40 protein-coding genes and 1 riboswitch are annotated in these 47720 nt (G+C 43.4%); of the genes, 8 read left to right on the top strand and 32 right to left on the bottom strand.

All coding sequences use genetic code 11. From position 1 onward, the window contains the following. The 5 genes from ACX0G7_RS23635 to ACX0G7_RS23615 all read right to left on the bottom strand — a co-directional run. Positions 1-220: efflux RND transporter permease subunit (locus ACX0G7_RS23635; protein ID WP_458926002.1), on the bottom strand; the 220-nt coding region annotated here is incomplete at its 3' end. Between the two features lie 107 nt (positions 221-327). After that, positions 328-1440: an efflux RND transporter periplasmic adaptor subunit gene (locus tag ACX0G7_RS23630; protein ID WP_458926001.1), complete on the bottom strand. Its 1113-nt coding sequence runs from the start codon at positions 1438-1440 to the stop codon at positions 328-330. Positions 1441-1627: 187 nt separating this feature from the next. Further along, a complete protein-coding gene (locus ACX0G7_RS23625) occupies positions 1628-2185 on the bottom strand; it encodes a hypothetical protein (protein WP_458926000.1) in 558 nt (185 codons plus the stop codon). A 274-nt stretch (positions 2186-2459) separates the two neighbouring features. Beyond that, a complete protein-coding gene (locus tag ACX0G7_RS23620) occupies positions 2460-3632 on the bottom strand; it encodes a trans-sulfuration enzyme family protein (protein ID WP_458925999.1) in 1173 nt (390 codons plus the stop codon). Between the two features lie 121 nt (positions 3633-3753). Further along, positions 3754-4197 (bottom strand): OsmC family protein, encoded by a 444-nt coding sequence (locus ACX0G7_RS23615; RefSeq protein ID WP_458925998.1) that lies wholly within the window; start codon positions 4195-4197, stop codon positions 3754-3756. Positions 4198-4261: 64 nt separating this feature from the next. Here ACX0G7_RS23615 and ACX0G7_RS23610 point away from each other — a divergent pair, with 64 nt between their 5' ends. Continuing rightward, complete coding sequence (locus ACX0G7_RS23610; protein WP_458925997.1) at positions 4262-5296, top strand: homoserine O-acetyltransferase family protein; 1035 nt, start codon at positions 4262-4264, stop codon at positions 5294-5296. 138 nt (positions 5297-5434) lie between these two features. Here the strand turns inward: ACX0G7_RS23610 and ACX0G7_RS23605 are convergent, their stop codons facing one another. From ACX0G7_RS23605 to ACX0G7_RS23560, 10 genes are all read right to left on the bottom strand, one after another. Then, positions 5435-6940: a TSUP family transporter gene (locus tag ACX0G7_RS23605; protein ID WP_458925996.1), complete on the bottom strand. Its 1506-nt coding sequence runs from the start codon at positions 6938-6940 to the stop codon at positions 5435-5437. 121 nt (positions 6941-7061) lie between these two features. Further along, the gene (locus ACX0G7_RS23600; RefSeq protein WP_458925995.1) at positions 7062-8516 is read right to left on the bottom strand and encodes a hypothetical protein; all 1455 of its coding nucleotides are present in this window, start codon (positions 8514-8516) and stop codon (positions 7062-7064) included. A gap of 30 nt (positions 8517-8546) precedes the next feature. Continuing rightward, entirely contained in the window at positions 8547-10232 is a 1686-nt protein-coding gene (locus tag ACX0G7_RS23595; protein ID WP_458925994.1) for an NADPH-dependent assimilatory sulfite reductase hemoprotein subunit, read from the bottom strand. A 150-nt stretch (positions 10233-10382) separates the two neighbouring features. Then, on the bottom strand, positions 10383-12110 hold the full coding sequence (locus ACX0G7_RS23590) for a diflavin oxidoreductase (RefSeq protein WP_458925993.1): 1728 nt from the start codon (positions 12108-12110) through the stop codon (positions 10383-10385). Further along, on the bottom strand, positions 12094-12951 hold the full coding sequence (gene cobA, locus ACX0G7_RS23585) for a uroporphyrinogen-III C-methyltransferase (protein ID WP_458925992.1): 858 nt from the start codon (positions 12949-12951) through the stop codon (positions 12094-12096). Before cobA ends, ACX0G7_RS23590 begins: the two co-directional genes overlap by 17 nt. An 18-nt stretch (positions 12952-12969) precedes the next feature. Next, complete coding sequence (locus ACX0G7_RS23580) at positions 12970-13800, bottom strand: serine O-acetyltransferase (protein ID WP_458925991.1); 831 nt, start codon at positions 13798-13800, stop codon at positions 12970-12972. 54 nt (positions 13801-13854) lie between these two features. Further along, positions 13855-15096, bottom strand: a complete 1242-nt coding sequence (locus ACX0G7_RS23575) for a sulfate adenylyltransferase subunit 1 (RefSeq protein ID WP_458925990.1) — start codon at positions 15094-15096, stop codon at positions 13855-13857. A 23-nt stretch (positions 15097-15119) separates the two neighbouring features. Beyond that, the gene (gene cysD / locus ACX0G7_RS23570) at positions 15120-16028 is read right to left on the bottom strand and encodes a sulfate adenylyltransferase subunit CysD (RefSeq protein ID WP_458925989.1); all 909 of its coding nucleotides are present in this window, start codon (positions 16026-16028) and stop codon (positions 15120-15122) included. Positions 16029-16114: 86 nt separating this feature from the next. Next, on the bottom strand, positions 16115-16840 hold the full coding sequence (locus ACX0G7_RS23565; RefSeq protein WP_458925988.1) for a phosphoadenylyl-sulfate reductase: 726 nt from the start codon (positions 16838-16840) through the stop codon (positions 16115-16117). 1443 nt (positions 16841-18283) lie between these two features. Beyond that, positions 18284-19531, bottom strand: coding sequence for a cation:proton antiporter (locus ACX0G7_RS23560; RefSeq protein ID WP_458925987.1), 1248 nt, complete (start codon positions 19529-19531; stop codon positions 18284-18286). Between the two features lie 177 nt (positions 19532-19708). On the opposite strand from ACX0G7_RS23560, the gene ACX0G7_RS23555 reads away from it, so the two are divergent. Together ACX0G7_RS23555 and ACX0G7_RS23550 are read left to right on the top strand one after the other, a co-directional pair. Further along, a complete protein-coding gene (locus tag ACX0G7_RS23555) occupies positions 19709-20923 on the top strand; it encodes an FAD-dependent oxidoreductase (protein WP_458925986.1) in 1215 nt (404 codons plus the stop codon). Continuing rightward, positions 20920-21768, top strand: a complete 849-nt coding sequence (locus ACX0G7_RS23550) for a glycosyltransferase family A protein (RefSeq protein ID WP_458925985.1) — start codon at positions 20920-20922, stop codon at positions 21766-21768. The genes ACX0G7_RS23555 and ACX0G7_RS23550 overlap by 4 nt, the downstream gene beginning before the upstream one ends. Positions 21769-21866: 98 nt before the next feature. Here ACX0G7_RS23550 and ACX0G7_RS23545 read toward each other — a convergent pair whose 3' ends face one another. From ACX0G7_RS23545 to ACX0G7_RS23530, 4 genes are all read right to left on the bottom strand, one after another. Further along, on the bottom strand, positions 21867-23237 hold the full coding sequence (locus ACX0G7_RS23545) for a Gfo/Idh/MocA family protein (protein ID WP_458925984.1): 1371 nt from the start codon (positions 23235-23237) through the stop codon (positions 21867-21869). A 382-nt stretch (positions 23238-23619) separates the two neighbouring features. Next, complete coding sequence (locus ACX0G7_RS23540) at positions 23620-24177, bottom strand: alpha/beta hydrolase (protein ID WP_458925983.1); 558 nt, start codon at positions 24175-24177, stop codon at positions 23620-23622. Between the two features lie 303 nt (positions 24178-24480). After that, the gene (locus ACX0G7_RS23535; protein WP_458925982.1) at positions 24481-25017 is read right to left on the bottom strand and encodes an SRPBCC family protein; all 537 of its coding nucleotides are present in this window, start codon (positions 25015-25017) and stop codon (positions 24481-24483) included. 98 nt (positions 25018-25115) lie between these two features. Next, a complete protein-coding gene (locus ACX0G7_RS23530) occupies positions 25116-26375 on the bottom strand; it encodes a voltage-gated chloride channel family protein (protein ID WP_458925981.1) in 1260 nt (419 codons plus the stop codon). Between the two features lie 36 nt (positions 26376-26411). Continuing rightward, positions 26412-26478, bottom strand: a riboswitch (Fluoride riboswitch). A gap of 150 nt (positions 26479-26628) precedes the next feature. On the opposite strand from ACX0G7_RS23530, the gene ACX0G7_RS23525 reads away from it, so the two are divergent. From ACX0G7_RS23525 to ACX0G7_RS23515, 3 genes are all read left to right on the top strand, one after another. Continuing rightward, entirely contained in the window at positions 26629-27327 is a 699-nt protein-coding gene (locus tag ACX0G7_RS23525) for an SDR family NAD(P)-dependent oxidoreductase (RefSeq protein WP_458925980.1), read from the top strand. A 135-nt stretch (positions 27328-27462) separates the two neighbouring features. Further along, positions 27463-27651, top strand: a complete 189-nt coding sequence (locus tag ACX0G7_RS23520) for a DUF2256 domain-containing protein (protein ID WP_458925979.1) — start codon at positions 27463-27465, stop codon at positions 27649-27651. Next, positions 27641-29125 (top strand): cryptochrome/photolyase family protein, encoded by a 1485-nt coding sequence (locus tag ACX0G7_RS23515; RefSeq protein WP_458925978.1) that lies wholly within the window; start codon positions 27641-27643, stop codon positions 29123-29125. Before ACX0G7_RS23520 ends, ACX0G7_RS23515 begins: the two co-directional genes overlap by 11 nt. 6 nt (positions 29126-29131) lie before the next feature. Here ACX0G7_RS23515 and ACX0G7_RS23510 read toward each other — a convergent pair whose 3' ends face one another. The 12 genes from ACX0G7_RS23510 to ACX0G7_RS23455 all read right to left on the bottom strand — a co-directional run bounded on the left by ACX0G7_RS23510 (position 29132) and on the right by ACX0G7_RS23455 (position 43553). Continuing rightward, complete coding sequence (locus tag ACX0G7_RS23510) at positions 29132-30016, bottom strand: glycosyltransferase family 2 protein (RefSeq protein WP_458925977.1); 885 nt, start codon at positions 30014-30016, stop codon at positions 29132-29134. A gap of 239 nt (positions 30017-30255) precedes the next feature. Then, positions 30256-31575, bottom strand: a complete 1320-nt coding sequence (locus tag ACX0G7_RS23505; protein ID WP_458925976.1) for a WcaI family glycosyltransferase — start codon at positions 31573-31575, stop codon at positions 30256-30258. 187 nt (positions 31576-31762) lie between these two features. Next, positions 31763-32551, bottom strand: a complete 789-nt coding sequence (locus tag ACX0G7_RS23500; protein WP_458925975.1) for a hypothetical protein — start codon at positions 32549-32551, stop codon at positions 31763-31765. After that, positions 32541-33464, bottom strand: a complete 924-nt coding sequence (locus ACX0G7_RS23495; protein ID WP_458925974.1) for a glycosyltransferase family 2 protein — start codon at positions 33462-33464, stop codon at positions 32541-32543. The genes ACX0G7_RS23500 and ACX0G7_RS23495 overlap by 11 nt, the downstream gene beginning before the upstream one ends. A gap of 8 nt (positions 33465-33472) precedes the next feature. Continuing rightward, a complete protein-coding gene (locus ACX0G7_RS23490) occupies positions 33473-34042 on the bottom strand; it encodes a WcaF family extracellular polysaccharide biosynthesis acetyltransferase (RefSeq protein WP_458925973.1) in 570 nt (189 codons plus the stop codon). Between the two features lie 55 nt (positions 34043-34097). Next, on the bottom strand, positions 34098-35315 hold the full coding sequence (locus ACX0G7_RS23485; protein WP_458925972.1) for a glycosyltransferase: 1218 nt from the start codon (positions 35313-35315) through the stop codon (positions 34098-34100). A 10-nt stretch (positions 35316-35325) separates the two neighbouring features. Continuing rightward, entirely contained in the window at positions 35326-35856 is a 531-nt protein-coding gene (locus ACX0G7_RS23480) for an acyltransferase (protein ID WP_458925971.1), read from the bottom strand. Positions 35857-35984: 128 nt separating this feature from the next. Continuing rightward, positions 35985-37142, bottom strand: a complete 1158-nt coding sequence (locus ACX0G7_RS23475) for a glycosyltransferase family 4 protein (protein WP_458925970.1) — start codon at positions 37140-37142, stop codon at positions 35985-35987. After that, positions 37139-38830: a hypothetical protein gene (locus ACX0G7_RS23470; RefSeq protein ID WP_458925969.1), complete on the bottom strand. Its 1692-nt coding sequence runs from the start codon at positions 38828-38830 to the stop codon at positions 37139-37141. Before ACX0G7_RS23470 ends, ACX0G7_RS23475 begins: the two co-directional genes overlap by 4 nt. A gap of 2 nt (positions 38831-38832) precedes the next feature. Continuing rightward, positions 38833-40365: a lipopolysaccharide biosynthesis protein gene (locus ACX0G7_RS23465; protein ID WP_458925968.1), complete on the bottom strand. Its 1533-nt coding sequence runs from the start codon at positions 40363-40365 to the stop codon at positions 38833-38835. 37 nt (positions 40366-40402) lie between these two features. Then, complete coding sequence (locus ACX0G7_RS23460; RefSeq protein ID WP_458925967.1) at positions 40403-42745, bottom strand: GumC family protein; 2343 nt, start codon at positions 42743-42745, stop codon at positions 40403-40405. A gap of 10 nt (positions 42746-42755) precedes the next feature. Beyond that, positions 42756-43553 carry a polysaccharide biosynthesis/export family protein gene (locus tag ACX0G7_RS23455; RefSeq protein ID WP_458925966.1) on the bottom strand — a complete coding sequence of 266 codons (798 nt, stop codon included), beginning with the start codon at positions 43551-43553 and terminating at the stop codon, positions 42756-42758. 1124 nt (positions 43554-44677) lie between these two features. Here ACX0G7_RS23455 and ACX0G7_RS23450 point away from each other — a divergent pair. Next, positions 44678-45223: a UpxY family transcription antiterminator gene (locus tag ACX0G7_RS23450; protein ID WP_458925965.1), complete on the top strand. Its 546-nt coding sequence runs from the start codon at positions 44678-44680 to the stop codon at positions 45221-45223. Between the two features lie 238 nt (positions 45224-45461). Next, positions 45462-46853 (top strand): undecaprenyl-phosphate glucose phosphotransferase, encoded by a 1392-nt coding sequence (locus tag ACX0G7_RS23445; RefSeq protein WP_458925964.1) that lies wholly within the window; start codon positions 45462-45464, stop codon positions 46851-46853. A 539-nt stretch (positions 46854-47392) separates the two neighbouring features. Here ACX0G7_RS23445 and ACX0G7_RS23440 read toward each other — a convergent pair. Continuing rightward, positions 47393-47720, bottom strand: a 328-nt coding sequence (locus tag ACX0G7_RS23440; RefSeq protein ID WP_458925963.1) for a hypothetical protein, incomplete at its 5' end; no start/stop codon positions are given.

The raw sequence follows: 47720 nt of genomic DNA, 5'->3' as shown, positions 1-47720 counted from the left end.
CCGGCACCCCATTGATGGCACGTTCAAGGGGTATTGTTACTGCTTTGGCAGAAACATCAGCATTGGCACCGTTATAGTTTGCGCTTACCACTACAGACGGGGGAACAATATCGGGGAACTGCGTTACGGGCAACAAAAACAATGCAAGCAAGCCAAGGAGCGCTATGATCAATGATATTACGAGGGACAGAACCGGTCTTCGTATAAATTTTTCAACCATTATTTGAGTTTTAATCTTTATCCCCTGATGCCGGAAAGACACAAAAATGCAGGGCTATGAATTTCAGGCATAGCAGGAGCTTAAACAATAAGAATTTGACTAACCGCTTACCTGGACAAAAGGGTATCGGATGTTACCATCCTGGGATCTATTTTTGTTCCGTGTCGGAGGTTCTGGGCGCCTTCAAGCACAATCTTATCACCGGCAGTTAATCCGGATTTCACCGCATAGGATTGAGCAACTTTTGCAGCCGGCACAAAACTCTGCATCGTCACACTGCTATCCTTGTTTAACAGAAAAACATAGTTTTTATCCTGCACCTCAAATACAGCACGCTGTGGTACAAGCACCACTTTGTCCATATCTGTTGTAATGTTCACTTTTCCTGATGCACCATGTTTTAAGATATGCCCGGGATTTGGAAACCTTGCCCGGAAAGCAATGGATCCTGTGCTTTTATCTATTTCACCTTCGATGGTTTCAATCTTGCCAGGATAAGGATACCTGCTTCCGTCTGCCAGTTGTAAAGTGACGTCGCTGTATTTTGACCCGCTTTTTTCTTTGGTCTTTACATAGTGGAGGTATTCGATTTCGGAGACATCAAAATAAGTATACACTTCCTCGAGGTCAGATACAGTTGTGAGCAATTCTCCCTCACTTACAAAACTTCCGCGTTTCAGTGGAATCCGGTTTATTACCCCGTCAAAAGGGGCACGGATCGTGGTAAATTGAAGTCTGATTTTTGCCTTTTCTTCTTCTGCGGCCGCTTCCTTGATCATTGCCCGCGCAGCACCGAGCTTCGCTTGTGCAAGGTCCAGTTCTGACTGTGAAATAATTTTTTTGTCAACCAGTAATTTCACCCGGTTCACCTCCAGCTCCGCCATATGAGCTTCGGCTTTTATTTTGTCAAGATTTGCCCTCGCTCGTTCCAACTCAACAGCAAACACCTGCTTATTTAATTCGAACATTGCCTGGCCCTTCTTCACAAATCTTCCTTCATCAACCAAAATCTTTTCCAGTGATCCCCCAATCTTTGTCCTGACTTCAACATTCCTTATGGCCTGCACTGTTGCAACATAATTGGTATTGAGAATCGTATCTTCTGCCTGCAATGTTATAACGGGTATATTTGGACGTTCTTCTTTTTTTACCGACTGACTATCTGTTGCAAAACATCCTGAAAGCAGTAATACAATTGACCCAAGTAAAAGTATTCGCATGTGATTTAGTGTTTGAGATAACAAAAAAAGCCTTGTGGATAGTACATATGTGTACATGGAACCATGGATAAGATATTCCGGGAAATTAACCAGGTAACATGCTCATCAACAATTCAGCGTTCACATTCAAATCAAACATTGTTTCATGGATCATTTCAGCGGAAACAATGTCAGCAGTTGGCTTTGATCAAAACGGTTTCAAACGAAACAAATAACTATGAAAATCTGTAGACGAAAAATGATATGATGCGGAGACGTGAAAGGTGGTTGCATCATTTTTAAGTGGAGAAAAAACCGGTTGGCGTGCACCAGGCTGAAACAGCCTGTTGTTAGCGCTTATCCTCGATCTGCCGAGGTCACTATTTAATGGGATTATAATTTCCTGGTACAATTCATCAGAACTAAGTTGATGAATCCTGAATTGAAGGAAAATGCTTTTACTATAATCGGCAGCATTCGTTATATAATCCGTTGCATTCCCGATATCATTCGTAGCAAACACGATGTAATCTGTAGCATAGGCGATAAGATCCTTAGCATCCGCTGTATGATCCGTAAGATCCGCTATATTATCCGTAAGATCTGCTACACTCGCTCTATGGCTTTTTGCGTTTGCGAACGATGTGTTGACTTGTATAGTTGCGGGGTCAGCGTCTGAGTGGACCGTAACAGACTGCAAGGGTGCCGCAACAAGACTCGTACAAATCAATTGCACAATCAGAGAAAATATGCGGTACTTGTTCATATTCAGAATGAATTTCTAACGAGATTTAGGATAATTCACCTGGCTTACAGCCAACTAAACAAATACAAAATTATTTTTAATATCGCCAGCCATCCGATGTTCAGCCTTAAAAAGATATTAAAATAGAAAGGGCATCATGTAGATCTATACAGAACACAGGATACACATCTAAAATAATCATACCAACCGGGCATATAGATAACGTCCGCTTATGTGTTGGGGATGACAGGAACGATATTAAGTTGAGGTGATTAGCTTTATCTTAAGAGTTGATCTATAATTTATCCAGGGCTTGTTTTACATCATGAATAATATCGTCAATGTATTCAAGTCCTACGGATATTCGTATGAGCCCCGGCGTTATATTGACTTCAAGTCTTTCTGCGTCACTTAGTTTGGCATGAGTGGTACTGGCCGGATGCGATGCGATACTCCGGGTATCCCCAAGGTTTGCGGTCATGGATAACATCTCGAGATTATTGAGAAACGTCCTTCCAGCTTCCAGGCCGCCTTTCAATTCAAAACAGACAATAGCGCCGCCGGTGCTCATCTGTTTTTTTGCAATCTCATATTGGGGATGGGATGGCAGATGGGGGTATTTCAGCCAGCTTATTTTTTCATTTTTCTCCAGAGCCAGCGCTAATTTCAGCGCATTAGATGCATGTCGCTCCATACGCACATCCAATGTCTCCAGGCTTCTGCTCAGCACCCAGGCATTAAAGGGTGACAAAGCCGGTCCGGTACTTCTACAGAAGAGATATAATTCTTTGATCAGCTCTTTTTTACCTACTACAACTCCTCCCAACACCCTGCCCTGGCCATCCATCCACTTGGTGGCGGAATGCAATACGATGTCAGCACCATAATCAATGGGCCGCTGGCAGACGGGTGTTGCAAAGCAGTTATCAACGTTAAAGATCAGCTTGTGTTCTTTGGCTATTTTGCCAACCATTTCAAGGTCAACGATATCAAGACCAGGATTCGTGGGAGTTTCAAGATAGATCATCTTTGTATTTGGTCTCACTGATGCCTGCCATTCTTCGGCACTGGCCGTAGTAGGAACATAAGTGTATTCAATACCATAACGCGACAGGTATTTTGTAATAACCGTATGCGTACTTCCAAAGATCGCGTTGCAGGATAACAGGTGGTCGCCCTGTTTAAGAAAAGCCATAAAAGTGGCAAACACTGCGCTCATGCCGGAAGCGGTTGCATGACCTGCCTCGGCACCCTCCAAAGCACAGACCCGGTCCACAAACTCTTTCACACTGGGGTTACTGAAACGGCTGTATATATTGTCATCCGTTTCATCTGCAAAAGCCGCCCGCATTTCTTCCGCATTGTCGAACACAAAACTACTGGTCAGGAACAAAGGGCTCGAATGTTCCATTTCATTGGTTCTTTCTGTCTGGGTTCTTATAGCTGTAGTGATCGGGTGCTGCTTCATTTATAAAGAAATTTTAAGGCAAAACACAGATAATATCCGGATTCCGGACATACCGCGTGGCCTGCAATGATTCATTTGAATTTCGATGGATCCAGGTGGGTGAGTTTATACCGCGTGTGATTTACCGGGCCTGTTGTTCCTGCCCCTGGTTTACACGTACCTCCCACTTCATCTCGCAACCGGCGAGCCTGAGTGTTTCAGCGACAGAGCAATATTTTCTCATGGAAAGTTCACACGCTCTTTTGGCCTTTTCCAGGTCTATGGTGCCCTTAAGATTAAACACGAGATTCACATGTTGCCATAACGAAGGTTCTACACCTGCCTGGCGATTGCCCTCAATGTGAGCACTGAATCCCTGCACATCCTGCCTCTGCTTACGCAGAATTGAAATTATATCGATACCACTACATCCGCCCAGGGCAATGAGCAGCAATTGCATCGGCCGGTTACCAAAATTTTCACCACCGGTTTCGGGGCTGGTATCCATGCGTACAATATGACCATTGCTGTCACGCGCCTCAAAACCATAATCGCCATTTACCCGCTCAATATCAATTTTAATCATCTCGAAAATTTTTACAAATGTAATTCATGCAGACGTTTACTTTGCATTTGAAAAATTTTAGCTTTTGTCGACGCAATACTTTCATTATGACCGGCCCTTCCCGCTTGAATGTGGGGAAACATTACCGGCTATCACTATAGCTTATCATACATATGGAAATCCAAATACCGATGGAAGCAACACCGTATGGGTATGCCATGCACTCACAGCTAATTCCAACGCCTCAGAATGGTGGCCCGGTGTGATCGGTGAACACGGAATCATTAATCCTGCAGATTATTTCATTATTTGCGCAAATATCTTAGGTTCCTGTTATGGCACGACGGGTCCGGCGAGCATAAATCCTGCTAACGGGCAACCCTGGTACGATGATTTTCCGTTGATCACCATAAGGGATATGGTGAGGGCACACATCCTACTCCGGCAACATCTTGGTATTGAAAGAATTCACCTGCTGATGGGAGGAAGTATGGGTGGTTACCAGGCCCTGGAATGGTGCGTTATGGAAAGCGCAAGGATTGAAAACCTCTTTCTGCTTGCCACCTCACCTGCAGAGAGCGCCTGGGGAATCGCTATTCATGCCGCACAAAGGCTGGCGATCGAGGCAGATATATCATGGAAAGAACATAAGCCGAAAGCTGGTCATAAGGGAATGAAGGCCGCACGGGCGATTGGGATGCTTACATACCGCAACTATGGAATAATGGTCGCCAAGCAATCAGATTCAGATCCGGATAAACTTGACCATTACCGGGCTGCCTCCTATATTGAATACCAGGGAGAGAAGCTGGCCAACCGGTTTCACGCCTATACTTACTGGTTACTTACAAAGGCCATGGACACCCATCATCTTGCCCGGGACAGAGGGGGTGACCTGGTGAGTGTTTTAAAGGGCATCAGCCAGCGTACACTCATAGTCGGTATAACCAGTGATATTCTTTGCCCGATGCATGAACAGATCTTCCTTGACCAGCACATACCCGGATCGGTAATGGTTGAAATAGACTCAGCTTACGGACACGATGGTTTTATGGTAGAGGCTGATAAGATCGGGGCGGTGTTAAAAACCTGGTTGCCGATCAAGCGGTCAAGGAGTTGAGAGTTGAGAGTCATGAGTGATGAGTTTGGAGGTGGGAGTGGGTTTACCGTTAAAAGTAAGAAAGCTGGTTAGACAATAGAGGTACGAGGGGATTGGCAGGTGCAGTAAAGATTCACATAATTTTCAGGCTCCGGACTTTTAAAACAAACTCCAGATTATTTTCAGGCTCCAGATAATTACCAGTACACCCACCAGGATAAAGGACGTTTTTCTTGGCAGTTTACCAGTCAGTTTTGCGGCAAGTGGAGCGGCAAGTAAACCTCCGACAATCAGGGCCACAATTACCTGCCAGTGTGATACACCAAGCAAGGTAAAAAATGTAAAAGCGCTTGCAAGCGTCACAAAAAATTCTGTGATACTCACCGTGCCTATCACGAATCTTGGACTGCGTCCCTTTGTGATGAGGGTAGTTGTTACGATCGGCCCCCAGCCGCCGCCGCCAAACGAATCCAGGAATCCGCCAACGCCAGCCAGCAGTCCATGACGTTTGAATTTTTTTTGCGCTTTCTGGGCACGAAACGCATTGACCAATATCCGGATACCAAGAAACAAAGTATATACCGCCATGATTGGTCGCAGGTATTGCGCATGCGTTGATCCAAACTTACTCAGCAAAATGGCGCCCAGAACAGCACCAACAACGCCCGGGATGATCAATGCTTTGAAAAGTTTCTTATTGACATTTCCGAACTTATAATGGCTATAACCCGATGCACCACTGGCAAACATTTCTGCTGTATGAATGCTACCACTTATAGAGGCAAGGTTCACCCCGGCAGATAAAAGTATTGTTGCAGAAGTTACACCGTAACCCATTCCAAGCGCACCATCAACCAGCTGGGCAAGGAAACCCGCCAGCACCATCCAATGGAAATTCTTATCCAGTGTCTTGTAATAATTCGTGGCATCATCTGCCATGGTCTGGAGGGGAAGATAAGAGAAAATAAAATGTCCGATCAGCATAAGCGCGAAGCCAAGCAACGAATATGTAGCTATTTTGCGCCAGCGGTTTGATTTATCAGAGACATCTTTATCAACAAGCCCTTGTGTAAGTTCATTGAGCTTTTTAACCTTGTATTCAAAATTGCCATTCAGTTTATTCCTGATGGCATGCAGGTTATCAATTACCGCATCCAGCTGATCAGGCAGCGCCTGTTGTAAGACTTCTTTAATTCGTTTGGCAGCCGTAGGTGATTTGCCATTTGTCGAGATGGCGATTTTCAGGTTTCCTTTCTGCACAATGGAACCAAGGTAAAAGTCACAGAGATCAGGTGTATCTGCAACATTCACCAGCAACTTCTGTTCTTTAGCAAGATTACGTATCTGTGAGCTGACCAGTTTATCATTGATGGCAACAACTACAAGATCGGCACCTTCAAGATCAGCATCTTCAAAAGCCTTCTCGAAAAGGGTAACCGATTCATGTGAAGCAGCGAGTGCGCGGACTTCATCAGAGATATGAATGGCGACAAGCCGGATCTTTGTTGCCGGCGCATTCGCGAGCAACGCCTGCAATTTTTCAAGTCCCACTTTACCCCCACCTACCAGCAGGAGATTCAATTGTTCCAACTTAAGAAACACCGGGAAAAGCGGATTCTTTTCCTGCCCTGATGGCTTCTCCAATGTTTCTGTTTTGTTTTGCATGACAATTGATCTTTCTATTAATACCAACCGGGTGTTAACCGGAACCGCGGCAAAAGTAAGGCATTCCCTACTCTATTAGTAGACTATACCCTATATATTTTTTGTAGTTGTTAATGGTTTGTTATACACTGCTTAAAATCGGTTTTTCGGTTATCTGACCTTTCTCGCGATACCAGTTAAATGCCCGGATCGAGGGGAAAACAATAAGGTTCCCAATACCATCTTTCTTCAACAACGAAGCCGTTTTTCCGGCCGGTGATGCATGTAATAAATTCGGGTTTAAGAATTCCCGGCAGGCCTGGTATTGCTGATAACTCGTCCAGAAAACAACTTCGGCTTCTTTCAGACCTTCCATAATGCCCGGTGTTATCGCTGGAATCAAATCATAGGTGCCGGTGGCTGACCAACCATCGGTTATCCATTGGCCGGCGCTTTCCGTATTTGTCAGAATATTTACCGATTGCCTGTCGATAGTTATAAACTTACCGGACCAGGTATCGGCGAGTGCCTCCAGTCCCAGGCCATCAGCGCAGCCTTCAACCCATATCCCTTTTTTTGCCAGTTCGAACCAGGTCTTCGTCCCTGCTGCCCAAACACGGGTACCGGTCAGCTTCGCCGTGATTTTTTCATTATGTACGGATTTATGACTGGCTATGAAACTTACCTTTTTATCCGGAATTTTTTCAACATCAGGATAACCGTATTCAAAAAAATCCTTCATAAAATCGGTAGTCGAAAATAGTTTTTTACCGGCCGGCAGTGCGGCATCCATTTTCCATGCTTCCACGGTTTTCTTCAGCTCGGGACGTGCGAGGTAGGTAAATGTGCAAAAAGGCAATTGCTGCCTGAACACTCCGTGTGATGCCGAAGCATTTTCTGAGAGCAAAGAAGCTTCAGCCAAAAAATTCTCTATTGACTTACCGTCCGATTCCTGTCTGATTAGCTCCCTGGGTAAATTGCTACCGGCCCTGGTAATTAAACCCGTCGTGGCCTGGTAAATATTTGGGGGGCATTCGAACAATGGCAAAACCATATGCTTTAGTTTGCCCGTGTTGATATGTCTGGATTGATTAAGAGCGTCGAGGGTCACAACAGCGATGTCAATCCGACCGTCTGATAAGGCAACTAAACGTTCGTCAAATTCATGATCATCACCCACACTAAGAAACTGATACGGAACCGGCCGCGATGGCAGGGCACGGGCTAAAAAGTTGGCTGCCATCTGTGCCTGCCACACCAGGTCAGCAGCTACAGTGAGTGGATATGCTTCTGAATTTTTTTTGTTCAGGAGAAGGGAATCGAGCGAGGCACTGAACAAAGCCACGAGACGCCTTTCGTGTTGCTTTGAAATAAGCACTTCGAACCCCTTTTTTGTAAGCTCATGAAAATCTTCCCGGCCTGATATAAGGATGGCGTCCGCTTCTCCGCGCTGCAACTGCTCATAACCGTTAGTGGACGAAGTTTGCAGCAGCCACTTGATCTCAAGGCCGATGTTTGATGACAGTGTGTTATAGAAGCTGATGTTATTTCGCGCAGGTGTTGAATCCTCGTATAATATCGTTACTGCCTGCGCCATTGTTTTGTCGGAATTATCTTTTCATGTTAATCAAACCCAGGACTTCCGCATCGTAAAATCACCGAATGATTCATCAGCTAACCTTTCGTCACGAAATATTCCGAATAATGTATCAAGCTCGGATAATATTGCCGGTTCATCAAGGCTTTCTTTGTAGATCTTATTCAGTCGCTGTCCCTGGTTATCGCCGCCAAGAAGGAGATTGTATCTTCCGGGAGCGGTACCTACAAAACCAACCTCGGCATTGTATGGTCTTGCGCAACCATTCGGGCAGCCGGTCATCCTGATGATGATATCCTGCCCGTGAATGTCATACTTTTCTAAAATAGGTTCTATTTTCGAAATTAATGATGGTAAATATCGCTGGCCTTCGGCTAAAGCCAATGGGCAGGTAGGCAGGGCCACACATGCTATAGCATTCTTGCGCACGTTGGAACTTTCTTCGGTATACTTAATGACACCGAACTGCGTAAGTATTTCGTTGATCTCTGCTTTATCTTCTTCCTTAACATCACTCACGATCAGGTTCTGGTTTGAGGTGAAACGGAAACTGACCTTACCCGTCTTTGCTACCGCAAGCATTGCCGTTTTGGTAGAAGTTGTTTCATCATCGAGTACCCGGCCATTTTCGACCAGCAGCGTATAATACCACAGCCCCTGGTGGTTTTTCTGCCAGCCATACAAATCCTTACGGTGCGTAAATTGATAAGGCTTCGGTTCACCAAGTTTAAACCCTGTTCTTTTTTCAAGCTCTTGCCTGAACCCATCAACACCAAGCTTGTCGATGGTATATTTCACCCTCGCCAGTTTGCGGTCGCTACGGTTCCCGAAATCACGTTGTACCGTCAATACTTCATAAACAGCTTTCAGTGTTTTCTCTTCAGTATCGGTAAAACCAAGCACAGTTCCCAGACGCGCATATGTTTCAGGGTTACCATGTGTAGTGGAGAGTCCTCCTCCTACTGCTATGTTAAAACCTATTAATTCATCATTCTCGATAATTGCAATAAGACCAAGATCATTAGCCAGCACATCAACATCATTATTGGGAGGAATTGCCAGTCCAATCTTAAACTTCCTCGGCAGATACCTGTCCTGGTACAGTGGATCTTCCTCATCTTTTTTATCGATTATCTTTTCTTCATCCAGCCATACCTCGTAATATGCCCTTGTTTTTGGCATCAGCATAGTGCTGATCTTATCAGCATAGTCAAAGACCTGTTTATGAATAGGCGACTCCTGGGGATGTGATGTACAAACCACATTCCGGTTGATGTCACCACAGGTAGCAATCGAGTCGAGTTTTGCTTTGCTGAAAGCCTGTATCGTTGGTCTCACCCTGGATTTTATGACACCGTGCAATTGCAGGGTCTGACGAGTGGTGATCTTGATGACACCGGTACTGTTTTCGCCAGCGATATCATGAGTAGCAACCCATTGGTCAGCGGTCATGAATCCACCCGGGAGACGGAGACGGATCATAAAAGAATATAAACGATCCAGTTTTTTTGCAGCTCTTTCTTCACGACGATCCCGGTCATCCTGCTGATACATACCGTGAAACTTCACAACTGCCTGGTCATCTTCAGCTACAGCACCGGTTATCTCGTTTTCAAGGCTTTTTTCAACGGTTCCCCTGAGGCCATCGCTTGCTTTCTTTATTTTCTCAACAGAAGATTCAGCCTGTTGCCCCGGGAGCAGTTTATTATCCGACATTCAAATAAGATTAAGACGGTGAAAAATGATGAATTATGAGTTATGGGTTATGAGTAAGTTTTGAGTGGTTAGTAAGTTTTGAGTGGTGAACTGGACTCATAACTTACTCATAATTCATAACTCATCACTCATAACTAGTACAAGACTATATTAGTAGACGTCTTTAAGAAACCGTCCTTCTTCTTTAAGTTTCTCAAAGTATTGCCGGGCCTGTTCTTCGGTCCGCTTTCCATGTTCCATAATGATCTGCAGCAGCGCCCTCTCCACATCAGTACTCATTGGTTCCTTCTTGCCACAGATATAAACATAGGCGCCAGATTCAAGCCAGGAGAAAAATTCAGCACCATGTTTCAGCATTTTGTGCTGAACATAGATCTTCTCCTGCTGGTCCCTGGAAAAGGCAACATTTAAACGCGTAAGTACTCCTGTTTCAATCCAGTTCTGCAGTTCGGTCTGATAGAGAAAATCTGATGCAAAATGTTGTTCACCAAAGAACAACCAGTTGCGGCCAGTGGCCCCGATCGCATCCCTCTCGGCGATAAAAGACCTGAATGGAGCGATACCGGTACCCGGACCGATCATGATCACATCCTTTTCTTCGGAAGGCAATCTGAATTCGTTGTTTTTGTGAACATAAAATTCTACCTCGCAATCAACGGGCAACAAGGAAAGATGATCAGAGCATAAGCCATACTTTGTTTCTTCATTGATGGTGAAGAAATCTTTTGCCACGGTAATATGCACTTCCCCACTATGTGCTTCCGGTGAAGAAGAAATTGAATATAACCTTGGTGTGATGGGCTCCAGAATACTGATCACTTCCTCAAACTGCTGGCTGTCCTGAACAGGATAGATCTTAAGCAGGTCGAGCAACCCAATCTTCGTTTGCGGTATATCCTGCTTCACTATGCCTGAGTATTGTTTAACCACACGTTCGGGCAGATAAGCGATATTTAATTTCTTATGAAGAAGGTTCATCACGCTGTGGTTACCCGTACGGTGTTCAATTGGCTTCTCACGATCTATACCGGTAAGTGCAACAATGGCTTCTGTAACCGGTAGATGATTATAAGGCAGGATGCCTATTGAATCCCCGGGTTTATATTCGACGTCTTGTGCGGCAATTTCTATATGATAGGTTTCTTTGGCAGAATCCCTGTCATTCAGATTGATATTTGTTAGAATGGTCCCATTATAAACCTTTCTGCCAGATGATTTTTTTGCAGGTGCCGGTGGTGCAGCAACTGCTGGGTTGCTTTGCTGAACACCGTTGGATTCCTGGCCACCAAGTTTATTCAACACATTATCAAACCAGGTATCAGCGTCTTCTTCATAATCAACGTCGCAGCGTTGGAGATCAACGATACGTTCACCACCGAGCCGATCCAGTTGCGTATCTACATCCTCACCGGCTTTGCAATACAGGGGATAAGAGGTATCACCAAGAGCCAGCACGGCATATTTCATTTTATCTAGCTTGAACCCATTCTGATGAATGTGATCATAAAACTTTTTGGCAGAAGCAGGAGGTTCGCCTTCACCTTGCGTACTGATCACTGTGAGAAAAAATTCTTCTTTAGGAAGATCATTCAAACGATACTGATCAAGACTTACCAGCTTCGCATTAATACCGGCTTTTTTAGCCTTTCCTGCGAAATCCAGTGCCAGCCTTTTCGAGTTCCCTGTTTCAGTTCCATAAGCTATGGTGAACTTTCCTTTTGGTGCTGCAACAGGAGTTGCCGTTACCGAAGTTCCGGAAGCAGTCGATCCATCCTGGGAAATCAAGCCGGATATGTATCCGTTGATCCAGATCAGTTCTTCTTTGCTTGCCAGTTTAACCAGCTGCAATAACGTTTGTAGTTTAGGCCCTGCCAGCATATCTTTTAGCTTTATCCTTGTTATCAGTAATCACCGTTGCAAGCTTTGCAATCGGGTTGAAATAATATTCGGGTTGTTCATTATTCGGGAGCCATGCATAAGATTCATGCAGGCTAACCACCTTTCCAATGATGATAAGTGATGGTGAAATAAATTTTTGATACAGTTTCTCATCAACTTCATAGAGACCGGAGATACAGACCTGTTGCATTGGCGTAGTTGCCTGCGCAATCAGCGCTATCTTTTTAGAGGGATCTATATTATGCGAGCGGAGCTTCTGCACGATCTCAGGTGCCGCTTCGCCAGACATATAAAACACGATGGTATCATTGGTATTCGCAAGGTCCTTCCAATAATCTTCTGAAAGTATCCCGGCCTTATAATAGGTCAAAAATCTTACCGCGGTTGAATGATCCCTTGCTGTCAGTGGAATCCCGGCATAAGCAGCTGCGCCAGAAGCGGCAGTAACTCCCGGGATGATTTCATACTCAATGTCATTTTGCACAAGCTCCTGCAGTTCATCGAGGATATTCGAAAAGAATGAAACATCACCACCTTTTAAGCGAACAACCAGTTTCCCCTGGTTCGCATATTCTACCAGCATAGTGTTTATAGATTCCTGCCTCGTAGAGGTGCCACGACCCGCTTGTTTTCCGACGTAAACGATCTCGGCTTCAGGGTTCGCATGCGCAACGAGAATATCCGGGCTCACGAGACGATCAGTGAGGATGACTTCTGCCTGCTGCAGATATCTTGCAGCTTTCAGCGTAAGCAACTCAGGATCGCCGGGACCGGCTCCTGCCAAAATCACTTTACCCTTTTTATGTTGACGAAGATTCATGAATTTTCCCTGGTTAAATCAGATAAAACTATCGATCGGTTCATCAAATGAGAACTGATCCCTTTCTGCAATATCGCTCCTGTGAAAAACTACGGAAGATTCCGGCACACTGTAAGTAAGCCAGACATTACCCGCAATGATGCTATTCTTACCAACAACTGTTTCGCCTCCAAGAATGGTGGCACCTGAATAAATGATCACATCATCTTCGATCGTCGGGTGCCTTTTTTTGCCGGGCGTTTGGTTAGAAGCGCTGAGTGCGCCCAATGTTACTCCCTGGTAAATTTTTACGTTGTTGCCAATCACGGTCGTTTCACCGATCACTATCCCGGTTCCATGATCTATGAAAAAAGCCTGGCCGATCGTTGCGCCCGGATGTATATCTACACCTGTGCGGCTATGTGCATATTCAGTAAGGAACCTTGGCAGGATCTTTAATCCGAGCCTCCAGAGAATGTTCGACAACCGGTAAACAGTGATAGCATAAAATCCTGGATAGGCCATGATCACCTCTTCAAGCGAATCGGCCGCAGGGTCATAGGTTTTGATCGCACCTGCATCCAGCAACAACGCCTCATAGGTAGCGGGCAACTGTTGAAAAAACTGGTCGGTGATCGACTGGATCTTATCGCCATCCTTAACCATTTCGTAAATCAGGCTTGACAAATGGCTTTTTAATGACTCAAACTCTCTTTCCAGGTCCTGTTGTTGCAAACGATGGTTACCCGGTAAAAAAAGAAATGCAAAGAGATCATTAATAAACTTTTCAGACAATTCCTTGTCCGGGAAAGCTAAAAATGCCTTTTGCTTTTGCGTAAACAGTTTTTCAATAAAGTTTGTCGTTGCCATAGTCAAGATTTACGTATTATCTATTGCTAAGTATGATGTTGATACAGGCTTGTTTTAGTTGATCATACAGGCACCAACCGTAACGTTACTCGTCTCATCAATTAATATTGCTCCACCATGAACCCGCAGACTCTTATAGGAATCATAGGCTACCGGAGAAGCAGTTCTTATCCTTGCGCTCACCACTTCATTTAATGCCGCCTGGCTTGTTTCATTATTCTTTTCGAGCGTGTTCACATCAAGCTTATAGTTGATCTCCTTAACCACTGCTCTCACAACACGACTGTTGATCTGCAGTAAGTATTTATTTCCGGGAATCAGCGGCTTGTTATCCATCCAGCAAAGAAACACATCGAGGTCCTGCGAAACTTCTGGATTCGACCCCACGCCGACGATAACATCGCCCCGGCTGATATCAATATCATCTTCAAGGTGAATGATAACGCTTTGAGGTGCGAAAGCCTCTTCCACTTCGAGACCACCAACTTCGATGGCTTTTATCTTTGACGTCAGCCCGGAAGGTTCTATACTAACCACATCTCCCTTACGGTAAATTCCGCTCACGATTTTACCGGCATATCCGCGGTAATCATGCAAATGATCAACCTGGGGGCGGATCACATACTGTACCGGAAAACGCGGATGTACAAGGTCTATATCATCCTCAAGTTTTACGTTTTCGAGCAGATGCAAAAGTGATTCACCTTCATACCAATCCATCTTTGTTGAACGATCAACAATGTTGTCACCGTTCAGCGCGCTGATCGGGATATAGGTAATGTCTTTCAGCCCGAGTGATTTGGCCACTTTTGCATAATCAATGGTGATATTATTATAAACATCTTCGGAATATTCCACCAGGTCCATCTTGTTGATGGCAACAATAACATGTGGTATATTCAGCAATGACGCGATTATAGAATGACGACGGGTCTGTTCTACCACACCATTGCGGGCATCCACGAGTATGATAGCCAGGTCGGAGTTTGAAGCACCGGTAACCATGTTACGGGTATACTGAATATGGCCAGGCGCATCGGCGATGATGAATTTTCTTTTTGGAGTAGAAAAATATTTATAAGCCACATCTATCGTTATACCCTGTTCGCGCTCGGCTCTCAGTCCATCAGTAAGCAGTGCAAGATCGATCTCACCATCCTGGCGGTTTTTAGTTTGTTTACCGATTGCTTCGAGTTGATCGATCAGTATTGATTTGCTGTCATACAACAAACGGCCAATCAATGTACTTTTTCCATCATCAACACTACCAGCAGTTATAAATCTTAATAAATCCATTTTATCTGATTGATGCGTTTTAATTAGAAATATCCATTCTTTTTCCGGTCTTCCATTGCTGCCTCTGATACACGGTCATCTATCCGCGTTTCACCACGTTCGCTGGTTTTGGTGGCAATGATCTCTGTGATAATATCATCGATTGTTGAAGCGGAAGATTCAACAGCTGCCGTACAGGTCATATCTCCGACGGTACGATACCTCACTTTTCTTGTAGATAATTTGTCGGTAGGTTCAAGCTGAATAAATTCGGAAACCGCTACCAACTGACCTTCATGTTCGAGCACTTCGCGCTCATGCGAAAAGTATATAGATGGCAGATCAATTTTTTCGCGGCGGATATAATTCCAGATATCGAGTTCGGTCCAGTTACTGATAGGAAAAACACGAACGTTCTCCCCTTTGTGGATCCGGCCATTATAAATGTTCCAAAGCTCAGGTCGCTGTAGTTTTGGGTTCCACTGGCCAAATTCATCCCGGACCGAAAATATTCTTTCTTTAGCTCTGGCTTTTTCTTCGTCACGGCGCGCTCCACCAATGCAGGCGTCGAATTTAAATTCCTCTATCACGTCCAGAAGCGTGAAAGTCTGTAACGCATTGCGGCTGGCGAACTTGCCTTTGGGCTCGGTAAGTTGTTTTGCTTTGATGGTATCCTCAACCTTACGTACAACCAGTTTTTCACCAATTGCTTCAACGAGCTGATCGCGGTAACTCAAAGCTTCCGGAAAATTATGACCCGTGTCAATGTGAACAAGCGGGAAAGGAAACTTCCCCGGCCTGAAAGCCTTCAAAGCAAGGTGAACCAGCGTGATCGAATCCTTTCCACCGGAAAAAAGCAACGCAGGTCTTTCAAACTGCCCGGCAACTTCACGCATCACATGTATTGCCTCGGATTCGAGCTGATCAAGATAATCTAAACGATGATTGGCCATAACTATTTATATAATTGCCTTTATTGATTAATGTTGTGCGTTTTGGTGGTGTCTTTTCAATTTTTGGCACTCATTTAATGGTGTCCCTAATTTTTTGCACTCACCTCGTGCAATCCGCATTCTTTTTTGCTGCTGTCTTCCCACCACCATCTTCCTGCCCTGAAATCTTCCCCTGCCCTAACTGCACGGGTGCATGGAGCACAACCGATGCTGATGAAACCACGGTCGTGTAATGGGTTGTAGGGGATGTCATTTGCAGCGATGTAATCTTTTACTTCCTGAGTGCTCCACAAAAGAAGCGGGTGAAATTTCAGGACACCGTTTCCTTCATCCCATTCGATCGGTGCCAGGTCGCTGCGGCCGGCAGAATGTTCAGCCCTCAGTCCGGTCACCCAGACTTCATTACCGGCGAGAGCGCGCTTCAACGGTTCTACCTTCCTTATGTAGCAGCATGATTTGCGATTGTCGACCGATTCATAAAACGAGTTGGGCCCTTTATTTTCAATAAAAGGTTCCAGCAAAAGGTTATCGGGATAATAGGCTTTAATGGTAGCATTGTATTTTTCCCGGGTATTGTTCCAGACCGAATAGGTTTCAGGGAACAACCTGCCGGTGTCGAGGGTAAACACACTTATATTGAGATTGTGTTTGAAGATTTCGTGCGAAATCAACTGGTCTTCGAAACTGAAGCTGGAGGAAAAGGTAACCTTTCCGGGAAACTTTGCGGCGAGAAAACCCAGGGCATCTTTTATGGAAAGTCCACTAATCTGGTGGATTAAGGTGTCAATGTTCTCGGTAGTTGTGTTGCTCATAATTCTCTAATAAAGGATCAGGAAAAAAATTAGTTGAAATCGTGGATGATCGTTCAACAGCGACAACAGCACAACATGCCGGACCCGGCGTTAATATGTGAATGAGGAGTGATCATAATACCAAACTTTTACTCTACCAGTTGAATAGACAAATATAAGACGCAGCGCGGTAAAAAAAAAATCCGGGGGGAGATTATAGCGTCTTTAACATTAGCGAAATACTAACGAATGTTTGTTTTTGAGGGAGAAAACAAAAAAAAATGCCATCCCGTACGTACGGGATGGTTTTTCTTAGATGGACTTCATGGTCTTCAAAGGTAAGGTTAGAAACGGGTTGGGGGTAAGGTGTTGGGACGGTTACGGATTGGTTTTCTTCGGATTCGGATTGGACTTTTGGGTTTGGTTTTCTTCGGATTCGGATTTAGGATTGTGTTTGTTTTGGTTTTCTTCGGATTCGGATTGGACTTTTGGGTTTGATTTTCTTCGGATCGGATTTAGGGCTGTGTTTGTTTTGGTTTTCTTCGGTTGGGATTTAGGATTGTGTGTGTTTCGGTTTTCTTCGGATTCGGATTGGACTTTTGGGTTTGGTTTTCTTCGGATTCGGATTGGACTTTTGGGTTTGGTTTTCTTCGGATCGGATTTGGGGTTGTGTTTGTTTCGGTTTTCTTCGGATCGGATTTGGGGTTAGGTTTGTTTCGGTTTTCCTGGATTTGGATTGTAATGTTTACGCTATGGTTTTCTTAGGTTCGAATTGGGTAAGCACTGTTTTTAATTTCGTTTTCGTCGGTTTGAATGGGGCAACACTGTGTGTGTTTTAGTTTTCGTCGGATTTGGATTGTAAAGTTTAGGTTCTGGTTTTCTTAGGTTCGGATTGGCTCAACACTGTTTTTAATTTCGTTTTCGTCGGTTTGGATCGGGGCATCACTGTGTGTGTTTTAGTTTTCGTCGGATTTGGATTGTAAAGTTTACGTTCTGGTTTTCTTAGGTTCGGATTGGGTCAACACTGTTTTTAATTCCGTTTTCGTCGGTTTGGATGGGGCAACACTGTGTGTGTTTTAGTTTTCGTCGGATTTTGATTGTAATGTTTACGTTCTGGTTTTCTTAGGTTCGGATTGGGTCAACACTGTTTTTGATTTCGTTTTGTTCAGTTTGGATCGGGATTTTTGCTTCGTTTGATGAATCAAAGATCAGCCAAAGATTCACAGCTGGCAAGCATTTCAGCGAAGTAAAATCCAAATTAAAAAAGAATACTGTTTGCCCGTAAGCAAATTTACTTAGTCATACATAGACGCATATGAATGTCCTACGTTGAATTTAGTTTTATACGGGCAGCGATTTATAGGAATTAAGTGAAAACGCTTTTCACTTCAATTTTGATGAGTGTGACTTTTAATGTTTTGGGGATTTTTCGACTGATTATGGTCGATTAAAGACTACAAAACCTCAGGCAATGATCTCCGTATCGTCGGGCAATTCTTCCTCCAGCTTTTTTAAGAAAAACCCCGCTGTGGTGCCATGGATCAGGATGGAAATGAGAATGATAAAAGCCACCAGCGACCATAGTTCATTCTGATGCCCAAAACTCGCTGCCGAATAGGCAAAAACAAGGTAATAGACGGAACCCACGCCCCTGATCCCGAAAAATCCAATGATCGCTTTTTCTTTTATGTGTAGACCCGATCCGATCAGGCTCAGATAAACGGCAAGCGGCCGGATAATGAAAATAAAGATTAGTCCCGCCGCGGCCAGTTTCCAGGTGAGATTATCCAGGATCCCGTTAACCAGGCTACCGCCAAAAAGGATGAGCATGACGCCGACCAGGATACGTTCCACCTGTTCTGAAAATTCATGAAGTCGTTTATGAAATTTATGATCCCTTTCGTAATCCCGGATCGCAAGGCCGGCAATGAAGACAGCCACGAATCCATATCCATGGATCAATTCTGTAGCTCCATAAACGAGCAGGGTGGCCGCGATGGATACAAAGCCATCCCTTGTTTCCAGCATATGATTTTTCTTTGGCAGCCCAAAGATCAGGAAAGCTATAAGCCGGCCAAGCAGTAGACCTGCAACGACCGCCACACCAAATTTGTAAAGAACATGATTTAGCGCCCAGTCGGCAAGATTCACTTCAGACCCTGCACTTATCCCTGCCCACAGAATGGCCAGCCAGACAAATGGAAAAGCAATACCATCGTTGAAGCCAGCTTCTGCTGTAAGGGAAAACTTCACGTTATCCCGCGCGTCTTCGTGAGGGGCGCCTACCTGTACATCTGTAGCAAGAACCGGATCCGTCGGGGAGAGGACTGCTCCAATCAGTAAAGCCACCACGGGACTAAAATCCAGAAGATAAACGCACAATGCCATCATGGCACCTATGCAGAGGAACATATTAATGGATGCAAGCCTGAACGGAACATGCCAGGTCCTGAAGCTAAACTTTTGATCGATTTTCAGGCCTGTTCCCATCAGTGATATGATCACAACCAGCTCCGACAGGTGCAGGGTAAGTTCACTATTGGCTTTGAAATCAGGTTTTGGGAGGAAGTCGAGAAAATAGTAAAGCAGGCATCCAAAAGCAACGTATATAACGGAATAAGATACCCGAAATCGTTCGGTCATTGCAGGCATCCATGCCATGGCAAGGATAGCGACACCAATAATAACAAGTATAACAAGGTCTTGCTGCATTCTTTCAACTCAAAGCTTCAAACATTGAACCACCAAATAAGCCAATAGCCAGGCTAAAATAACACTGGCTATTCTATCACAAAAAGAGCCTGCATCAGCAATACTGCATTATTACAGGACAGGTCAAACGTACACCTTGCATTTGATATTGCGATTTTAATGATTATTTTGGTTTGTATGGTAAAAAATGTCATAATAATGGGTGCTGGTATCCAGGGAATGTGCTGCGCACTGGCTTTATCTAATCTGGGTTTCGATGTTACCATGCTCGACAAATCACCTGAACCACTGTTGAGGGCAAGTCTGAGGAATGAAGGGAAGATTCACCTTGGCTTCATCTATGCGAATGACAAAAGCTTCCGGACGGCATCATTAATGCTGCAATCTGCCCTGAATTTTTCCCCTTTAATTGAAGACTTTCTGAAAAAGAAAATCGATTGGAACCCTCTCCGTTCGCATAAGTTTAACTACCTGATACTTCGCGACACCATGCTGTCGGAAAAGGAAATTACGGATCACTACTGTTACCTGCAGGAAGAATATGAAAGAATCCGTGAGCCCTATATGCACTACCTTGGTAACTACCCAGACCGGCTATGGACCGATTCAAATTTGCATGTGCCTCAACTTAATCACGATGTTGTGCAGCGATGTATTCCCACCGAAGAGCTTGCGATCAATCTTCCACTTTTCAGGCAACTGTTGCTAACGGAAATGGAAAAACGAAAAAACATTACATTCCTGGGTAATCATTGTATAAAAGAAATTCGAAAGACAAGTTGGGGTTACCGGGTCACCGGAACCCTTAGCGGTGAATCTGACTGGACATACGATGGAGACACCGTGGTCAATTGTCTTTGGGAGAATCGTCTTTATTTTGACAGACAGCTTGGAATAGAACCCGCGCGAAAATGGGTTTATCGTTTAAAACACCGGATACTTGGGATTCCTTCACCGCAGATTGCGGCTTTAAGTTCGTTCACTTGTGTATTGGGAGCATTTGGTGATCTTGTAAACTATGATAATCACCACTCCTATCTCTCGTGGTATCCCGAATGCATGACGGGTTGGTCGTCGGACATTACGACCCCGGAGAGTTGGGAAGCCGCCTGTGACGGCCAGATCCCGTGCTCAGCAAATAAGGATTGGGCCGCCCGGGCACTTGCCGGTTTAGACAAAATAATTCCTGGTCTTAAAGAATTTGACATAAAACAGCTAGATGGCGGAATCATTTTCTCCTGGGGAAAAACGGATATTGATGATGTCAACAGTGAACTGCACCGGCGCTTTGATATTGGCGTTCACGAGTCAGATGGTTACTATTCAATTGATACGGGCAAGTTTACTTCCGCTCCTTTCTTTGCCAACAAGCTCCAAAATCTTTTTGTATGATCAATACCACGGTCGATCAACCTTTGCTCACCCTTTTATTTCCTTTGTACCGGTCCATCCGTTTCATTGACAACCTGAGAAAACATTTCAACCAGTTGAAAAATCCGCGCTTCAACATCATTGTTTCAGACAGGCATTGTCATGATGATTGCCTCCAGGTATTGAAATCGGAATATGCGCATGATAACCGATTTTCATTTCACTCGGCCATGGATGGTATACGATGGGTGGACCATTATAATTACCTGATCCAACAGGTCACGGGAAAGTATTTCACGTTTGTACCGCATGATGATAATTATCACCCTGATTATTTTGACATCCTTGTGAATGAACTGGAAAATAAGTCTTCTGCAGTAATGGCTTTTTCAGAAATGCATGTGGCAGGTGATAATGACTGGGTGCCCGATTACACGATATTCCGGGGCAATTATACTTACCCTTTCAGTGCTAAGGACTATTTCCGGTTTTTATACAGTAACATAATCGGTGTCGCATTTCGGGGAGTGTTCAGATCGTCAATTGTTCAGCGCGAGAATTTACTGATCAGGGAAAATGACCGGGTCACAATGTACCAGGACTATTACTGGATCTTTGCACTGCTTGAACGAGGAGATTTCATTTACACCGAAAAAACATCCTGTACGAAATTATTTCGCAAGGATGGCGCAAGCGGTCAGTGGGATTATACCAAGTTCTTCAAGAAAAATAAGGCAGCAAGGCGAATACTTTATGCGTATACCTTCTCCAGTCCACTCCCGCTTCTTACGAAGTGGAAAATTTACACCGGCCTGGAGTCACGGGTGTTGAAAGTGAAACTCACCAAAAAACTTCGGGATAAGTGATGAGTTATGAGTGAGTTGCTGAATTAAGCAGTTATGAGTGAAACACTTTTATATGTATTTCACTCATAACTCATAACTCATAACTCATCACTCTATTATCACACTTTATTCGGCACAACATATCCTTTTCGATAATTACGTGTCAACATCGCATCGGCCTCGTTGTCTTTTACAAATTTTTCAGCCTCACCGTTGAAGGTCAAACCTCTTCCTAAGCGATAAGAAATATTTGCCAGCAGCGGCAGTGCAGAAGAAAGATACCCTTCATGTATATCGCAATGTAAGGTTTCATTTTTACCCGCACGGATACCATCCAGGAAATTTGCATAGTGATCAGTTCCTCCGGGAGGAGCCAGGAACGTCGGATCGGCGGTTCTTTTTTCAGCGGTCTTTGATGTTGCAAAAGGCTCTTTTTCGTCTTTCCGAAAAGCTTTCCAGTTGCCGCCATCCAGTTCGAGATAGCCATCGGTGCCATAAAAAATATTGCCTATGCGGATGCCGGTACTCGACTCATTGTTTGTATACCTGCCACGGGTCTCGAATTCGAGCATCTTACCGTCTTTATATTTGAAAACAGAAGTCTGGGTATTCGGCGTTTCCTGCGAACATTCGGCGGGGTTGATCCCATAGATTCCGCCCATAGACATTACCGATACAGGATGTTCATTTTTGTTTAGCCCCCAACGTGCAACATCGAACTGGTGTGGTCCCTGGTTGCCGGTATCACCATTGCCTGTATCCCAATGCCAGTGCCAGTTGTAGTGAACACGTTTTTCATTGTACGGGCGCATTGGGGCAGGACCCAACCAGCGTTCATAATGAAGTGTTGCTGGCGCCTCGGAATCTTTGGCAATTCCGAAAGATGCCCGGGGCTTATAACAAAGTCCCCTGGCCATATAGACATCCCCTATGCCACCTTCATGCAGGAATTTCATGGCATCCATCACATTACTGATGGACCTGTTTTGAAAACCTACCTGGACACGCACCTTGTATTTGCGCGCGGCGTCGATCATTTTTCTTCCTTCAAATACGTTATGGCTCGCCGGTTTTTCGACATATACATGTTTACCAGCCTGGCAGGCCAGGATAGTGCCAAGTGCATGCCAGTGATTCGGGACGGCAAACGAGACTGCATGGATATCCTTATCAGCAAAAACCTTGTTCATGTCCCAGGTAGTTGACGGTGTGCCGCCGCCATTGTCAGCGACAGCCTTGAGCGCCTTTGCCCATTCCTGTTCATCCGTGTCACAAAGTGTTCTGATCTGGACATTGCGGTTATCTTTTAGCTTGCACCAGCTGTTGATATGGGTGCCCCCCTGGCCGCGAACCCCTATCACGGCAATATTGATTCGTTCGTTGGAACCAATAATGGAAGCGTAAGACTTAGCGGAGAAGCCTAAACCTCCGATCATCAGCCCTGCACTTCCCTTCAATGTTTGTTTAATAAAATCTCTTCTTTCTGTCATATGGCGTTTAAATTAATAAGCTATCCGTTGTTGGTTAATTACCAGACTTTACGTTCCGGAAATTTGCCTGTATTAGCAATCGAGACAAATCCTGATGATTAACCTGGCGACTTTAATTTCCTTATCGCCTCAGTTCTCGTAGTCAGGCTATACATTAAAAGTAACGGTTGAATATACAAAATAATTCCATCGACGATTAAAATGCGGATTAAGATACCGAAATCGATTTCGTTGACAGACAACATGATTTACAGGAACTTATACCAGACATCGTTCACCAGGCAAGAATCGTGGTGATCCTTGAAAACGTGATCCTTGAAAAGCTTTTAATGCAGTTTAACGGAAGGCTATCTGGAGCTATGGCCTCTGTCGTGTGTCGGGTTCACTGATTTCGCTGAATGTTTGTGATCAGCATGGGTAACCCTTCCCAGTAAACATGACCATAACCATTGAGCTGATCATAAACAGCGCCGGGCAGTTCGGCCGCATATCTTTCCGCATGTTGTGCCGGAACAATCTGGTCGTCCTTGCTATGATAAATGTGAATAGAAGAAACCGGGGGTAAGTTGTCACCAAAATCGTCTTCTAATGCGAACTCACTTACATCCCAATCTTCAAGTCCCCAGAATGGAACAGCTACGAGGTGCAGGGACCGGATCCGTTGAGGTGGATGTTCTTCAGACAGGAACTTCAGCAAGACAGAGCCTCCGAGGGAATGACCAACCAGGATCATATCGTCGTCCATGATCTTAAAAACTTCATGAAGGACTTTTTTCCAGGACTCATAATCAGGATTGTCGGGGTGGGGCATTATGGGAGCGATGACGTGGTAAGCAGCAGGCAAACCTTCCTTGATATACTGAACCAGCTTTGCACTGCCTTCTTCATCATGTTGCGGACCTGCGCTGTGGACGAATAATATTTTTTGACTTTGCGGCACGGTTGGGGAGTGATGAGTTATGGATTATGAGTGATGAATGAGTAGTTGAGTTATTAAGTTATTAAGTTATGCAGGATGAATATGTTATCGGGTTATTGACTTATTGGGTTATAAACGATAAGTATATAATTGAATTATTGACTTATGAATCACGAGTGCGTTAGTGACTTATTAAGCTATGAATGATGTGTAAGTTTGGTTTATTAATTTTGAATTACAAGAGTATTATTAAGTTATGTTGGATGCGTGAGTAGCTGAGTTCAGGGTGTTCCTTTATGCGCTTTTAATACCCGATGCAGTCAATCATTGCTTTTCAGCGAGTTCCTTCAAATTTGCGAGGCCATCACTATAGTCTTTACCCAGCATATCATCAAAGTCCATAAAAAGCAACATCGCATTCATTGGATACGGATATCTGGAATCGAAACCCCAGACTGTTTTTGTTGATGGTCCGACAGGCGTCAATACCATAAAAGCGTCTGCTTCTCCTTCGAAAGGCTCTATGAAGTTGAGATGTGATTCAACGCGCACCGGCTCTTCAAGTTTTGTCATCGTCTGGCGGCCACTGCCAACTTCGCTATTTCCTTCCCAGGCGTAAACTGAACCCACTGTTGCATCCCGCCCTTCATAAGTCAGCACTACATTTGGATCTCTTTTGATAAAAGGGCTCCATTTTGTGTGATTTCTAAAGTTTGCGACAAGCGGCCAGATTTTTTCAGGTGTTGTGTTGATAGTGATTTCTCTCTCCAGGTGAACCGTTTTCGGCGCAAAAATAGCCGCGACAAGTATCAGCACTATAATTCCTAATATTACGAGCCCGATGATTTTGAGAACTTTCATGACAAGAAGTTTAGGGGTTGATGTTTAGGGGTTAACTGTATTCATTCAAAAGTTAGTAAATATTTTCGTGAGACAGGCTGAACATCCTTTCCTGACAGCTACACTTTACCCTTTTGAGAACTGTAAATCCCATTATGCCCGCTGAAATAATAAGCAGTAAAACAAGCAACAGCATAAAAAACGATATTGTCTGATCCAAAGAGCTCTGCCCCCATGATCGTGCAGGCAATAGGTGTATTTGTTGCCCCTGCAAAAACCGCGATGAAACCTATCGCGGCAAAAAGATCTACAGGCGAACCGCTGATTATCGCCAATACATTTCCAAGTGTTGCACCAACAAAAAACAAAGGCGTTACCTCACCACCTTTGAAGCCAAAACCGAGGGTGATTACGGTGAGCATCATTTTCCAGAACCAACTGAGATAATCAGCACCGCCATGTTGAAAAGCAGAGACGATTGTAACATCATCGGGGTCAGAGTTGGAAACGCCAAGACCCAGGTAATCGAAACTACCAATAAGGTAACTGGAGCCAATAACCAGGCAGCCTCCGACAACCGGCCTGAGCCATTTATTCGGAAGAGCCTTTCGCGCCCAAAGCCTGACCATGTGTAAAAGCGATGAAAATAACCTCGACGCATACCCGAAGACCGCCCCGGCAATAAAAATTTTTAGAAGTAACAACATATTCGCTGAAACCCATCGGACAGCTCCTGTTCCTGAGGGAACAAAGTTTACGAGGTAGGTAGTATGATGAACACCGGTTAACCGGCAGGTCAGATCCCCGGCTACTGAAGAAATAAGGCAACAAAAGAATGCATCGTACCGGAGCTTACCTATGGTGAGCACTTCCATGGCAAAAAACGCACCCGCCAGCGGGGTGCCAAAAACGGCCCCGAATCCTGCTGCTATACCACTCATCAGCAACAATGATTTTTGTCCCGGGTCCAAAACAAACAACCGGGAAAAATAGGCAGCAACGCCCCCACCCATCTGGACTGCGGTGCCTTCCCGTCCGGCAGAGCCACCGAACAAATGGGTGATGAGTGTAGTAATAAGAATGAGCGGAGTCATTCTTGCAGGCACACCTGCGCCCGGCTTGTGAATTTCATCAATGATAAGATCATTGCCTCCTGCTGCATTTTTTCCGGCGATTTCGTATATCCATGTTATCAGGATACCGGCAACAGGAAGCAGGTAGATCAACCAGTGATATGACAGCCTGGTAGCGGTCACCAAATCAAGCAACCATAGAAACAATGCCACCAGTAAACCAGTTAAGATGGATGCTGGCAAAAGAAAATGCAGGCTTTTGATGAGGCTGAGAACTGAGTCTTTTAATATCCTGATTAAGGTCATCCTACAAATAATTTAGTTGACCTCGCGGTCATGTTTGTATTTGTAGGCGCCATTAGCCCGTTGGCGGGCGGTTAAGTAGGAAGACACCATTTCCTTTAGATCTGCAAATATAATATGAAATGTACAGAGTCGGCTTTCCATGTTGTAGCGTCGCTGCGTGGTGCTTTGCGCAGGGCAGGCAATGCAACAATCGGGAGCAAACTTCAAAAAACAGGAGCAAACTTTCTGTTCGGTTTTTTGTTACGAGGAAGTCATGGGGACTTATGTTATAATCGGTGCTTCTTCAGGAATAGGGCTGCAACTTGCCAGCAATCTCTCAAACGCAAATCACCGGGTATTCGGAACATATCACACACAGTCAGGAATGCAGTCATCATCGCAGCTCACTTATCATCCACTTAACGTACTTGAAGACGAGTTAGCCCTTGATTTTATCCCAGAAGCCATCGATGGGCTTGTTTACTGTCCTGGCTCAATCAATCTCAAACCTTTCAATCGTATTAAAGCGGATGATTTTGAATCAGATTTCAAACTGCAGGTTGTCGGTGCCGTCAAACTGGTCCAGGCATTACTGCCAAAGCTGAAGACCGGTACAAATCCGTCCATCATTTTATTTTCGTCAGTTGCTGCCAGGTTAGGGTTACCATATCACACGTTAGTGAGCTCGTCGAAAGGTGCAATAGAAGGGTTGACAGTTTCCCTGGCAGCTGAGCTTGCACCAACAGTGCGGGTTAACTGTATTGCACCATCCCTTACAGATACGCCGATGGCCGGGCCTTTGCTCAGTACTCCGGAAAAAAGGACCGCAAACGCCCAGCGACACCCGATGAAAAAAATTGGTTCCACCGAAGATATCGCAAACATGGCTGAATACCTGTTGTCAGATAAGGCTGGATGGATCACTGGCCAGGTTATGCATGTTGATGGAGGTATGTCGACTTTAAAGGTTTAACCGGGAATAAAGTAACGTTTATCTTAAATGCTTTGGCGATAACCCAGCGAAGCGATGAAATTTATTATAACACTAATACCAATTCATTACTCAGGATAACTCGTCTGATGTTCCATCTAATAAATAATCAGATCAATGAAAACCATATTAAAAGAAAACCGACCGCAAAAGATCTGTGAAACTTGCGGGAGAGCATTCAGCTGGCGAAAAAAATGGAAGGCAACCTGGAATGAAGTAAAGTACTGCAGTGATGGTTGTCGCAAACATACATCAACGGACACTGATAAAACCAGCACGAATATTATTAAAAATTATGGGAATTGAAAGAACCGCCATTGTATTTCCACACCAGTTATTTGAAAACAGCCCGTTAATCAACAAGTGCGGAGTCTTCTACCTGGTCGAGGAAAACCTGTTTTTCAAACAATTTCAATTTCACAAACAAAAGATTGCCTATCACCGTGCAACCATGAAATGGTATGCATCTTACCTGTCAGGCAAAAACAAGAAGGTAGTATACATAGATGCCCACGACGAAAATTCTGACATCCGCAAACTCATTCCATATTGCAAAAACCTGGGAGTAGAGAGCATGGATTATATAGACCCGACCGACGATTGGCTTCACGGGCGGATCATAAGTGCAGGTAAGAAAGTCGGACTTCAACTCACGCAACATCCACAGCAACTTTTCATCAATTCCAAAGATGAGATCACTACATATTTCCATGGCAAAACCCGCTTTTTCCAGGCAGATTTTTATGCCTGGCAACGTAGCAGCCGCCAGATATTAATGGAGACAGATAAAAAACCATTGGGTGGGAAATGGAGTTATGATGCAGAGAACCGACTCCGATACCTGAAGTCCAGGCAACCTCCGGCTATCAATTTTCAAAGCAAGAACCATTATTACGCGGAGGCCGTCAGCTACGCTGATACAAGCTTTCCGGACAATTACGGTAACCTCAGTAACGGTTACCGGTATCCGTCGACTCATGGCGAAAGCAAAGCCTGGTTCAGGCAGTTCTTAGCGAAAAGATTTGCAGAATTTGGACCTTATGAAGATTCGATCGTGGCCGACCAGCATATACTTCATCATAGCGTACTTACACCAATGTTGAATACCGGGCTGTTGTCGCCAGGGGATGTGGTAAATGAAACACTTGAATACGCGTCCAATAATGAAATACCAATCAACTCACTGGAGGGATTCCTGAGACAGGTAATTGGATGGCGGGAATATATGCGGGCAGTTTATGAGATCAAAGGTATTGAGGAAAGAACCAGGAATTTCTGGGGATTCAGCAGAAAAATACCTTCGTCGTTTTGGGAAGGAACAACCGGGATTGCACCTGTTGACAACACTATACGGAAGGTTCTTGACACCGGTTACTGTCATCATATTGAAAGACTGATGGTGCTTGGCAACTTCATGTTGCTTTGCGAGTTTCACCCCGATGAGGTCTATAAATGGTTTATGGAGATGTTCATTGATGCATATGATTGGGTAATGGTTCCCAACGTATATGGCATGAGCCAGTTCAGTGACGGTGGCTTAATGTCGACTAAACCATATATCAGCGGCAGTAATTACATCCTGAAAATGAGTGATTATAAGAAGGGAGACTGGCAAATGATATGGGATGCATTGTTCTGGCGATTTATGCATGTTCACCGTAAATTTTTCCTTTCAAATCCAAGGCTGGGGCTTTTGATTGGAACGTTTGATAAGATGCCTGATGAAAAAAAGAAATTTCATCTTACAACTGCCGAGAAGTATTTAGCAAGCATGCACTAAGTGAATTTAAGCGATCCTGTCATCAGAAATAACTTTGATGTGCTGACCGACAGGTTGACGAAAACTTTTAACTGTGCCTGGTTTAACCTCGTCCCGCAACTCACGCATTTTTAGCTGGATAAGAAATTCATAATAAGCCATGTTCAAACAGTAAACGAAGCCGGGGCGACCTTCGAGAAAGCCCATTTTAAGAATATAGGAGTAGAAGAACCTGATTAGCGGCCATCCCGGCACTCGGCTCAGCCACGACTTCAACGCTGGGTTTCTTATGCTGCCATGTTTTGAAAATACATTATTTAAAGGGGGTCGTTGGGCAACTCTATCTTTTGCTTCTAAAGTAGAATATTTATTGTGCCTTGCCATCCAGTGGGACCAACCCTTTGAAAAACCATAGTGGATGTAAGGAGTATCAATATACCCGATGCGGCCGTTGATATTAAATTCTTTCTGACCATGTCCGAAATCGGTGAACCTTGCCCTATTCATTTTAAGCAGTCTGAACTGCCATTTTGGAAAGTTATCGCTGCGCTTCAACCACCTTTCATTTAACATCAGCTTCCAGCAACAATAGAAGCCTGCAGTATCTTCATCCGCAGTTTGTACAGCTTCCATGACTTTCCTTTGAAATTCATCAGAACTAACCTCATCCGCATCAAGGAAAAGTATCCACTGGTACTTTAATGGCAGACTGTCCAGCGCGAAATTTCGCTGTTGCCCGAAGCTTAAAAACGGGTTGTATGTAACATTCCTGGTGTAAAGATTTGCAATGGCGATGGTTTTGTCAGTACTACCTGAATCGAGTACATGAATATCGTCACACCACTTTAATGACTCAAGGCATTTTGGCAAATCGTTTTCTTCATCCTTTGTTAAGATAACTACTGATATCACTTACTAATAATTTGACAGTTTAAGCTGATTTTGAACGGGAATTTATCGTTAAAGGATGGTGGATTTAAAGTTGGGGCATGAGCCCGGCGGTTCGAGTCACTTTTTAAACCGTATGATGACAGACGTTCTGTTAAGATACAGAGTAATGTGACATTTTTTGAAATTTGGGCCGGGGTTAATTGATTTTAATTTCAACCCCCGGGTCCGACAAGAACTGAAAATTACAAAACTCATTTTAATCAGACACTGGCTACATCGGCGTTCAAAACCTCAGTTTTAACTTTGATAGTTTCCGGCCGCAATGTGCCAGGAGTGGGCTTTAAAACTGAAATCTGGAGAAGAAAATCTTTTATAACAGAATCAATAGTCAGATATTTCAGTGCGTATTCTCTCGCATTCTTTTGAATAGACAGGTAAGGAAAATCAACCGCCGTTTTTATGGATTGCAGCAAGGCATCCTGATCACCTGGCTCAACAATAATTCCCATATCGTTCCGGGAAATGATGTTGTAAAGACTGGTCTTTTTTGACGCAGTTACTAAAGCCAGCCCGCCTACAGCCAAAATATTAGTCAGCTTGGACGGCATGACCAGGTCATTGGCATTTGCCTTCTGTAATACAAGATGAATATCCGCCATATTCAGGAATCGGTTAAAAGATTCTTTTGGCTGCAACGGCAGAAACAAAACATTTGTCAACCCATTTCTAGTGACAAGCGCTTGCAACCTTGCCTGGTAAGGGCCTGTTCCGCAGATCACGAATCTGATTCTCTCCCCGGCCAGGGCCTTAGCTGCGAAGACAATTGATTCAAGGCCCTGCTTTTCGCCGATCGCTCCGGAATAAAGGATGACCTTTTCATCCGGTCCGATATTATATTCTGCCTTGAGTTTGCTTTTATCCATAATCGGACTGAAATATTTGGTATCAACCCAATTAGGAAAGAATATCACCGGCCTTTGACACTTCGCCATTGTTTTATCAATCATGCCGTCGGAGATCGTACTTATATAATCTGCCTTGGATAAGATAAATTTTTCGAGCTTAAAAAGAAGCTTTAATACCGGCTCTGATTTAATCATTCCCAGTTCTTTCGCCGCATCAATCTGGAGATCCTGTATATGGTATACCAGTTTTGCCCCGCGGATATTTTTGTATAATATCCCGAGCAGACCTAACTGAAAGGGAGGTACTACTACCAAAACATAATCATACCTTTTCTTAAAAAGCAAAATCAGTATCTGGAATAATGCTGAAATGAAAAAACTAAAATCAGAAATTATCCGCTTCATCCCGGAAGGATCCTGTGGTATATACTGAGGACACCTGTAAGTAGTTATATTAGGTTCATGCTGAGCATTTTTTTCCTTTGTATACCAGAAAGACTTTTTCGCGTATGGGGCCTGGGTTTTCCAATACGGATAATACGGATAACTGGTTATGACACCACATTCATATCCACTTTGCGCCAACCATGTCATCATTTCCCCATTATACTTACCGATACCAGTGGGTTCTGGCAAATAGTTGCCCCCAAGCAGCAGAATTCTAGCCTGTTTCATTTTGAGTGAATTTGTAGTTAGCTTTTTAGTTTTTACCTGTTCTTTCCAGAAATTGTCATCAACACAACATCACCAGTATAAACCGGAATTTCGCTATGACGCGGTGATTTTGAATAAATGGAAGTGGTTAATCAACAGAATTGTTTATAGGAAAGGGGGCAGGCAATCAACAGCGCATCGTTGGGCTTTAAATCCAAATTTGTGGTGCAACTTTCCTTACCAGGGCACGTATCAAAACAAATGCCTTGTATTTATAGGATCGGTAGTTTATATTTTTGGTGGCCCCGAAACCAACAGGTTCAACGTTAAAGGGAAGCCGAAGAATGATTTCGTTGCTATTTGTCTTATATAATGGTTTTAAAATTTCATAATATAATACTTCCATCAGGCCAAATTTCAAGTTCGCCATAAGATGCCTCGTATTATATAAATGTTCGCGATAAAAGGATACATCCACAACAAATAAAGTAGTCAGAATATACTTCCTTGCACGTTTGAGAAACGAGTAATCACGACTGTCAGTCAGCATCCTGTTTCCTTGCGGGATCCATTGTATTAATTTACCCAGCCGGGGAAAAGTTAATCGACCTGTTACTTTGATAATGCTGTCACAGGAACCTATCGATTTACTCTGATCAAAAGCATAATCGATCATTTCAATCTCAGAATAACCATAATGAAGACCCTTAGGAATTTCAGAGCCTTCAAACTGCAGGATTTCTACTGGCCGCTTGAAGCCTTTTACCAACTGGCAGATCTCTGTAAGATCTGAACCGGAATTTTCAACAAATACGATATTTGTTATCGCCTTGCATTCATACTCATTCCAAAACATTAGCGCCTTTTTATAATCATCCAGTCTTACTTTGGGATCTATTCTGGCAACCAGGTTTTTAACCTTGTTTATTCGGTTCGGATCAACACAAGCTGTTAGTAGCAGACAGTAAGTTTTTGGTTCTTCTTTCTTACCTCTCATTCTCAACGGCTGAATTTTTTGGTGCGTAATTGTACTTCTCCTGATTGTCAGACCCCTTTTGATAGACAGCCGGTCCTTTTTTACGAATCTGCTCTTCCCTCGACCGTTTCAATTCACGGCTTTTCAAAATAATAAAGTATTCATAGATTGACTGAAGTGTAGCATAGGTGAATCCGGCTTTTCCATCAAGAAAGCTGAGCTTGAAAAAGATCATATAGATCCATTTTATCATTGGGCGGCCGGGAATCTTGTAAAAAATTCCTTTCTGATGATAGCGCCGCACATGAAAGTCCTTATGAAACAAGGCCTTCTTTACGGAAAAAGAGATGTTTAGATCCCTCTCTTCCACCCAACGCAAGGCTTCTGCGCTTGAGTATTTGTTATGTCGGTTAAGCCAGTGATGATACCCTTTTTCAAATGGAAAATGATCAAAATATCCTTGAATTTTTTCCGTGTCACCGTCTATCTCAATTACTTCGTTAATCTCCCTGTGATACTTTCCCTTTCCATCTCTGATCAGCCTTATATAATACGGAGAAAGCTGAGAATATTTAAGCCAGGATTTTCCAAGATAATCCCTTCTTTGAATGCTAAACCCCGCCGTTGTATCCTTCGCTTCTTCGATCGCCTTAAATAATTTAGGCGTGAGAGTAGCGGGTACCCGCTCATCAGCATCAAGAATCAAGATCCATTTATATTTGAATGAACAAGTTTGTAAAGCTGCGTTACGCTGGGAGGCATACCCATCAAATGATCTTTGATAAACCTTGGCTCCCTTTTCTTCTGCGATCAGCGCTGTGTCGTCCTCACTGAACGAATCGAAAACATGAATATCGTCCGACCAGCAAACGGAATCCAAACATCCAGCTATTATTTCATCTTCATTTTTTGTAAGTATCAGAATTGAAATCATACCAAAAGTTATTCTGAATAATTTACTGCCTGGCGCGGTTTAAGCACCTTGCATGGATTTCCTGCACATATTGTCCATTCAGGCAAACTTTTAACAACAACCGATCTTGCTCCTACAACACATCCATCGCCGATATCGACACCCGGATGAACAAAACTTTCCGTCGCAACCCAAACATGATCACCGATATTTATTGGCTTAGTAATTAGCGGAAATCCCGGGTGATTATAATCATGTGTTCCAGTCACCAGATGCGCACCCTGGGAGATGACCGAACGTTTTCCGATTGTGATTTTTCCTTGCGAGTAAAGCGTCACACCATTGCCTATACCAGTTTCGTCACCTATTGACAGATTCCAGGGTGCCCAGATGGTAACCTTCGGGTAAACGTGTACGTTAGTACCAATTTTCGCACCAAACATCCTAAGAATAAAATTTCGCCATGAATGCATGTTCCTGAGGCTGTATCTGAATAGTATCAGCCAGGTGAAGTTCCATACTACCCTGCTTAACCGGTTCTTAAGTGAAAATGATGGGCCGGTGAATGTATCAGCGTTATGTTGTGTGAGATTAATCAATCCTGCTAATTATATTTTAATATGTTAAGTAACGTGTTTATTGAATACACTTCAACTAAAGGATTCCGGTCAGCGAGATACTGGGTCTTGATGCATAAAATTCTTTCAGATAAGTTTGCCGTGCTTTTGACCCTTTGCGCTGCACCTCTTCGTCACTAAGACCTACAAACTTTGAAATCAGCTCATACACACCAACGGCTGTATCGTCTTCTACAAAGCCGCCGCCACCGGAAACTATCTCATTGAAAATGTTAATTTTCGAAGATATCAATACCGGCTTATGGCAGGCAAGCGCTTCAACAACAGCAATACCAAAATTTTCCTGGTGACTTGGCAAAATAAAAACTTCGCAATTGTAGAAAGCACCCCATTTGGCATTGCCTGTAAGCATATCCAGAAAGGTTACATTTTCGTTTAACCCATGATCTTTAGCAACTTCGTCCTTCAATTTTTTCAAAAATGCCCCATCAGCCGAAGGACCGGCAATAATTAACTTTAAAGGGATGTAATTGTCTCCGGCCTGCATATCCCCATATTTAGCACGGTGTTTCTCAAGGTATAGTTTGTATCCTTCAATCAATATATCCACTCCTTTCTTAGGGTCAATTCTGCTAAGAAAAAGCATGTATCTGGAGTTATTCCACTCCGGCCAGCAAAGCCTGAACGCTTCGTCCATGGATTTTGTGTGGGCCGGTGGCTCTTCAATACCAAAACCGATAACGGTTTCAGACTTAGGATTATACCCCTTGAATGGTAATCTCGCCAGTGTTTTTTCTGACTCACATGTAAACAATAATCCATCAAAACTATTTACATTATTTTTTTCAATGAATCGCCAATACAGCGAATTGCGAATAGCTTTCAACTTACGGGTACTCGTTTGCTGGAAATAAGGATCAAGCATCCCGTGAGGCATGACAAAAACTTTTGGGATCATTTTACCGGCCGATTGCAAATGTTGTATTGATTTTCTCACCGCGAAATTGGGAAACAACCACAAGCCATGAATGATAACATAGTTAAAATCGCTGAGATTTTCTTCGAGCCAGCTTCCTAACCGCTCACTGTATTGCCATGGAGTACGTGTTGGTCCAAGAGCAGTAACCTCTATTTTCCTGTTTGTAAGATACGCTGCCCCGGGATCGTCAAGCGTTGCGATGGTATTTTCAAGATTCAGTGAATTAAGCCCATCTATAAGGGTGAACACGGCCTTCGTCACCCCACCCAGTTTTTCGTCACTGCTGGCAACTACATGCAGAATCCGTTTCCCCATATATTGAGATTTAAAGTACATAACCCTCCTGTCTTGTGAAATACTTGGCCTTTTCTGAAATTATCTTCTTTTCAATGGCCGGAACGCCGGCATACAGCATCCATTCTTTGTCAAACTTTTTATTAAGTACCGATTTGGCGCCTAACACGGAATATGAAGGCAAGGTCGCACCGCCGAGGATTACAACATTTGTGCCGACATATGTATAATCGCCAATTATGATAGGTGAACAGTCCTGCCTATTCTCGACAACATCAATCGAATGTGTCAGGAATTGTGAACGATAGCCTGCAACCGTAGTGAATTTTCCAATCACTATGCGATCGGTACAATCCAAATGATGATTCTTGGTAATAGCAGTTGATTCCCCGATTTCAAGACTGGCCTCCCTGTTGCCCACGTGGCGAAAATGAAGGCTATCTGTATTAGCCGGAAAGCCGGTTATCCAGTTACTTCGGCCAATGAAGGAGTTTTGCTCCATGGTGATCAATGACAGATTTACTGCAATGGTGAAATGATCAATCCTACTATTCCGGGCCATAACCAGTTTTTTGGGGAATACCCATGCAAGACCAATGCTGGCGTCTTTATCTATTTGATATCCAAAACAAAGATTCAGATATCTGCGCCTGAGAAACCAGGGGAAAAAAAATGAGAATAGTTTTATGACTAACATGGATATAACGAGGTTCGCATTAGTTGATGGACTTTCATATATGAGCTTGTAATAGTTTCAGGCTGATATTGCTGCACATTGGCAGTTCCTTTACGGATAACTGCAATTCTTGTGGCAGGATCCACCAGTGATAAAACCGCCCGGCTGAACCCCTCTGCATCATCCGGAGCCGCATGCAACGCCGACTCATTACTCACCTCCATCAGAGGCTCAATGTTACTCGCAATGACGGGTGCGCCACATGCCTGGGCCTCAATTAATGGCAAACCAAACCCTTCCGTATAAGATGGAAAGACTACTGCGAAACATACATTATATAAGGCAACAACCACTTCTGTTGACGGATTTTCTATAAACAATATCCTTGAAGTGAGCCCTGCCTGTTGGATTTTATTTTTCATTTCTTCGCTCGGACCTGCACCTACAAAGACCAGGTTACCGTTCCATTGATCCCTCAGTTTAGCCATCACATCAACTAACACCTTTCTGTTCTTACGTGGCAAATCCGAACCGACATGCATGATAAATGGGGCAGAAATGATATCCCTCAAGTGATGCAAAGTCGACTGGATCGTAGTCTGGTCCAGTATTTTGCATTCACTCTTGTACATATTATGAATGATATTCCAGTGTCTGCTGTCAGTTGATGGAAGAGCAAGTGATAACAATTGCCTGTAAGTATAATTCGAGATGGCGACTACATAGCGGGCAGTAACCAGGTTCTTTCTTATAAGATTTTGAAGTATTTTCCCTGCCCTGGTCGAGTCAGAATGGGCATTTTTTATTCCCATAGAACCCTGGATCGCTAAAACATCATGGCAGGTTATCAACGTCCTCTTTTTAGGGAGAAAGTTCATGTACATTGAATTTGAATGATCGCAGATATGATAATTCGCCTGTTTATCAGTTTTGGATTGCAAAAATCTTCTGAGCAGAATAACAACCGGGAAGATGATCCATTTGTCTACATAACCGAACCACTTGCCTGCCCCAATGCTTGTTGATGAGAAAAAGCGGCCAAATACAGATATCGGAGTCCATACATCTACTGTGTGACCCTGGTTGATCATGCCTTCTTTTGTGGCAACGCAAAACCCATACATGCTGTATTGCTTGTCCGGGGGATAATTACCTATTAAAATGATCTTCATTGAGCAAATTTTTTATTAACAGCACTTATACGTTTTGCCGGAGACAGCAAAAGAGATACTTTTTTTGAGACGAAAAAGAGTATTATATAAATGATAAGCGTCTGGGGCCAGGCGCGGAGGAGATACGAAAATGTATTTACAACGCTTTCAGAAGCCGTTGACAAAGAGAAAAACATAAACGTCAGGGTTATCGGAACCAGGCCCGGCAGGGAGATTATCGTTTTCATCGATATCCCGTCAGAGGACTTCATCCGCAAAACGAATATGTCGAAGCAATAAAATATCGGGATGACACCAATAAACAATATAGCCAGATACCACCAGCCAAAAGAAGCCATGCCCGTGCTTGCAAACTGTCCCGTCCTGAACCCTCCAATCGCATTTGAGCCACCCGCCCTATCAAAAAGATAGTCTCCGAAAGATCCACTGATCACCTGTTCCTTGTCAATTTCAATGTCTAAAGCCTGAAGAACCGGGAGCGGAAAAATCGACCAGATCCTCGCTATCGAATACTCCTGCATCTTTCTGTCAACCTTTCCAATCCTTTCAGATTGCTTCAAACCTTCATCATTGAATTTCAAATTGCAGAAGCGTGCTAAAAATATATTATCGAAGTAATCTTCGTCCCAGTCTACCACTTCCTTTGGCGAAGTTGCTTTAAACCTGGCCAGCATCCTTTCATTCTGAGATACTTCGAGCGTTTGCTCAAGCAGGTCAGTGCCTGATACATCGGCTCTCATACTTCTCACCATAACCATGGCAGTTCCAAGATTCGCTAATGGACCAGTGACAAACCACAACGCGATGAGCCCTGGAACAACAGCTTTCAGATTGAACACCCGCAGGTTAAATTTTCCCAGCAGGAGCCCCAGGAAGTATGCAATACCGGCAGTTGTAAGGCCGGTCATAAATAACGAACGATGATTTCCTCCCACTCCAATGAGGATCAGCAACAAGGTATATAGCACCAACATGAGAACAGGCGCCTTATACTTCTTTTCGCTATAATCAAATAAGCTTCTTAACGGAATGAAATAAGGTGTATAGGCGAAGGGAATGAGAGCCTGAAAAAGTTTAGCTGCACCGCCTCTCTCATGATCTTCAAGGCCGTAACGCGTACCAGTATAATAGGTCCCGATAATCCCGAGCAGTCCAAAAAAACCGATGAGCCACAATTGCAGCGAACCAGGGGCAGTAAAAGCGTTTATTTTGATCAGGGCCTTCTGGGTTAAAGCAAATGAAGCCTGTTTACGCGAACGCATCACCTTATACAACTCGAAAGCCGACAACAAAATCAACAAAGCAAAAAACGAATGGATAAACACCGAATAAGGAAGATCAAGATTGTAGACCAGTGGCTTTTTTTCCAATAAGGTAAATACGCATGGCAGGCAATACTGCGTTAATGAATATCCAAGAATAACTGTTGCAGAGAGTGGGTATCGGTTTAGAGATGGAGCGTTTAAAACGCTCAGCTCAGTAAGTTTCCAGGCTATCAATACACAAACAACTCCGAACAGATTAGCTGCGCTGAAGAAAAAAACGAGCTGACAAAGCGCACTTAATAGTAGTATGATCCACGTCCAACGTTTGAAGTTCGACAGGAACCTGGCTTGCTGACCCGTTACCAGTTCAGGTGCACCATCATTTGCCTGAGCGGCCTTATGTTGATATTGTGACAGAATCATTTTTAATTTGAATTAGCCAGTTTTCGGCCGGTGAATTTTCTCATTATCTGGAAAAGTTGTTTACTGGCAACAGCTGGCAAACTGTTTACAAACCGGGACGCATTAATAAACAGAATTATAGTGGAACTCAACCACCACAGGTATTTGAATTGCGGATATGCCGTAAGCAAAAAGAGCGCTACCCCTGTTACCAGGACCGAACTAACCACTATCCTGAAACTACGGGTCGGCCATCTCAAACCAGCGGCAGCGACCCATTTTAGTGCTATCATCTGAAACAGCACTGCACCAACGGTTTCAGCCAGCAACAGACCCGCGCCTGCACCTGGCAAACCGAACGATGGCACCAAAACTATTATCGATACCAGCACAATTGCAGTTACTATGATGGAGATTAGCACCTGCGGTCTTAGAATATTGTTGCCTTTGATAATAGCTATGGCCGGTTGTGCAATGGAAAAAACCAGCACGGTTTGGGAAAGAATGGCAAATAAGGCAGGATCTAATGCTATTTTCCCTCTTGTCCAAATTTCAAATAATGGCCCGATAAATAGTTGCAGAAAAATAAAGCCTGGTGCTATAATCGCGATGATGATCATCCAGACCATACTAAACGCACTTTCAAAGCGATCCTGATCTTTCCTGTGAATAAACCCCATTAACTCGGGCATCAACGGGTTCATCACGGTATTCAACCCCTGCATCGCAAAGTTTGAAATTGTTCTCGTTGTGGAGAAGGTTGCAAGTGATGCAACGCCCGTAATTGGTGCAAGGAATATCCGGATACCCTGTTGACGCAAGACATCCAGGATCGTGTTAGCTGAAATCGCAGTAGACCTGCCAAGATATTTCATGCCGGTTTTCAATGATGGTTTCTCAAGAACTATGTTTTGTTTGCGAAGCAACCGCTGTAAATCTTTCAGAAAAAACATTGTCAATATTATACTCGCAATAGTTCCGACAACACCGCTCATCACTACACCGCCACCGCATACTACTGCCACCGCTGCAGCTAAGGTATATATTGAAGCCACTGCAGTACTCCACCATGCAACCCTGGGAAAATAACCCGCTGTGTACAGAGAACGCCCGATCAGGCCTGGAATGCTGGAACAGAATAACCAGTTTACCCCTAATGACAATAACAGATAACTTCCTTCAGTTGTAAGTTGCACATTGTCTTCTGTGCTCAGTATGCGCGGAAGGATACCAAATGCGATCAGGCCGATTATCAGAAGTACCTGGAAACAACTAAGTATTATACCGATAACCAGCCCCGACGATAACAGTGTGCTGATCTTCGATTTTTCAGAGGCATCAAGCTTCAGGAATTCGAACTCAACAAAAGTCTGAAATCCGAAGTCGAAAGTGGTGATCAGGGTTATCAATCCCTGAACAATCAGCCAGACACCGAGAGACTCAACGGACCAATAAGAGAGATACAAAGGTATCAATGCAACCTGTGACACGATGGTAAGTAGTATTCGTGCCCAGGATGCTGCGCTCCCCGATATAATTCTCTTTGATACTGACATTTATAAATTAAATACGTTCAGTTGTAATAAAGCCGACTTAAGCCTTGGCTGAATAGTATCCTTTATTGTAGCCCATTTTAGCATACTTGTTTTCATACTTTCGGCTTTTTCCATATCCATTTAAAACAATGTTCAACGGATATTCAGCGAATCTCTGCCTTCTTTGATTCAATTCCTTGTAAACGCGGGTAAAGCTATAGCCTTGTCTCAGTACAAGGATGCTTGTATCCGCATATTTCTGCAGGAGCGTCGCATCAGTGACCAGGGACATAGGAGGCGTATCGATGATGATCACTTCGTACATGCTTTTCAATTGCGCAATCAGCAAAGCCATTGCATGGCTGGAAATGATCTCTGACGGATTTGATGTGAGCCCACCGGCAGTCAACAGGTGATAGTACCCATTAAACTGCGGCACTTCCACGATGAGATCATTCAGGTCAGCTGTTCCTTCTATGATTTCTGAAATACCAGGTGTCGGTTCAAGGTTCAGGCTTTCGGTCAGCCCGGGTTTCCGGAGATCAAGTTCAAGTACAATTGTTTTTTTACGCAAAAGCGCAAAGCTGGCCCCAAGGTTTGATGATACAAAGGTTTTACCCTCGCCAGGTTGAAATGAACTTACCAGTATTGTTTGTATGTGATTTGACGCTGAAGTATGACTGATAGATGTTCGCAAATGTCTTATTTGCTCAGCCAGGATTGACTTGGACCTTGGATTATCGACAAGGCCAGCTCCTTTTTTTGTATGAGATAATGTACCAAGAACAGACATTCCGGTTTGACTTTCCACTTCATCTACATCTCCTACCTTATCATAAAACGTTTCCTTGATTGTCATAATAATGAACGGAATCAAAAGTCCAAGCATCAATGCTGTTCCCCAGATTATACTCTTTTTGGGAGCCACCTGTTTTGATTCCCTAGCCCTGGTAACAATTCTTGAATCTTCAATGTTGGAAGCTCTTGAAATGGATGCTTCTTCTCTTTTCTGAAGTAAGAAGGTATATAGTTCCTCCAGAACATTTTTATTACGGGTTATTTGTAAAAGTTTCTTTTCGAGAATAGGTACATTTTTGATACGGCTATTCAGCTGTTCGTCTTTACTTGATATATCACTCAGAGAAATCTGGTATGATGCCTTTAGATTTTTAACATTCTCCAACAGCCTGGTCCTGATTTCCCGCACTTGTTGCTCGAGGTCCAGCAGCAATGGATTTTTAGGACCTGATTTCAAAACAATTCTTTCTTTCTGCAGCATGAGGCTGTTATGTTTTTCAATCAGGGTCTCGAGTGTTGGCTCCTGGATTCCCAGTGTTGATGGAACTAACTGCGGATTATTTTGGTTTTCCAGTAGATTGTTTTCAAGAGCATTGATGATATTAAGTTGAGTCTGGCTAACGGCCTTCTTCATGTCCACCTCTTCCGAGGCAGCGAGGTATTGTTCTGCATCGGTAGCCAGGTTAGTAACCTTGTTCTGACTCTTGAATTTTTCAACATTATTCTCCACTCCCCGTAATTCCTGCGCAACAGTCATCAGCCTTGTGTCCAGGAACTTGACAGTGTTGTCAGACATCTTATTCTTATCGGACAAGCTGTTTCTGTTATAAGTTTCAATTAAAGATTCAAGGATAGTCACTGCTCTTTCCTGTATGGGATCAGTCATCTCGAGGTTGATGACGGTGGCCATCTTGTTCACTGCATCAACTGAGAGCCTGTCACTATACTTCTTGACTGTGTTGATAGTTTTATCATACTCCACATAATAAACGGCGCTTTCTTCGAATTCGGTAAAATCGACACCTGCCTGGGGCATTATATTATAAGCGATCTCAAAAACCGAATCTATAATCTTCCTTTCGTTTTGCAGGACTGTGTCCGTGTTTGATCCTCTTTTAACAACAAGTTTGGCACCATCGGTGATTATCTCCCATTTCCCGGCGAACTCCTTCTTGTTTGCATCTATACGGCGGGTAACGAAAGGTGCATCGATGGATTGGATTTCCTTGTCAACGAAAGATGTCTTTTTAGAAATCTTTAGGTTGAGGTTTAAATCCCTGACTACAGATTCCATTAAATCGTAGCTCTTGAGAATCTCTATTTCGTTTTCCACCAGTTTGTTATTCGCACCGATGCCTATTTCGTTCAACATGGTCGAATTGATCAGGGATGGACCTTTTTTATCATCCTTGATCATCACCGAGGCTGAAGCACTATAAATAGGTGTCGTAACCTTCTGATAGAAATAAGCACATGCGAAAGCCAATCCTAAACATATTAGAAATAGCGGCCAGTAACGAAGTACGGTCTTGATACGATCTTTGACATTTACTTGTTCAACTGACTGGAGAAGCATTTCCCTGTCGTTTTTTGGGTTATCCATTTCGGTAAATTTAATTTAATGTCAAAATAATGGCGACAATTGAGGCGAGACTGGTAACAATGGGTACCCAGATGCTGGCCTGTGTTCCTGCCAGTCCTTTATTTTTATTTGGCTGGATATATACAATGTCATTTTGCTTCAATTGAAAAAACGGGGACTTAAGGCTGGACGAATTGTTGAAATCCAACACAGCAACCTGCGTTTTGCCATCAGGAAGTCTTCTCAAAACCTTCACGTTTTTGCGGATACCATATATCGTCATATCGCCCGAAGCACCAACCGCCTCAAGAACATTGATCCGCTCCCCGTTTACAGGTATTACCAGCGGTTTGGTAACCTCTCCGATAACAGTTACTTTGAAATTTACCAGTTTCACTGAAACCACCACGTCTTTCAGGTATTCACGAAGCTTACTGGTTAGTGTGTCTTTTACAACTGCTGTACTCATACCTGCAACATACAGGTCTCCTAAAACGGGAATGGTAACGAAGCCCTTATCATTTATCCTGTATGCTTGTCCCTGCTGCTTAAACCTTATGTAGCTGTCCTGTGCTTCAGGGGTAGGATTGTTATTAGGGCTGAGATTGAAAAACTGGGCTGCTTCAGGAGACGAAGAGTTAATATTTATCTCAATTTCATCATCAGACTCCAGAATTAATGGACGATAACTAAGTGTTGACACTGTGTCAAGTGCTTTAACATCTGCCAGATCTTTAAAATAAGGTAGCTGTTTGGAGTTCGCGCATGAAAAGAATGTAAAAACTGATAACGCTAATAATCCGGTCTTTAATGGCCGTAACAAATTCATATAATAATATTTAACCAGAATGATTGATCTATTTGATCAGTGTTGGAATCGGATATTCCCCAGTTTGTGATTTTGGGTTACCCATTTTGTGAAATTGGATTACCCAATTTGTGAAATTGGGTTACCCGGTATGTGAAATTGGAATACTCAGTTTTAGAAACTGCCAGGAACTCCCACCTCAACTATTCCACATTTAAGTCAGAAGCTCCCTATACGCAAAACTCCTGCTAGAATCTTTTTTTGATGTTATTGTTTCGACAAATTTTGAAAAGCTGGCGTTTGATGGGCCGGATAATTTGTGCTGTAACGCTTATCTGGCGGGCAATTGTCAGGAATGTGTGAAATCAGGTAAGAGGTGGTTTTCAATTTGCGATTGCATGGCTCCGCCGAGTCCACTCACAGAAGATGGATCACATTTAACAGCGAAACGTTAGTAGATTTTTTTACACAGGAAACAATCAGGAGGTGCTCAGATCGATACGAGCCTGGACGCAGTAATACTGAAAATAAAATCTGCGGATTCAGAGCCTTAATCTGAAAAATGTAAAACTACGCTTTAATGCCTAAAGTAAAAAACATCAGCTCTGGTTTTTTGCATATATCATGGTAAGTGGTGATTTATTAACACTAATGAAGCGTATATGTTAAACTGTTATAAAACTTAAGATTGGCATTATTTTGCAACTACTCAAGGTGAAGGGCAGACGAAGTAGTGACTCACAATTTGTATACAATCTTTTATTGACTAACTGCTGATGAGCATATTACATAACAATAAATTAATTCAGACATGACTCACCTACACGTACTTAATATTATTTTGCAGCTGTCCATTAACGTTAAAAAGGCTTTTATATTTATTTTTATAATCTGAGAAAATTAAACACGAAATATTTTGTAGCACGAATCTTGCAATAATCCCGTAGATTTGCACATCTGCGTGAATCCATCCCACCGAAGAACTATTTGATGTCATTGTCCTGCCGCCGATTGTAAGTCTAAATTTTCGAACCTTTTCCATTGGTAAAACGAATGCTAGCCAGCGCCATTATGTAAGTGGACTTGGCGGAGCAATGCTCATGAAACCCATTTGGAGCCACACCTTAACAGACAAAACAACCAACATGAGCGAAAAAAAATGGCATGCAGTTTACACCAAGGTCCGGTGGGAAAAGAAAGTCGCTGACATTCTTTCCAAGCGTAACATCGAAAACTACTGTCCAATAAACCGTGTGGTTAAACAGTGGTCAGATAGGAAAAAGACAATCTTAGAGCCTCTTTTTACAAGTTATGTATTTGTAAGAGTGACGGCTGCTGAACATATACAACTTCTCCGTACGGATGGAGTCATCAATCTCGTCTACTGGCTGGGGAAACCTGCAGTGATCAGAGATCACGAAATTGAAATGATTCAAAGGTTTCTGAGTGAACACAATGAAGTTTCACTGGAAAAAATTCATGTGAACGTTAATGATCTTGTAAGAGTTATCAGCGGACCGCTGATGAATCACGAAGGTCATGTGGTCGCGGTAAAAAGCAACACGGTAAAAATCATATTGCCGTCGCTTGGCTTTGCCATGTCTGCTGAAGTGGAAATCGGGAAAGTTGAAATTGCCCGGGAAAGATATAGTTATTTTGGCCTTGAGTCATCGCGCATGAGCACCAGCTAAGTCTGCATCAAATCCAATATTTTTAACAGGTCAGTATTATTATGACCTCCGATAACGCCTGCTTGTTATATTATACCACCCGTCCTGACTGGGTGGTTTCATTATTCACAGTTACAGCCTCACGGTTTCTCTGTCTTGTTGAAAACAAGACTTTTGCTTTGCCATATGATTGTTTATAAGCCAGGCTCTGTTTAGTTAGCCTTGTCGGTCATCCGGTAAAGAATACAAATCCTACACAATGAATCAAAATTTAGCATTACTCGTTCGAATGATATTTGGTTTCCTGGATCTCCTGGTTCTTAATACCATTTTCTTTCTCATGAAGTGGTACTTCGTAGAAACGGCTGCGTTGACAACACACCAGGAATATTATCCTTTATGGATTACTGCAAATTTAGGATGGTTAATATGTGCAGGTATGCATCGACTTTATGACCCGGCGACAACGAACAGTTTTGAAGCATTTGTAAGCAGGACTTTCCAGACCTATATCTTTTTCCTGATCCTTACGCTTACCTACCTGTATTTTGCCAGGCAGCTTTATATATCCAGGATTTTTGTCAGTGCTTTTATTGTTGCTTTTCCGCTGAGCCTACTGCTCAACAGGATGTTTTATCTGATTACGTGGATGCGTTTCAAACATACTGAACTGGTCGTAAAAAGGGTTATGATCATCGGATACAATGAACTTGGAAAAAAGATAGCAACCTACCTTGAGAAAAATAATACCCAGATGAAGCTCGTAGGTTACTGTGAGGACTATAAAAATATTAAGGAACTATCAAATTATCCAATCCTGGATACCCTCAGTAACGCGTTGATTGCATCAAGAGAATATCGCATCTCTGAAATTTATTCTACTATTCTGCCTGAGCATGACCATAGAATCTACGACCTTATGCAGTCAGCTGACCAGGCATGTATTCGTTTCAAACTCGTGCCCGACCTTGGGATTTATGTTAACAGACCGATGCATCTGAATTATGTATCCGGAATGCCGATACTATCTGCCAGGACAGAGCCCCTGGAAGATATTACCAACAGGATCAGGAAAAGACTGTTTGATATCGTCTTCGCAAGTTTTGCCGTGATTTTCGTATTAAGCTGGCTCTTCCCGCTCATCGCATTATTTATCTGGCTGGAATCAAGAGGTCCTATCTTCTTCGTTCAAAAAAGATCGGGACTAAACAATGAGCCATTCAATTGTATTAAGTTCCGCAGCATGAAGGTGAATCAGCATGCAAACCTGGTACAGGCGAGCAGAGATGACGAAAGATTTACGCGTGTGGGAAGATTTCTAAGAAAAACTAACCTGGATGAATTCCCACAGTTTATCAATGTGCTTAAGGGTGAGATGAGTATTGTCGGTCCCCGGCCACATATGCTTAAACACACTGAAGATTATTCAGCGATAATCAGTCGTTATATGATCCGCCAGTTTGTGAAACCGGGAATTACAGGCTGGGCGCAGGTAAGAGGATTCAGGGGAGAAACGCGCCGGATAGAAGATATGGAAGGAAGAGTGAACCACGACATTTGGTACATGGAGAACTGGAGCCTTTTATTGGATCTGAAAATAATAGTACTAACCGGCTACAATATTTTTAAGGGAGACAAGAACGCATTTTGACGTGACTTGACCGATCACATGAAATTCTGAATGTGATTCAGATCTCATTTCGAAAGTACATCACATTAAGTTCTGTAGGCATCACGTTCAGCAGACATCACATTCCGAAGTCATTGCGTTCCGAAGACATCAAACTCCGAAGACATGGCGTTCCGAAGGCATCACGTTCCTTAGGCATTACGTTCCGAAGTAATTACGTTCCGCAGACATCACATTCCGAAGGCATTACATTCCAAAGACATTACATTCCGAAGACATCAAGTTCCGAAGGCATCACGTTCCTAAGCCATCAGGTTCCGAAGGCATCATGTCGCGTAGGGCATCTCACACCGAAGGGACAAGTATTACGTATAAATGCGAGAAAGGATAAAAATTTTTAATAGTGTGTTGACCTTGTTCTCAGATGAGATTCACGTTACATACTGATGGAACCCCTTGAGTTAAGAAGACTTTCGCGTTACATATTCATCATATGCTGGTGATCTGCGTTCTGCAAAAGGAACCTAATTCTCGATTTAGTTGAAGTGCCCGTTTTGTTCTTAGGATTTACTTATGTTCCTGATCTTTCCTAACATATGTTTAGGAGACAGAACTGCAGAAACTGCGACCTGCCAGGCAAAATTAAGATAGTGCCTTGACATCAATGAGTATCCTGCGTTCCTGAAGAAAATCTGTGAGTAATTATACATCTTCCTGTTTACTCGTACAACCAAAGGATTTTTACTTCTTTGTTTTTGGAACTCCTGGAAGCTGATCTCCGGAATCTTAGTCTGGCGGGCTTTTAAACATTGAATAACCCAACCGGTTACATCATAAACATGTATAGGATTCCGGGTAGTTATTGCCGATGGATGAAGGCGATATTTC

It is taken from the genome of Flavitalea antarctica (genome assembly GCF_054461535.1).
Note: the sequence above shows the minus strand (reverse complement) of the source record. Positions and strands in the feature narration are given on the sequence as shown.

Bases quoted from the DNA above. Each gene is read 5' to 3' on its own strand.
- ACX0G7_RS23625 (WP_458926000.1), bottom strand. From the start codon at position 2,185: ATGAACAAGTACCGCATATTTTCTCTGATTGTGCAATTGATTTGTACG.
- ACX0G7_RS23530 (WP_458925981.1), bottom strand. From the start codon at position 26,375: ATGACCTTAATCAGGATATTAAAAGACTCAGTTCTCAGCCTCATCAAA.
- ACX0G7_RS23520 (WP_458925979.1), top strand. From the start codon at position 27,463: ATGAAAACCATATTAAAAGAAAACCGACCGCAAAAGATCTGTGAAACT.
- ACX0G7_RS23495 (WP_458925974.1), bottom strand. From the start codon at position 33,464: ATGATTTCAATTCTGATACTTACAAAAAATGAAGATGAAATAATAGCT.
- ACX0G7_RS23565 (WP_458925988.1), bottom strand. From the start codon at position 16,840: ATGAGCAACACAACTACCGAGAACATTGACACCTTAATCCACCAGATT.
- ACX0G7_RS23480 (WP_458925971.1), bottom strand. From the start codon at position 35,856: ATGGCCCGGAATAGTAGGATTGATCATTTCACCATTGCAGTAAATCTG.
- ACX0G7_RS23560 (WP_458925987.1), bottom strand. From the start codon at position 19,531: ATGCAGCAAGACCTTGTTATACTTGTTATTATTGGTGTCGCTATCCTT.
- ACX0G7_RS23600 (WP_458925995.1), bottom strand. From the start codon at position 8,516: ATGGCGCAGGCAGTAACGATATTATACGAGGATTCAACACCTGCGCGA.
- ACX0G7_RS23590 (WP_458925993.1), bottom strand. From the start codon at position 12,110: ATGCTGGCAGGGCCTAAACTACAAACGTTATTGCAGCTGGTTAAACTG.
- ACX0G7_RS23500 (WP_458925975.1), bottom strand. From the start codon at position 32,551: ATGAGAGGTAAGAAAGAAGAACCAAAAACTTACTGTCTGCTACTAACA.
- ACX0G7_RS23470 (WP_458925969.1), bottom strand. From the start codon at position 38,830: ATGATTCTGTCACAATATCAACATAAGGCCGCTCAGGCAAATGATGGT.
- ACX0G7_RS23535 (WP_458925982.1), bottom strand. From the start codon at position 25,017: ATGAAAGTTCTCAAAATCATCGGGCTCGTAATATTAGGAATTATAGTG.
- ACX0G7_RS23555 (WP_458925986.1), top strand. From the start codon at position 19,709: ATGGTAAAAAATGTCATAATAATGGGTGCTGGTATCCAGGGAATGTGC.
- ACX0G7_RS23455 (WP_458925966.1), bottom strand. From the start codon at position 43,553: ATGAATTTGTTACGGCCATTAAAGACCGGATTATTAGCGTTATCAGTT.
- ACX0G7_RS23445 (WP_458925964.1), top strand. From the start codon at position 45,462: ATGAATCAAAATTTAGCATTACTCGTTCGAATGATATTTGGTTTCCTG.
- cysD (WP_458925989.1), bottom strand. From the start codon at position 16,028: ATGGCCAATCATCGTTTAGATTATCTTGATCAGCTCGAATCCGAGGCA.
- ACX0G7_RS23605 (WP_458925996.1), bottom strand. From the start codon at position 6,940: ATGCAAAACAAAACAGAAACATTGGAGAAGCCATCAGGGCAGGAAAAG.
- ACX0G7_RS23630 (WP_458926001.1), bottom strand. From the start codon at position 1,440: ATGCGAATACTTTTACTTGGGTCAATTGTATTACTGCTTTCAGGATGT.
- ACX0G7_RS23450 (WP_458925965.1), top strand. From the start codon at position 44,678: ATGAGCGAAAAAAAATGGCATGCAGTTTACACCAAGGTCCGGTGGGAA.
- ACX0G7_RS23545 (WP_458925984.1), bottom strand. From the start codon at position 23,237: ATGACAGAAAGAAGAGATTTTATTAAACAAACATTGAAGGGAAGTGCA.
- ACX0G7_RS23620 (WP_458925999.1), bottom strand. From the start codon at position 3,632: ATGAAGCAGCACCCGATCACTACAGCTATAAGAACCCAGACAGAAAGA.
- ACX0G7_RS23505 (WP_458925976.1), bottom strand. From the start codon at position 31,575: ATGAAACAGGCTAGAATTCTGCTGCTTGGGGGCAACTATTTGCCAGAA.
- ACX0G7_RS23575 (WP_458925990.1), bottom strand. From the start codon at position 15,096: ATGGATTTATTAAGATTTATAACTGCTGGTAGTGTTGATGATGGAAAA.
- cobA (WP_458925992.1), bottom strand. From the start codon at position 12,951: ATGAATCTTCGTCAACATAAAAAGGGTAAAGTGATTTTGGCAGGAGCC.
- ACX0G7_RS23460 (WP_458925967.1), bottom strand. From the start codon at position 42,745: ATGGATAACCCAAAAAACGACAGGGAAATGCTTCTCCAGTCAGTTGAA.
- ACX0G7_RS23580 (WP_458925991.1), bottom strand. From the start codon at position 13,800: ATGGCAACGACAAACTTTATTGAAAAACTGTTTACGCAAAAGCAAAAG.
- ACX0G7_RS23465 (WP_458925968.1), bottom strand. From the start codon at position 40,365: ATGTCAGTATCAAAGAGAATTATATCGGGGAGCGCAGCATCCTGGGCA.
- ACX0G7_RS23515 (WP_458925978.1), top strand. From the start codon at position 27,641: ATGGGAATTGAAAGAACCGCCATTGTATTTCCACACCAGTTATTTGAA.
- ACX0G7_RS23615 (WP_458925998.1), bottom strand. From the start codon at position 4,197: ATGATTAAAATTGATATTGAGCGGGTAAATGGCGATTATGGTTTTGAG.
- ACX0G7_RS23485 (WP_458925972.1), bottom strand. From the start codon at position 35,315: ATGGGGAAACGGATTCTGCATGTAGTTGCCAGCAGTGACGAAAAACTG.
- ACX0G7_RS23595 (WP_458925994.1), bottom strand. From the start codon at position 10,232: ATGTCGGATAATAAACTGCTCCCGGGGCAACAGGCTGAATCTTCTGTT.
- ACX0G7_RS23550 (WP_458925985.1), top strand. From the start codon at position 20,920: ATGATCAATACCACGGTCGATCAACCTTTGCTCACCCTTTTATTTCCT.
- ACX0G7_RS23525 (WP_458925980.1), top strand. From the start codon at position 26,629: ATGGGGACTTATGTTATAATCGGTGCTTCTTCAGGAATAGGGCTGCAA.
- ACX0G7_RS23475 (WP_458925970.1), bottom strand. From the start codon at position 37,142: ATGAAGATCATTTTAATAGGTAATTATCCCCCGGACAAGCAATACAGC.